68 protein-coding genes, 1 pseudogene and 1 riboswitch (1 of these 70 cut by a window edge) are annotated in these 56,131 nt (G+C 45.8%); of the genes and pseudogenes, 63 read left to right on the top strand and 6 right to left on the bottom strand.

Translation table 11 applies throughout. The annotated features are described in order from the left end of the window. From CF651_RS32490 to CF651_RS22865, 41 genes and pseudogenes are all read left to right on the top strand, one after another. Window positions 1-166: the 3' portion of a hypothetical protein gene (locus CF651_RS32490; protein WP_179232949.1), read on the top strand. 5 nt of this gene lie to the left of the window's left edge; the window shows 166 of its 171 coding nt (coding positions 6-171); its start codon lies beyond the left edge, outside the window; its stop codon occupies window positions 164-166. Window positions 167-439: 273 nt separating this feature from the next. Beyond that, entirely contained in the window at window positions 440-1,384 is a 945-nt protein-coding gene (locus tag CF651_RS23050; protein WP_094017237.1) for a hypothetical protein, read from the top strand. A gap of 20 nt (window positions 1,385-1,404) precedes the next feature. Further along, window positions 1,405-1,824 carry a hypothetical protein gene (locus tag CF651_RS23045; protein WP_094017236.1) on the top strand — a complete coding sequence of 140 codons (420 nt, stop codon included), beginning with the start codon at window positions 1,405-1,407 and terminating at the stop codon, window positions 1,822-1,824. Window positions 1,825-1,843: 19 nt separating this feature from the next. Continuing rightward, complete coding sequence (locus CF651_RS23040; protein ID WP_179232948.1) at window positions 1,844-2,269, top strand: helix-turn-helix domain-containing protein; 426 nt, start codon at window positions 1,844-1,846, stop codon at window positions 2,267-2,269. A gap of 304 nt (window positions 2,270-2,573) precedes the next feature. Then, window positions 2,574-2,828 (top strand): hypothetical protein, encoded by a 255-nt coding sequence (locus CF651_RS23035; protein ID WP_245856105.1) that lies wholly within the window; start codon window positions 2,574-2,576, stop codon window positions 2,826-2,828. Beyond that, a complete protein-coding gene (locus tag CF651_RS32485) occupies window positions 2,809-2,976 on the top strand; it encodes a hypothetical protein (RefSeq protein ID WP_179232947.1) in 168 nt (55 codons plus the stop codon). Before CF651_RS23035 ends, CF651_RS32485 begins: the two co-directional genes overlap by 20 nt. Before the next feature lie 68 nt (window positions 2,977-3,044). After that, window positions 3,045-3,215 (top strand): annotated as a pseudogene (locus CF651_RS32935) (RsfA family transcriptional regulator); the annotation flags it as partial. Between the two features lie 11 nt (window positions 3,216-3,226). After that, window positions 3,227-3,397 carry a hypothetical protein gene (locus CF651_RS32480; RefSeq protein ID WP_179232946.1) on the top strand — a complete coding sequence of 57 codons (171 nt, stop codon included), beginning with the start codon at window positions 3,227-3,229 and terminating at the stop codon, window positions 3,395-3,397. Next, window positions 3,394-3,699 carry a hypothetical protein gene (locus CF651_RS23025; protein WP_094017233.1) on the top strand — a complete coding sequence of 102 codons (306 nt, stop codon included), beginning with the start codon at window positions 3,394-3,396 and terminating at the stop codon, window positions 3,697-3,699. The genes CF651_RS32480 and CF651_RS23025 overlap by 4 nt, the downstream gene beginning before the upstream one ends. Before the next feature lie 17 nt (window positions 3,700-3,716). Continuing rightward, window positions 3,717-4,256, top strand: a complete 540-nt coding sequence (locus CF651_RS23020; RefSeq protein WP_094017232.1) for a dUTP diphosphatase — start codon at window positions 3,717-3,719, stop codon at window positions 4,254-4,256. A 320-nt stretch (window positions 4,257-4,576) separates the two neighbouring features. Continuing rightward, on the top strand, window positions 4,577-4,897 hold the full coding sequence (locus tag CF651_RS23015) for a BC1872 family protein (protein ID WP_245856106.1): 321 nt from the start codon (window positions 4,577-4,579) through the stop codon (window positions 4,895-4,897). A 2-nt stretch (window positions 4,898-4,899) separates the two neighbouring features. Continuing rightward, window positions 4,900-5,052, top strand: a complete 153-nt coding sequence (locus CF651_RS32475) for a hypothetical protein (RefSeq protein WP_179232945.1) — start codon at window positions 4,900-4,902, stop codon at window positions 5,050-5,052. Further along, window positions 5,049-5,459 (top strand): DUF1064 domain-containing protein, encoded by a 411-nt coding sequence (locus CF651_RS23010; protein WP_094017230.1) that lies wholly within the window; start codon window positions 5,049-5,051, stop codon window positions 5,457-5,459. The genes CF651_RS32475 and CF651_RS23010 overlap by 4 nt, the downstream gene beginning before the upstream one ends. Continuing rightward, a complete protein-coding gene (locus CF651_RS23005) occupies window positions 5,456-5,692 on the top strand; it encodes a hypothetical protein (protein ID WP_094017229.1) in 237 nt (78 codons plus the stop codon). Before CF651_RS23010 ends, CF651_RS23005 begins: the two co-directional genes overlap by 4 nt. A 76-nt stretch (window positions 5,693-5,768) precedes the next feature. Then, entirely contained in the window at window positions 5,769-5,960 is a 192-nt protein-coding gene (locus CF651_RS23000) for a hypothetical protein (RefSeq protein WP_094017228.1), read from the top strand. 125 nt (window positions 5,961-6,085) lie between these two features. Beyond that, the gene (locus CF651_RS22995; RefSeq protein WP_094017227.1) at window positions 6,086-7,144 is read left to right on the top strand and encodes a hypothetical protein; all 1,059 of its coding nucleotides are present in this window, start codon (window positions 6,086-6,088) and stop codon (window positions 7,142-7,144) included. A gap of 57 nt (window positions 7,145-7,201) precedes the next feature. Further along, window positions 7,202-7,738 (top strand): 3'-5' exoribonuclease domain-containing protein, encoded by a 537-nt coding sequence (locus tag CF651_RS22990; RefSeq protein ID WP_094017226.1) that lies wholly within the window; start codon window positions 7,202-7,204, stop codon window positions 7,736-7,738. An 85-nt stretch (window positions 7,739-7,823) separates the two neighbouring features. After that, a complete protein-coding gene (locus CF651_RS22985) occupies window positions 7,824-8,069 on the top strand; it encodes a hypothetical protein (protein ID WP_094017225.1) in 246 nt (81 codons plus the stop codon). Between the two features lie 150 nt (window positions 8,070-8,219). Further along, window positions 8,220-8,426: a hypothetical protein gene (locus CF651_RS22980; RefSeq protein WP_094017224.1), complete on the top strand. Its 207-nt coding sequence runs from the start codon at window positions 8,220-8,222 to the stop codon at window positions 8,424-8,426. After that, complete coding sequence (locus tag CF651_RS22975) at window positions 8,416-8,850, top strand: RNA polymerase sigma factor sigma-70 region 4 domain-containing protein (RefSeq protein WP_094017223.1); 435 nt, start codon at window positions 8,416-8,418, stop codon at window positions 8,848-8,850. Before CF651_RS22980 ends, CF651_RS22975 begins: the two co-directional genes overlap by 11 nt. 192 nt (window positions 8,851-9,042) lie before the next feature. Beyond that, window positions 9,043-9,255 carry a hypothetical protein gene (locus CF651_RS22970; RefSeq protein WP_094017222.1) on the top strand — a complete coding sequence of 71 codons (213 nt, stop codon included), beginning with the start codon at window positions 9,043-9,045 and terminating at the stop codon, window positions 9,253-9,255. A gap of 467 nt (window positions 9,256-9,722) precedes the next feature. Beyond that, window positions 9,723-10,274: a helix-turn-helix domain-containing protein gene (locus tag CF651_RS22960; RefSeq protein WP_094017220.1), complete on the top strand. Its 552-nt coding sequence runs from the start codon at window positions 9,723-9,725 to the stop codon at window positions 10,272-10,274. After that, on the top strand, window positions 10,180-11,766 hold the full coding sequence (gene terL, locus CF651_RS22955; protein ID WP_245856103.1) for a phage terminase large subunit: 1,587 nt from the start codon (window positions 10,180-10,182) through the stop codon (window positions 11,764-11,766). The genes CF651_RS22960 and terL overlap by 95 nt, the downstream gene beginning before the upstream one ends. Window positions 11,767-11,772: 6 nt before the next feature. Then, a complete protein-coding gene (locus CF651_RS22950) occupies window positions 11,773-12,027 on the top strand; it encodes a hypothetical protein (RefSeq protein WP_144029094.1) in 255 nt (84 codons plus the stop codon). 30 nt (window positions 12,028-12,057) lie between these two features. Further along, the gene (locus CF651_RS22945; protein WP_179232944.1) at window positions 12,058-14,169 is read left to right on the top strand and encodes a portal protein; all 2,112 of its coding nucleotides are present in this window, start codon (window positions 12,058-12,060) and stop codon (window positions 14,167-14,169) included. Between the two features lie 85 nt (window positions 14,170-14,254). Beyond that, entirely contained in the window at window positions 14,255-15,184 is a 930-nt protein-coding gene (locus CF651_RS22940) for a hypothetical protein (RefSeq protein ID WP_094017218.1), read from the top strand. Window positions 15,185-15,194: 10 nt separating this feature from the next. Next, window positions 15,195-15,608 carry a hypothetical protein gene (locus tag CF651_RS22935; RefSeq protein WP_094017217.1) on the top strand — a complete coding sequence of 138 codons (414 nt, stop codon included), beginning with the start codon at window positions 15,195-15,197 and terminating at the stop codon, window positions 15,606-15,608. A gap of 14 nt (window positions 15,609-15,622) precedes the next feature. After that, entirely contained in the window at window positions 15,623-16,579 is a 957-nt protein-coding gene (locus CF651_RS22930; RefSeq protein ID WP_094017216.1) for a phage head protein, read from the top strand. 88 nt (window positions 16,580-16,667) lie between these two features. Continuing rightward, on the top strand, window positions 16,668-16,931 hold the full coding sequence (locus CF651_RS22925) for a hypothetical protein (RefSeq protein ID WP_144029093.1): 264 nt from the start codon (window positions 16,668-16,670) through the stop codon (window positions 16,929-16,931). 9 nt (window positions 16,932-16,940) lie between these two features. Next, entirely contained in the window at window positions 16,941-17,129 is a 189-nt protein-coding gene (locus CF651_RS22920) for a hypothetical protein (protein WP_094017214.1), read from the top strand. Between the two features lie 42 nt (window positions 17,130-17,171). Beyond that, window positions 17,172-17,426 carry a hypothetical protein gene (locus CF651_RS22915; RefSeq protein WP_094017213.1) on the top strand — a complete coding sequence of 85 codons (255 nt, stop codon included), beginning with the start codon at window positions 17,172-17,174 and terminating at the stop codon, window positions 17,424-17,426. Then, window positions 17,413-17,679 carry a spike base protein, RCAP_Rcc01079 family gene (locus CF651_RS22910; RefSeq protein ID WP_094017212.1) on the top strand — a complete coding sequence of 89 codons (267 nt, stop codon included), beginning with the start codon at window positions 17,413-17,415 and terminating at the stop codon, window positions 17,677-17,679. The genes CF651_RS22915 and CF651_RS22910 overlap by 14 nt, the downstream gene beginning before the upstream one ends. 19 nt (window positions 17,680-17,698) lie before the next feature. Continuing rightward, on the top strand, window positions 17,699-18,280 hold the full coding sequence (locus CF651_RS22905; RefSeq protein ID WP_094017211.1) for a phage adaptor protein: 582 nt from the start codon (window positions 17,699-17,701) through the stop codon (window positions 18,278-18,280). A gap of 4 nt (window positions 18,281-18,284) precedes the next feature. After that, complete coding sequence (locus CF651_RS22900) at window positions 18,285-19,859, top strand: pectate lyase family protein (protein ID WP_094017210.1); 1,575 nt, start codon at window positions 18,285-18,287, stop codon at window positions 19,857-19,859. A 12-nt stretch (window positions 19,860-19,871) separates the two neighbouring features. After that, a complete protein-coding gene (locus CF651_RS22895) occupies window positions 19,872-21,281 on the top strand; it encodes a hypothetical protein (RefSeq protein ID WP_094017209.1) in 1,410 nt (469 codons plus the stop codon). A gap of 8 nt (window positions 21,282-21,289) precedes the next feature. Beyond that, the gene (locus CF651_RS32675; protein ID WP_094017208.1) at window positions 21,290-22,633 is read left to right on the top strand and encodes a hypothetical protein; all 1,344 of its coding nucleotides are present in this window, start codon (window positions 21,290-21,292) and stop codon (window positions 22,631-22,633) included. 38 nt (window positions 22,634-22,671) lie between these two features. After that, on the top strand, window positions 22,672-23,145 hold the full coding sequence (locus CF651_RS22885; protein ID WP_144029092.1) for a stalk domain-containing protein: 474 nt from the start codon (window positions 22,672-22,674) through the stop codon (window positions 23,143-23,145). 42 nt (window positions 23,146-23,187) lie between these two features. Continuing rightward, the gene (locus CF651_RS22880) at window positions 23,188-24,756 is read left to right on the top strand and encodes a hypothetical protein (RefSeq protein WP_094017206.1); all 1,569 of its coding nucleotides are present in this window, start codon (window positions 23,188-23,190) and stop codon (window positions 24,754-24,756) included. A gap of 4 nt (window positions 24,757-24,760) precedes the next feature. Beyond that, on the top strand, window positions 24,761-29,209 hold the full coding sequence (locus CF651_RS22875) for a hypothetical protein (RefSeq protein ID WP_094017205.1): 4,449 nt from the start codon (window positions 24,761-24,763) through the stop codon (window positions 29,207-29,209). A 149-nt stretch (window positions 29,210-29,358) separates the two neighbouring features. Further along, on the top strand, window positions 29,359-29,892 hold the full coding sequence (locus CF651_RS22870) for a hypothetical protein (protein ID WP_094017204.1): 534 nt from the start codon (window positions 29,359-29,361) through the stop codon (window positions 29,890-29,892). After that, window positions 29,849-30,565, top strand: a complete 717-nt coding sequence (locus CF651_RS22865) for a peptidoglycan recognition protein family protein (protein WP_094017203.1) — start codon at window positions 29,849-29,851, stop codon at window positions 30,563-30,565. Before CF651_RS22870 ends, CF651_RS22865 begins: the two co-directional genes overlap by 44 nt. A 294-nt stretch (window positions 30,566-30,859) precedes the next feature. On the opposite strand, the gene CF651_RS22860 is transcribed toward CF651_RS22865, so the two are convergent. Together CF651_RS22860 and CF651_RS22855 are read right to left on the bottom strand one after the other, a co-directional pair. After that, window positions 30,860-32,308, bottom strand: coding sequence for a hypothetical protein (locus tag CF651_RS22860; RefSeq protein WP_094017202.1), 1,449 nt, complete (start codon window positions 32,306-32,308; stop codon window positions 30,860-30,862). Beyond that, on the bottom strand, window positions 32,305-32,529 hold the full coding sequence (locus CF651_RS22855) for a hypothetical protein (protein ID WP_094017201.1): 225 nt from the start codon (window positions 32,527-32,529) through the stop codon (window positions 32,305-32,307). The genes CF651_RS22860 and CF651_RS22855 overlap by 4 nt, the downstream gene beginning before the upstream one ends. Window positions 32,530-33,164: 635 nt before the next feature. Between CF651_RS22855 and CF651_RS22850 the strand changes: the two genes are divergently transcribed. From CF651_RS22850 to CF651_RS22830, 6 genes are all read left to right on the top strand, one after another. After that, window positions 33,165-33,551, top strand: a complete 387-nt coding sequence (locus CF651_RS22850; RefSeq protein WP_094017200.1) for a hypothetical protein — start codon at window positions 33,165-33,167, stop codon at window positions 33,549-33,551. Between the two features lie 5 nt (window positions 33,552-33,556). Next, on the top strand, window positions 33,557-34,051 hold the full coding sequence (locus tag CF651_RS22845) for a hypothetical protein (RefSeq protein WP_094017199.1): 495 nt from the start codon (window positions 33,557-33,559) through the stop codon (window positions 34,049-34,051). A 60-nt stretch (window positions 34,052-34,111) separates the two neighbouring features. Beyond that, window positions 34,112-34,288, top strand: a complete 177-nt coding sequence (locus tag CF651_RS32470; RefSeq protein ID WP_179232943.1) for a hypothetical protein — start codon at window positions 34,112-34,114, stop codon at window positions 34,286-34,288. Window positions 34,289-34,422: 134 nt separating this feature from the next. After that, window positions 34,423-35,229: an alpha/beta hydrolase gene (locus CF651_RS22840; RefSeq protein ID WP_094017198.1), complete on the top strand. Its 807-nt coding sequence runs from the start codon at window positions 34,423-34,425 to the stop codon at window positions 35,227-35,229. After that, window positions 35,226-36,428, top strand: a complete 1,203-nt coding sequence (locus CF651_RS22835) for a M24 family metallopeptidase (RefSeq protein WP_094017197.1) — start codon at window positions 35,226-35,228, stop codon at window positions 36,426-36,428. Before CF651_RS22840 ends, CF651_RS22835 begins: the two co-directional genes overlap by 4 nt. Window positions 36,429-36,651: 223 nt before the next feature. Beyond that, a complete protein-coding gene (locus CF651_RS22830; RefSeq protein ID WP_094017196.1) occupies window positions 36,652-37,707 on the top strand; it encodes a MerR family transcriptional regulator in 1,056 nt (351 codons plus the stop codon). Window positions 37,708-37,790: 83 nt separating this feature from the next. Here CF651_RS22830 and CF651_RS22825 read toward each other — a convergent pair whose 3' ends face one another. Beyond that, window positions 37,791-38,795 carry a HupE/UreJ family protein gene (locus CF651_RS22825; RefSeq protein ID WP_179232942.1) on the bottom strand — a complete coding sequence of 335 codons (1,005 nt, stop codon included), beginning with the start codon at window positions 38,793-38,795 and terminating at the stop codon, window positions 37,791-37,793. 215 nt (window positions 38,796-39,010) lie between these two features. Here CF651_RS22825 and CF651_RS22820 point away from each other — a divergent pair, with 215 nt between their 5' ends. The 4 genes from CF651_RS22820 (at window position 39,011) to gatB (ending at window position 43,027) form a co-directional block, all read left to right on the top strand. Beyond that, a complete protein-coding gene (locus CF651_RS22820; RefSeq protein WP_094017194.1) occupies window positions 39,011-39,391 on the top strand; it encodes an ATPase in 381 nt (126 codons plus the stop codon). Window positions 39,392-39,747: 356 nt separating this feature from the next. Then, window positions 39,748-40,035, top strand: coding sequence for an Asp-tRNA(Asn)/Glu-tRNA(Gln) amidotransferase subunit GatC (gene gatC, locus CF651_RS22815; RefSeq protein ID WP_094017193.1), 288 nt, complete (start codon window positions 39,748-39,750; stop codon window positions 40,033-40,035). A gap of 56 nt (window positions 40,036-40,091) precedes the next feature. Continuing rightward, the gene (gene gatA, locus CF651_RS22810; RefSeq protein WP_094017192.1) at window positions 40,092-41,552 is read left to right on the top strand and encodes an Asp-tRNA(Asn)/Glu-tRNA(Gln) amidotransferase subunit GatA; all 1,461 of its coding nucleotides are present in this window, start codon (window positions 40,092-40,094) and stop codon (window positions 41,550-41,552) included. Window positions 41,553-41,581: 29 nt separating this feature from the next. Beyond that, complete coding sequence (gene gatB / locus CF651_RS22805) at window positions 41,582-43,027, top strand: Asp-tRNA(Asn)/Glu-tRNA(Gln) amidotransferase subunit GatB (protein ID WP_094017191.1); 1,446 nt, start codon at window positions 41,582-41,584, stop codon at window positions 43,025-43,027. Window positions 43,028-43,088: 61 nt separating this feature from the next. Here gatB and CF651_RS22800 read toward each other — a convergent pair whose 3' ends face one another. Continuing rightward, window positions 43,089-43,427: a winged helix-turn-helix transcriptional regulator gene (locus CF651_RS22800; RefSeq protein WP_094017190.1), complete on the bottom strand. Its 339-nt coding sequence runs from the start codon at window positions 43,425-43,427 to the stop codon at window positions 43,089-43,091. Window positions 43,428-43,613: 186 nt separating this feature from the next. Between CF651_RS22800 and CF651_RS22795 the strand changes: the two genes are divergently transcribed. Together CF651_RS22795 and CF651_RS22790 are read left to right on the top strand one after the other, a co-directional pair. Then, window positions 43,614-44,177, top strand: a complete 564-nt coding sequence (locus tag CF651_RS22795) for an FAD-dependent oxidoreductase (RefSeq protein ID WP_094017189.1) — start codon at window positions 43,614-43,616, stop codon at window positions 44,175-44,177. Between the two features lie 125 nt (window positions 44,178-44,302). Next, complete coding sequence (locus CF651_RS22790) at window positions 44,303-44,776, top strand: GNAT family N-acetyltransferase (RefSeq protein WP_094017188.1); 474 nt, start codon at window positions 44,303-44,305, stop codon at window positions 44,774-44,776. On the opposite strand, the gene CF651_RS22785 is transcribed toward CF651_RS22790, so the two are convergent. Next, on the bottom strand, window positions 44,766-46,466 hold the full coding sequence (locus CF651_RS22785; protein ID WP_094017187.1) for a hypothetical protein: 1,701 nt from the start codon (window positions 46,464-46,466) through the stop codon (window positions 44,766-44,768). The two genes, CF651_RS22790 and CF651_RS22785, sit on opposite strands and share 11 nt — an antisense overlap. A 183-nt stretch (window positions 46,467-46,649) precedes the next feature. Here CF651_RS22785 and CF651_RS22780 point away from each other — a divergent pair, with 183 nt between their 5' ends. From CF651_RS22780 to CF651_RS22750, 7 genes are all read left to right on the top strand, one after another. Then, complete coding sequence (locus CF651_RS22780; protein ID WP_094017186.1) at window positions 46,650-47,342, top strand: MgtC/SapB family protein; 693 nt, start codon at window positions 46,650-46,652, stop codon at window positions 47,340-47,342. 93 nt (window positions 47,343-47,435) lie between these two features. Further along, window positions 47,436-48,038, top strand: a complete 603-nt coding sequence (locus tag CF651_RS22775; RefSeq protein WP_094017185.1) for an RNA polymerase sigma factor — start codon at window positions 47,436-47,438, stop codon at window positions 48,036-48,038. Next, window positions 47,989-48,441, top strand: a complete 453-nt coding sequence (locus tag CF651_RS22770; RefSeq protein WP_094017184.1) for an anti-sigma factor family protein — start codon at window positions 47,989-47,991, stop codon at window positions 48,439-48,441. The genes CF651_RS22775 and CF651_RS22770 overlap by 50 nt, the downstream gene beginning before the upstream one ends. Before the next feature lie 56 nt (window positions 48,442-48,497). Then, entirely contained in the window at window positions 48,498-49,127 is a 630-nt protein-coding gene (locus CF651_RS22765) for a hypothetical protein (RefSeq protein ID WP_094017183.1), read from the top strand. Window positions 49,128-49,154: 27 nt separating this feature from the next. Beyond that, window positions 49,155-50,378 carry a DUF4097 family beta strand repeat-containing protein gene (locus tag CF651_RS22760; RefSeq protein WP_094017182.1) on the top strand — a complete coding sequence of 408 codons (1,224 nt, stop codon included), beginning with the start codon at window positions 49,155-49,157 and terminating at the stop codon, window positions 50,376-50,378. A gap of 109 nt (window positions 50,379-50,487) precedes the next feature. After that, window positions 50,488-50,922: a Fur family transcriptional regulator gene (locus CF651_RS22755; protein ID WP_094017181.1), complete on the top strand. Its 435-nt coding sequence runs from the start codon at window positions 50,488-50,490 to the stop codon at window positions 50,920-50,922. 216 nt (window positions 50,923-51,138) lie between these two features. Beyond that, the gene (locus CF651_RS22750) at window positions 51,139-52,878 is read left to right on the top strand and encodes a glycosyl hydrolase family 18 protein (RefSeq protein ID WP_245856102.1); all 1,740 of its coding nucleotides are present in this window, start codon (window positions 51,139-51,141) and stop codon (window positions 52,876-52,878) included. A 192-nt stretch (window positions 52,879-53,070) separates the two neighbouring features. Here the strand turns inward: CF651_RS22750 and CF651_RS22745 are convergent, their stop codons facing one another. Next, the gene (locus CF651_RS22745) at window positions 53,071-53,415 is read right to left on the bottom strand and encodes a DUF2614 family zinc ribbon-containing protein (protein ID WP_094017180.1); all 345 of its coding nucleotides are present in this window, start codon (window positions 53,413-53,415) and stop codon (window positions 53,071-53,073) included. A 132-nt stretch (window positions 53,416-53,547) separates the two neighbouring features. On the opposite strand from CF651_RS22745, the gene CF651_RS22740 reads away from it, so the two are divergent. The 3 genes from CF651_RS22740 to CF651_RS22730 all read left to right on the top strand — a co-directional run bounded on the left by CF651_RS22740 (window position 53,548) and on the right by CF651_RS22730 (window position 55,757). Then, window positions 53,548-54,417 carry a nucleotidyltransferase-like protein gene (locus tag CF651_RS22740; protein ID WP_094017179.1) on the top strand — a complete coding sequence of 290 codons (870 nt, stop codon included), beginning with the start codon at window positions 53,548-53,550 and terminating at the stop codon, window positions 54,415-54,417. 57 nt (window positions 54,418-54,474) lie between these two features. Then, window positions 54,475-54,608: riboswitch (TPP riboswitch) on the top strand. A gap of 119 nt (window positions 54,609-54,727) precedes the next feature. Continuing rightward, the gene (thiS, locus tag CF651_RS22735; RefSeq protein ID WP_094017252.1) at window positions 54,728-54,928 is read left to right on the top strand and encodes a sulfur carrier protein ThiS; all 201 of its coding nucleotides are present in this window, start codon (window positions 54,728-54,730) and stop codon (window positions 54,926-54,928) included. 55 nt (window positions 54,929-54,983) lie between these two features. Then, window positions 54,984-55,757, top strand: a complete 774-nt coding sequence (locus CF651_RS22730) for a thiazole synthase (protein WP_094017178.1) — start codon at window positions 54,984-54,986, stop codon at window positions 55,755-55,757. Window positions 55,758-56,131: the final 374 nt, after the last annotated feature.

Raw genomic sequence — 56,131 nt, 5'->3', positions numbered from 1 at the left:
AGTTACAATATCACGACTACCTGAATCGGTTCTGGATGAGTTAGAGGATTATCTCGAGCAGCAGGATATTGACGAAGACCAAATGCGCGTTTTTCAAGCCTTACTCACGGGGTACGATGCAGCATGGGACAAATTAGATCGAATCAATGGGGGACAAGACACATGAAAGTAAAAACCTGCGATAACCCGAATTGCCAAGAAAGGATTGAGGTACAAGACGATTACGAACCGGAATATTGTTGCAGTGGTTATATGTGCGGATGTTACGGTTATACAATAAATCCGGTATTTTGCGATACGTGTGAGGAAAATCTTTTCGGGAGGTCCATATGCAGCACAAACTAACCTGGTACCAGCAATTATATGATTATATCCGTTATGGACCCATGGCAGTACGACATTACTTTTGGGAACGGAACAATAGATAGGAGGGGTTGGGGTGGAAGGGTGGGTTAGTATTCATCGGCAAATCATGGACCACTGGATTTATAAGGATGCTGAGTATTTGAAAGTATGGTTGGAAATGCTGCTTCGTGCCAGATTCTCTAAAGATCCAGGTAATGAACTTATCGACGGCGAGCTCATAACAGTAAAGCAAGGTGAGTTTATCTTTGGCCGAGTCAAGTGGAGCGAAAGGTTAGGAATTGGTGAGCAGAGGATAAGAACACTGGTGAAGAAGTTGATGAACGAGGAAATGATTTCGTTTGTATCCAGCCATCGTAAGTGTACATTGTACCGGATTTGTAATTATGAAAATTATCAAAATTTCATTTTCAAAGACGAATCGCACAATAAGTTACTTACTAAAAGTTATGTTAGCTATTTTTCCCATGACGATAACCAGCAAATAATGCAGGCGTACCAAGAGATAGCGGGAAATTATAACCATGACACTAACCACCTGCTAACCAGCATCCAACCATCAGCTAACCATCAGCTAACCACAAAAGAACAAAGTAATAAAGATAATAAAGAAATAAATAATATACACTCTACTGGCGAAATGAACCTGAATGAGGATGATTTCAAAAAAGTATCAAAGGCATTCGCAGAAATCCATGATGTCATGGAGATGCCGTATTCAAATGGACCGATATTAACAAGATTGCTTATAGAGGGGATACCATCGGATCACATTATCGGTGTGATAAAAGAAAAATGGAAACACGGAGTAACAACGTTGAAATATTACGAAGGAGCAATTAGGGATAGCTGGTACGTAAGTCAATCTCCAAAAAACGATAGGCCGAGTTTTGGTTCAAGGTACAAGCCGAGAAATGATAAACCCAAATTAACGGTAGTTAATGGCGAAACGACAACGTTACGTTCTCCAGAAGAACGTGAAGCCATGAGGCGTAGAGCACAGATGCTGGATGGAAAATAAATTGAAATGGAGTACGAGCAATGAGTGATGACAAAGATAACATTATCAGCATCGACGTTCTTAGGATTAATCGAAGGGTTCCTAAGAAATGCACCTGCAAGGTTAGGAAATTTACAGTCGATACGGAAAATCGGGAAATTACTTGTGGATGTGGTGTAATTGTCGATCCATTTGAGGCAATGCTCCATTTGGCTACCAATTACGAATATATAAATCGACAGCATCAATCACTAAACGAGCAAAGAAAAGAATGGTTAAAGCAGAAACCATACTCAGTGATTTTCAAAAGGTTAGAGAAGAGCTACAGCCGGGGAACGATGCTCCCGTATTGCCCTAAATGCAACCAACTATTTGATTATAAGGATATCAATTCACATGGAAATGCTGAGTTTTACCGTAGGTTAGAACAGAAATTACGTCAGCAAGAAATGAATATTTAACCATTGGAGGGCGATGAATATGACTGTATTAACTGAAACCGAATCCGAAGTATATAAGCAACTTAAACGAGGTAAGGGACCAAACGAGATTGGACAAGCCCTAAAAAGATCAAAGAGCTATATATTTCAAGTGCTGACGTATCTGGTCAAACGCGGTTTAGCACAAAAGACTGATAAGAAACCGTACACCTATACAGCGATTCATGTTGAATATACAATCTGCATCCGCCACCCAGGAGGACCTGGGAGGGCGTACAAGGGTAGGCGTGGGATCAAGCGATTGAAAATTATTATGCGTTTGATTGGCAAAGAAAATTTGAGATTCATTCTTAACCACCGCGGAAAGATGGACCGCAGAAAGATAGCTGAAAAAGTGGGGATCCGGAAATACGATCTAAATAACATATATCTCTTGCTCGGGCTAAGCGGCGAGGAAGCAGCATGAATCAACTCTACGAAATAGCCACGGACCCCAACACCGACATGGACGAAAGATACCAAATCGCACGGATGATGCAGTGGATGAGATTAAAGACAGGCGGTGGACATAATGAACCGTTACGAAATAACTTTTCCAAACTTCTGGCGTGAACCACTTACAAAGTATATCGAAGCTGAATCCGCTGGAAGGGAAAGGTATCTATGCTATCTGCAATTTCGAGACGCGTACGATTATACCTTCTTCGGATTCCTGACACTTATCAAGGTTCGTAAGGTTAAAGAAAAACAATGACTAGGTGGTGTTCGTAGTGATTTCTATTAACGCAATGATTAAAGATGCTGGATATAAAACATTGAAGATTGATAAAGAAATGCTGTCACATTTAGCGGAGTCAATACAAAAACAAGGGTTTGAATACGTGACCTTACTTAGCGGAGTTATTGAGGTTGTTGGGTTTGTGGTGGCAGGAAGGTTAACAGGAGATCGGGTCATTATACTTGGCAATGCGGCAAAAGAACAACCGAATAGCCAGGAGGCCAACCATGACACTTCAAACCTTTGACGGAATCGTAAAGAGCATACAGGAAACGCGGAAAATATTCTCAATCATGACGGACCAGGAGTTTGCTGCATGGTATTCACGGAGGTATCACATCACGGAACGGCGGGTACTAGCGATACTTGACCATTTGAAGGAGGAAGCGGAATGACACTTTGTGAACACAGTAATTATCATTGCCCTATTTGTGAAGTAACGCTTTTGAAGCAAGTTATAGCTGAACAGGATAAGGAAATTGAGCGGTTACGGAAGGTTGAAGAGGACTACAACGCACTCCAATCTATCATGGATCGAGCAAGAAGGATGGCGTTTCTGTCAGCGGAAGACGAAGAACCGGGACCGCGTTTCAAGATGGATGCTAACGGAAATTTAACACGGATTGAAGATTAGGAGGAACCGCAATGACCCTTCAAACCTTTGACGGAATCGTAAAGAGCATACAGGAAACGCGGAAAGTATTCTCAATCATGACAGATAAAGAGTTTGCTGCATGGTATTCAAGAAGATATCAGATCACGGAACGGCGGGTAATAGCGATTCTCGAAGCGTTGAAGGAGGAGGAAGCGAAATGAATAGGTGGTGTACAGAGGTGGATGAACCTAAATGTGGAGAGGAATTAAGCAAAGAACAGTACGACTCAATCATGCAGGAAATTGTGAAGAACCACCGTTTTGCTAAAGGTGGGAGGCACATTAAATACATTGATCCTCATTGGGACATGAGGGATGGTATGTGCTTCGCTATTCAATTCCGGGGACTGTTTGGGAATGGGAGAATCCTATTTGACGGGAGACAAAGTGAGAGGTCGATGTCAGATAGAATTATGAGTTGGCTTGATGGGGAAGACGATACCGAAGCGAAAACATCAAAATAATGATGGAGGCGAAAAGATTGAACTTATCCAAACTTTTTGAAATGCAAAGAGAGCTAGACGAAAAGATCATCAAGGAAAAGGGACTGCAGGATATGGACCGGTTGCCGTATCTTATCCTGGCACTGCAGGTGGAACTTGGAGAGTGTGCGAATGAATGGCGCGGGTTTAAGTATTGGTCGAATGAACGGGAGCCGAGGACGAGTGTGGCGGACACGAAGTACAAACCGATAACAGGTGATCCGCTAGAAGGATTTCTATCACATAAAGTACGTAACCCACTTCTAGAAGAATACGTTGACTGCCTGATCTTCATCTTGTCGATTGGGTTGACGCAAGGATATAACGAAAGTATTCCCGCACTCGGCAGAAATGTTTATAAATACAAGACTGATGAAATCACATCCCACTTCAGCACAGTGTTTAGAGCAATATCTGATTTTGAGTTCAGGCCCAACGAGGGTGATTATATGCGCATATGGATGTCTATTTTGGGTCTTGGCGAAATGCTAGGCTTCACCTGTGAACAGATCGAGCAAGCCTACATGGATTTGATCTAAACTCCAACCTTTCATAAGAATGCGGTAAACCACGAACGCCAAGGAGGGGTAAAAATGATTAGATCCGCAAGTATGCCATAGCACATGACCCGCACAATCGTCACCAAACGCGATATAACGGATTCTCAGGCTGTTAATTCACCAGTGACGACCTATTACTTGTAAGAGGATGAACTGGCCTTATATCGGCAATTAAAAGCGCCTACGAAAAGCGATGGACAACCATATCACAAACCAGTAGCTGGATTCTTAGGCGAGAGAGATAAACAAAAGCGGAGAGCGAGGAAGCAGCCATGTTAACGCGGGAGCAGATTTTGGCGATGGATTCGGGGCCGGAGTTAGATAAGTTGGTGGCTGAGAAAGTTATGGGGTGGACAAGTATAGCCAAGCTCAGATGGAAAGATCCGAAAGGGGTCACTAATTTTGTTCCAGATTATTCCACCGACATATCAGCCGCTTGGGAAGTAGTGGAGAAGATGAGTAGAGGAAAAACAGACTGCTCATTCGTGCTGCAGTTTCATTTCGAACGATATTACGCAAAGTTCGGTGAGGTACCAATAGACAACAAGAGATGGAATTCATACTTAACTGCACCTGAAGCCATATGCAAAGCAGCCCTACTATCCACTCTGGAGGTGTAACCATGGAACTGTACACGATCCACGTAAACGGCATTACCTTTTGCGAGCCGGTAGATAAAGAGTGTATCGAGTATCAGCTTGAGAGGATCCGAAAGTGCCCGGAGTTAGAGTACAAGGTTACAGAGGTTAATGGGGAAGAGGTGAAGACTGCTTGAAGAAAAAACATAAATACGGAGCTAAGCAAGTTATCGTTACAGAGGATTTAACAATATTTGAGGTGGAGCAACTCGAAAAATTCAACATTACGGATGTAAAAGGTATCAAATTCGATAGCAAGTCAGAGGGGCAGTACTACCAGAAGTTGAAGCGGATGGAGCAAAGAGGCGAGATTAAATCGATACAGCCGCAGCCGACATTTGTTCTACAGGACAAGCCCAAGATCAAATACAGCGCTGATTTCCTTGTTGAGTACATTGATGGCAGGACCGCGATCTACGATGTGAAGGGAGTAGAGACAACGGCGTTTAGGTTGAAAGTGAGATTGTTCAAGGCGAAGTTTCCTGATTTAAAGCTGATCCTGGTCAAGAAGCAAGGAAGTCGATTCGTGGAGGTGCCGGCATGAAACTACTTGCGGTAGTTTACTGGCTAGAGGGAGGAAAGGAAAAATCGAAGAGATGTTACGACCAAAGTAGTCTGAATAATCTGACTAAATGGTTAGAAAAAGTAGATTATGTTCATTGGTCGGTACTCTGCTCAGGAGATGCGTATGTACCATTTACACCACGATTGAAATTGATGAAAGTCAGTGGCGGCTTGGAAACACCATTCAGGCCTCCAAAAATGGCTGCTGATTGAGTTTTTATAGGTAGATAGACCAATTGTATTCCGAATGATAAAAACGCGTTAGAAACGATTTTAGGGAGGTGAGAGAATGGATGCAGAGTCACTACGTGTAAAATACCTTTTCAGCGATCAAGCAACAAAGGATAGGATGCTCATAGAGGCCATGATCAAGGTGCAGACGTTAGAGCAGCGGATCGAGATTATGGAGGCGAGAAAGGGGGTGCCGCAGGAGTTGAAGGCGATGGAGGAAAGGGCGAAAAGGCCTAAAATATTATCATAAAAAACAAAGTAAATATGGTGTAAAATTGCACAAATCTAAGTAAATATATGGTATAATGGTGTTAATGAAATTATATGAACGAATATGAATAAATTTAATAGAATATGATGATGGAGCGTGTGAAAATGGCAATCAACATGCAGGATCAAATTGATTTGTTAAAAAGCCAATTGGCTGAGTATCAAGCGGAGATTCCGGTGAATGAAAATAAGGTGAATGCTCTTCTTAACCGTATTAGTGAGTTGGAATACGAGATGGCCCAACAGCAGCATGCACAGCAGATTCGTGAGCAGGAGATTCAAGAAAAGGTTGAAGCCGACGAAATCAAGTTTAACGTTCCGGGCGTCGACTTTACTCAATTACCGTCAGAGCTTATTCAATTGATCGACGCTATTGTTCACGCAGATCGCAAACGTATTTACCTGGAGGAAGCAGCTAAGACGGACGAGCTCACGGCAAAGCATAAGGATGAGTTGGCGACAGCTAACAATGAGGTTGCGAACTATAAGAGTCAAGTCGATAACCTGCAAGGCATAATCAGTACTGGTAAATCAGCAATTGAGAATATTGCCAGGGAAAACAGAGAACTTCATGATCAGGTGGGATCGGTTAAGATCGAGAACGAAGATCTGCAAAAGAAACTGGCTAATGCAGCTGCTCAACTGGAGGAAAACGCGAAAGAAATCGAACGCCTGAACAGCCAAATAGAGGACTATCAAAAGGCGAAAGTGTTCGGTGAGGTAAAAGCCCAGCAAATCATTGATGTGACACCAGAAGAAACGAGCACAATGCAAAACCTCGTTAATTCGATTACCAAAAAATATGTAAACGTTACTCCAATCGGCGGTAACTGGCATGAAGCAACAGCTGAAGATGGTACAAAAACGGTAGTACACGCAAGTGAATTGCCATCACTCGAAACACAAGGTAGTCCCTTTCGTAACGATAGCGAGACTAACGTTACAAACAATCAACTTCCTGTTGCCCAAACGGTTGAGAATGTAGGTGGATCGTTTCCCATCATCTTACCGCCAAGCATACCAACCGTCGAAGCCGGGGGATCACAGGGACAGCAGCCTAATCAGCCGATGGCGCAGGAAGCAACAGTCACAACAAGCCAGCTCGAAGAAAGACTTGCCCAGTTCGCGAGCGAATACGGATTGGTAAAATCGAACGTAGCATAAATCGAACCACAGCCTCGTTACTCCATAGCGGGGCTGTTCTTTTAGGGAGGGTATGGGATGAAAGTATTCTTTGATACTGAATTTACAGGGTTACACCAAAACACAACACTTATTAGCATTGGACTTGTGAGCGAGGATGGGAAGTCGTTTTATGCAGAGTTTACAGATTATGATAAAAGTCAGATAGATGAGTGGCTGCAAACGAATGTAATTAATAATTTGATTGTTCATCCAGATAGGGAACATTATTACAAAGTGACGGACAAAGAATCCATATACAAGGACAACAGAGATATAATTAAAAATAGGCTAGAAGAGTGGTTATCGCAATTTGATGAGGTAGAAATGTGGTCAGATTGTTTGTCATATGACTGGGTCTTATTTTGCCAGATATTCGGACATGCGTTCCGCATACCAAAAAACGTTTATTATATACCTTTCGATATTTGTACACTGATGAAGTTAAAGGGTATAGACCCGGATATAACACGTGAAGAATTAGCGGAGCATGCACTCGGACGAACAGGTCCTAAACATAACGCCCTATGGGACGCGAAGGTAATTAAGTCGTGTTACGAGAAACTGATGCAATAGGCCGAAGGCCATCGACATCGACCGAAATACTTAGCGTAGCGGAGGCCGCATAAGGTCTGACTCTTTATTATAGGGGATGAACAAAGTGAAATCACAAAACATTGAAGTAGGGAAAACATATTTTAGCGGAAGTGGCGGAAGATTTGAAACAAGATGCAGAGTTCTCGAGATGGGTCTGACTGTTCATCATTTGGATGGAAAAAATACGGTTTTGGAAACTGGTGTTAGGTTCGTACAAGTGAAGGGGCCATATACTGGCAAGGAAGGTACCATTACGCTTAAAAGTTTTGCGCAGTGGGCGAAGGGTGAAGTTGCAACGGGTAAGGAGTAGATCATAAGAGGAGTGAGACAGGTGAATCAGGTAGCATATACTTGTTTTACTATATCTGGTTTGGCGTGCGTGGTATCAATCATTTGCTTAATTAGGATTATCGCATTGCATCTGAAATTCAGGAAAACGATGAACCGGAGGTGAAACCAAATGAATGACCACATAGAATGGTTGGGACATAAAAATCCAAGAATCAATCCAGATAACTTTGCTTATGTAGTTGGTATGCCATATAAATTGTTTTTTAAAATAGATGATGACGAAGAAGAACAAGAAGAAACTTGGTTATGTCCTGTCTGCGGAATGTCATGGTGTGAATGTACAGATGATAATGAGGTGAGACGAAATGAACCATAACCAATTAACCGAAATACTGAAATACTACAGAAGCTACGAATACGCAGCAATGAACTGTGGACCAGTTGAAAACGATCGGCTGCCGCTTGTTATATCCGAGCGTATGAGGAACCCTGGGATGTGGGACAAGACACGTTATAACCGCATCGTGAACATCATTAAGGGAGCAGTTGACTACTGCTTAGACGACGACCAGCGTACGGTAATCATGCGGAAGTACCTGGAGAGAAACAGGCTTACATTAAGCGAAATATCTAACCTGCTGCACAAGGACCGTACGACAATCGGAAGATGGCACAAAGAGGCATTGAGCAAGTTGGCGATTGCATTGGAGCCATTTAGTGAAGAGATATTAGAAATCACGCCATTGGAGCACATGTTTGATTCTAATTGGAAGTTTGAAGAGTCAAAAGAACCCGCGTAAATACAGCATTTATGCATCATTTTTGCTCACAAATACAGCATGAAAACTGGTATATTTATACCATGGGAAACGTTAGGGAGTACTCCGGCTAACCCAAATGAGAAGCGCTTCGTTGCATGACCGGCCTGTTGGTTGGTGAAAGTAGCGACACCGCTTCTTTTTGCTTTATCTAAAATGAGGAGGATGATGAAGATGGAATATAGTGCGAGTCTAAACAGATATGAGGCACCACGGACATTTATTGAACTATCAGAGAACGATAAGATTTACCACTTTCAAAACTACTTGAATACATTGGCGCAGCTTCAGTCTGTTGGAGTAGAGATGAAGATGGAAATAAACGCCGTAACAAGGGCGCTGAATGATATTATGGGGATCGTTGTAATTCAACCAGTGAGAAGATAGATGATGTGAAGTTGGACATATGGCAAATCAAAATAGATAACCTCTGCATCATGGCTGTATGTATCACGGTTTGGTTGAAAGTTTATGATTGGGTGTATAGGGAGAGAGAATGATCATCAGCATAATCAGCTGCATCATCTTAGTTGCAGCATATAGACATTATTTGGCGAGGTGGTGGGATGGTGGTCTATGATCCGGAAATAAGCTATCAAGGAACCGTAATTACATTCAAGTCACATCCCTTTGTTCAAAGTCCAATAGAACGGGATTTGATCGACTTAGAGACAACGATATTAAAGATTGAGCAACATGAAACAACGGTGTACGTGAAAGGCTATAATCGCAATGTCATCATTGTTCATCTAGGTTGGGGAGAGAAAACAAAAGTTTTACACGAATATTCGCACGAGATACCGACGTGGATGAAAGATGATTTTAATCGATTCTTAAGAGAATGAGGTGAGGGTATGGCATTAAGCGACGAGAAGCGTGAACAGATCAAAGCGCTTCTTGCCACAGGAGCAGCAAAAAACGATGTGGCTAAGAAGTGTAAAGTTTCTTGGGCGACAGTAGACAGTATTTCGAAGGAAGAACCGGACAAAATTGAGAGTTTTCGAGAACAGAAAAGAATGCAGTTTGTAGACCGGCTTTGGAATAGTATGGATAAAGCGTTGGGATTGGCAGATAAGCGAATTGAGTTGGCTCTCGAGGCATCTGAGAAGCTCGATGCAATTTACGATAAGATTGGTGAATCGGAGTTGGATTTCAAACAAAAACAAGAGTTGCAAAATGCAATTAACAACTTATCAACAATTCCGCTAGGTCAGATATCAACGTTCATCGGAACGATTTATGATAAGCGTGCTTTGATGATGGGCGAGAACACGGAGAATGTGGGTGTAAATGGCGAGGTGAAGCAAACACATGAGTACCGTATCGAACAACAAATTACGACCGATCCGGAAACAGCAGAGATCCTCCGTCAACTCTACAAACGTCAAACTGCAAGTTCCTCTTGAGAGACAATGGGAGATACTTGCAAAGCATGATTTTAGCTTTTTCATGGATTATGACAGCGGCGGACGTGATGCTGACGGTAAGCACTTGGATGTCCTGGATGCTACGTTACAGAAAGTGTCTGAGGGAAAACTAAGGCGCGTTATTATAACGATGCCACCGAGACATGGGAAGAGCGAGAGAGTATCTAAGAAGTTCCCGGCTTGGCACTTAGGGAGAAATCCCGGAGACGAAATGATAATAAGCTCATACTCAATCGACCTGAGCCGGGGCTTTTCTCTTATTGCCAAGCAAACATTGGAATCGAATCAGAATGTGTTTGACGTGAAGATCGATCCCAAAAGGCAAGCATCAGAAGCTTGGGGGCTAGCGGGTTACCGCGGCGGATTGAATGCAGCTGGTGTAGGCGGTCCTATCACAGGTAAAGGCGCGAGAATAGCGATTATCGATGACCCTGTTAAAAATGCCGAGGAAGCCAATTCAGAAGTAATGCGTCAGAAAATATGGGATTGGTACACATCGACATTGTATACTCGCTTGACTCCAGATGGTCGGATTATTGTAGTTATGACCAGGTGGCATGAAGATGACCTTGTTGGACGACTTCTGAAGAAGGAAAAAGAAGAGATCGAGCAAGGTACGCACAAGGGCGAGAAATGGACTGTCATCAACTTCCCTGCTCTTGCTGAGGATAACGATATATTAGGCAGATCTAACGGCGAGGCACTATGGCCTGAGTTTGGTTTTGATGTGGAACGAATGGGACAGATCAAATCAGATGTAGGCTCATACGTATTTAATGCGTTGTACCAGCAGCGCCCTAGCGCGGCCGGCGGAACGATCTTCAAGCGTGAATACTTCCGCTATTTTCGTGAAGAGACCATTTACAATCAGCAATACTTCATTGTTGGAGATAAAAGATATCAGAAACTTGAGTGTTGGGTATTTCAAACAGTGGACACAGCTAACAGTGAAAAGACGATCAACGATTATTTTGTTGTTTCTACGTTCTATGTAACGCCTGACAAGGACATATTGCTCTATGACGTTTATCGAACACACATAACGGGACCAGATCAAAAGCCATTGATGAAGCAGCAGTTGCATCGGTACCGTCCGCGATTCCAAGCAATCGAGGATAAAACGTTCGGGACTAACCTTATACAAGAATGCAAACGCGAGGGTATGACCGTCCGAGCGGTGAAAGTGGACAAGGATAAGGTGACCCGTTCGCTACCAATCGCAGCGCGGTATGAGGTGGGAAAAGTTTGGCATCGAGAGGGAGCGCCATGGTTAACGGACTTCGAGGACGAGCTGCTGAGCTTCCCGAGAGTTAAAAATGATGACCAAGTAGATACGGTATCAATGGCCGGTGAAATCGTGCATAACATCGTATCAAGTTCCGATCCGTGGAGCGCAGTACCTACAGGTGAACGGCATTCGGACTTTGATGCTGATGACGAAGAAGAGACAACGCATAGTTCATTTTGGTGAGGTGAAATGATGGACGAAACCGCCGCAATGTTAATAATCACTGCTATCCTGGCGCTGTACGTGGTCGATAAGCTATTTTCCCACCTAGAGAAACGAAAGCTGCAGGACACAATAAACGAACTCAGCAGTAAGCTGATGGCTAAGGATTATCGAGAGTACACGCAACTATCGCGCCCGGAATCGAGGGAAGAAAAGCCAATGCGAAATCCGCAGAGCTGGCATGATGATCCAATGATTGAGATTGATGACGACACACATTGATGTGTCTTTTTTAGTTGAGGAGGCGACACGATGACGTTGCTTAACAAGGTAGTAGGCATATTCACCGGCGATAATGGTAAAGGCGAGCAAGCGATAAATACGCCTGAGCAGCATAATCTTGTGAACGTTGTACAAATGGATTTCCAGTACTTCAAGTCATCCAGGCAGAAAATAGAGGGAACTTGGAGGCAAGAACAAAGGTTCTACATGGGAAATCATTGGTATGGACTACGTCCAGAAGAGGTCAGTAAGCTTCGGCCGAATAGCGTGGATAACATTGTATGGAGCCAAGTAGAGTCCATTGTATCTAAATTGACCGGCTGGGTACCGCAGCCTGATTTCCAAGCGCAGGAGCCGCATGATGAACAAAAGGCACAGGAACTGAATGAGTTTATGCCATATGAAATCAGGAAAATCAAGTTCCATCAAAAGCATATACGAGCAGTTAGACGTATGGTTATACATGGCCCACTGATCTATAAGACAATCTATGACCCGACAGTCGAGGGTGGATTTGGACAGAACAAGTATAACGGTAATAACGATATCATACCGGTTGATCTTGGAAGCTTTTTCCCGGATCCGCGCATACGAGACTTTATTTACCTCCAAAATGGCGCGGCGCACATCATCAAGACACAGCAGCCTCTTGAGTATTTTAAAGATCGATGGCCGGGACAAGGTGACAAGGTTAAGGAAGACAATGCAAGCGAGGATTCAAACATCTTCTGGCGCGATGATGTCAGCCTCCAAGGGTTTAATACGGATCGATCGGTTATGAATGGCGCGGAGATGAAAACGGCCGGACTGATTGAATACTGGTATCGCGGCAAGCCGAAGATGATGACCAAGGAAGACAAGCAACTGTTCAAAGAAATGGCAGTTGAAAAGCTTCAAGAAGGGAAAGACCCATCTGAATGTCTAGCAAAGGCCAAAGGGACGATGAAGGGCATACATTGCGTTTATATCACCACAAACGGCGTGTTCCTAGAGCACAAGAGCTACATTTACGACCATGGGCAGTATCCTTTTGTAGCACGTACTTTATTCCCTGAAGAAGATAGTATTTGGGGTAAAGGGTACATGCGGGATATGATGTCGCCTCAGATCATGCTTAACAAGTTCGCTGAGATTGCTGTCGAGACGATGGCGAAGCAAGGTAATGGCGGCATTGTGTATGATGAAAATGCAATTACGAAGCCTGAAAAGTGGAAGATGCAGAGGTCTACTCCTGGCGCCATGCTGCCGATTGCGGATATAAACGGATTCAAAGAACTCCAAGGTGTAAACGTTTCTCAAACCGTCTTCAACATGATGGGATATTACAAGGAGATGTTGCAGAAGATCCCGGGGCAATTTGATAGCTCTAACGGTGCAGCTAATCCGAACATCACAAGCGGCGCACAAGCACAAGCGCTTATTAACGCCTCAAGCGGCCGTTTGTCACTTCCTGCCGATATAATCCAGGACGCGCTGGAAGAAGTGTTTATGCAGTATATCGAACTCATGGCGCAGTTTTATACTGTTGAACGTATCGGCCGCATAATTGGTAAGGACGTCGGCATGAGCCGTGATAAGTTGGTAAATATGGCGCCAACCGATTATGAGGACAATCAGGTTCTTGAAGAGTATGTACCGCAGTTTGACATCTCCGTCAATATAAGCGTAGAGCGGCCGAAAGATCGAGAATACGCGATTCAAACGGTATTTAATCTCTTCAAAATGGTTGACCCGATGACACAGATGCCTCTCGTTGATGCTCAAGCGGTGCAATATACGATTGAGAACGGACGTATGGAGCCAATGAGCGTTATAGAGGCACGAATGCAGAAAGAGGAACAAATTAAAGCTCAAATGCAGCAACTCATCCAGCAGAATCAACAACTCCAGCAACAAATGGACGCAATGATGCAACAGATGAATCAGATGCAAGGTCATATGCAGACGATTCAAAACGATAACGCTCAAGGGCAAGCGGAAATGCTCAAACAGTATAACGAGGCACAGCGGATGCAATTCGATCAGCAGAAGGAAGCCCAAAACACAGCGCATCAACAAATGATGGACCGGAGGAAGATGGCGAATGAGGAGACTAAGACGTTCCTTCAAGGTGCGTCCGTGATGAATAAGCAAGGACAGTAGGGCTTACGCAGAGCAGCGTAGGCCCTTTTATATAGATTACCTCTGCCCCAGCCATAGGGCTATTTGATATTAAGGAGTGTTACCCATGGAAGAAACGACTCAATCCGGCAGCCAAACCGTGGAAAGTCACCAAACGCAAGACAATGCCTTACAAGACGCTTTTGAAGCGTTTGGCATACCTACACCTAATAAGCAAGAAGAAAATCCTACCGAGCAAGGCGATAACCCTCCTGCCATAGAGGAAGAAACGTCGTCGGAAACTAAGAAAATCAGCGTCAAGTTTAACAAGGAAGACGTTGAGATCGATGAAGCGCAGGTTCCTGAATTGCTGCAAAAGGGACTCGCTCTTGAAAAAGTACGCGAGCGTAATTCGGAGTATCAGAGAGCCCTTGATAGAGCTGCCAAACTCCAAGGATTCGATTCTCACGAAGATTTCATTGCGAACTTGGACAAGATCGAGGCACAGCAGAAAAAGGCAAGAGAAGACGAATACGAGGCTCAGCGCAACGATTTGTTGAATGAGCTTGAGATTGCCGGGATTGATCGGACTCGAGCAGAGAAATTCATCGATAATCATCCGTTGATGCAGCAAGCTCGTCGAGCCATCGAGGAAAAGCAACAAATTGAGCAAGTAAGACAACAAGAAACAGTACAGCAACAGGCAATGAATGATTGGGCGCAGCTTTATGATGCATTTCCGGAAACCAGGGAAACATCTCAACTGTTTACCGAGGGAAAAAATCCAGATTGGTACACCGAGGAAATGCAAGCCATGATCCAAATGGGATATAAGCCGTTACATGCTTTTAAATTGTCCCACATGGATAAGCTGAATTCCCAAACGAGGAAACAAGTGGAGCAAAAACTTATCAAAGAGCAGCGGTTAGGCAGCCGTGCACAAGTCGTTACAGACGCATCAGGAGCAACTGAAGAGGATGTTCCTGTTGAGCTGGCTACGGCTTTTTCGTTGTTTGGGCTTAACCCTAATTCTGCAAAAAAATACGTAAAAAAGTGAGGGAAAAACTATGGCTTTCAAATGGCTATATAACGAATACGGTGCACCAGTTACGCGCATAACGACTATTCTTGCAACAGATTCCGAAGCTTTTACCTTTGGTGAAGCGTTAAAACTTGCTTCTGGTAAATGGACGAAGGCAACAAATGGTGTTGCGGTTGCTGGGTTTGCGAATCAAACACTTGCAGCCGGTACTAATCAATACCTTGATGTGATTCAGGCGCGTGAAGGAGATGTATTCGAGTCTGCTTACACCGGAACTCCGGATGCAACGTTCCTTGCTGGAGCGAATACGGTTGACGTATCCGCTGACGGATTGACAGTATTGGCTTCTGATGTAACGAGTGGATCGTTTTCAATCCTTGAAGTAAATACAAATAAAACAACATGCCGGTTGAAAGTTAAAAACCGTCAATTGAGCTAAAAGGGGGATAAACCATGAACGGAAAATTGCAATGGAACCAAAACGTACTCGAAAACGTATTCCGCGAGCTGTACGCGCTGGAAATGAAGGATAAGAAGGATTTCATCCCGATGATGTATGGTGTTGAAAATTCTATGAAGGACACAGAGAGCATCGAAGGGATCGGCGGCGAAGGCTTAATGGAAGAATGGGGACGTTCTTCGAATCAAGTGTTCTACGCTGACGTCAATGAGCTTTGGCAAAAATACTTCAAGCACACGAAGTACTCTTTAGGTCGCCAAATTGACCGTGATTTCGTGGATGACTTGAAGCTAACGGCCATTAAAGACCGCATTACGAGCATGGCCGACGCTACTTACAAAACGCAGCAGTACCAGGCTGTTGAAGACTTTAACAATTTTAACCTGACGACAACGGCTGTTGACTTCCGTGGACGTACGTATAATGCTACATTGCCGGATGGTAAGGCATTATGCGCTTCAGACCACCCTTATAGCCCTACGGATACTGTGGACACGCAATCTAACCTTGGCACAGCATCTCTTTCCATCGACGCATGGGATGATACTACGGTAGCTATGCAAGGGTGGGTTGATGATCAAGGTAACTTGATGGGTCGCACACCCGACACATTGATTGTGCATCCGTATAACCGTCGTCGGGCATTACAAATTGCCGGTATTCCAGGCAAAGGCGAAGGATTTGAACCTGGATCTGCAGACAACAACATCAACGTGTATGAGGGCGAAATCAATGTCATCGTGAACCCGTTCCTTAAGAATAAATTTGTGTGGTTTGCCGCTGATTCATCGATGATGAAGCAATATCATAAATGGTTCTGGAGACGCAAACCGGAAAATGGTTCGATTACGGATTTCGACACCGAAACATTAAAGTTCAAAACAATTGGCCGGTGGTCTAAAGGTTCTGTTCATTGGTCTTGGGTCTACGGACAAAACGCTTCGAACTAAGGAGGTTTAAAAAATGCCAGGACATTCAAGGGGTCTTCATTCCGAGCGAGTCGGGATAAAGAAAAAGGGCAAATCAGCAGCAGATTTTATGACTGACCTATTTGTCAAAGATATCACGTTCGACCCTCCGTCTCTCGCAACTGTAACTGGTGCTTTATCCAGCGCAATTACGGTTACAGGTGCAGCTTTGGGCGATCGGGTTGAAGTATTTCCGCCTTATGATACTCAGGGTGTTATTGCATTTCCATTCGTAAGTGCGGCCGATACGATTAAAATCAGCTTGTTTAATCCGACTGCCGGTACGATTGATCTTGCAAGCGGAACGTGGACAGTCCATGTTATTCGGAAGTAGGTGAAGAATATGGATGAAGAAATAACTTGGGAAATCAGTAGTGGTCAGCCGGCAATCGCTGATAAGGTTGAAAAAATGGCATTCGTTGAGGAAGTTCCAATCACAGATGATATGGGGCAAGGGCAAAGGTTGTTTGCTTCCAACTACAACGAAATGCGTAGCATGCTTTTGAAATACAAACTTATGAAGACGAGATAGGGAGGGGCAAACGCCTCTCCTTTTTTTCTATTGGAGGCATTTATGTCACGATTTGGTGGATATTCAGAGCCGTTAGAGGTGCTGGTTGACATACTTAATGAAACACGGCGGACGAATGAACTGTTGGAGAAGTTATTGCCGCAACAAAATGAACAGGTCATCGATATTGATTCATTAAAACGTCCTGATCTTATGAAGTTGATGGCTCAACGTGATGATGCGCCACAGGGATGGAATAAGTGGGGGACAGAAGAAATGAGAAAATTCATTAAGGGGGATCATCATGCAGACGAGTAAACGATCGCCTGGATATATTGGTGTCGTGGGGAGTAACAAAGCCGTAGTAGTAACACCAAATGATTCGGCCGACTTAACTGGTGGGGCAACGCTAGCCATTTATATTGGTGGATCCGGTAATGTAAAGGCAGATATGGCAGATGGGAGTACAGTTACCTTTAACGCGCTTTCTGTTGGTATCGTTCACCCGCTATCTGTAAGACGGGTATACGCAACTGGTACCACTGCAACTAACATCGTTGGTTTGTATTAAGAGGTATCGGAGGTGACACATGAATCTTGGTCAGATACTAAACGAAGTAAAATTATTGGTACCTCCTAGTGCAGATATAACAGATGAACAGTTAGTGTTGAAGATTAACCAGTTGCAGCGAAGAATTTACCGTGAGCTTCAATTACCAGATAAGTTATATTATATCAAAACAACACCTGCATCTCCGTTCTACGATTTACCTATAGATTGCCCGGAGGATCGCATATCGACTGTATTAGTTAATAACGAGGCGTATGATAAGTCCGATAATCAAGATGATGTAGCGCCATCTACTTTTTGGACTATCATGACAGGAAGTTTATACCTTAGACCAAACCCAACTACTGAATTAGATTTACTGATTTATTACAAGCCTCGTTACCATGACTTGGTCGCAAGCAATACTTCTGATATTTCGGACTTACCTGAAGATTACCACGAACTATTAGTATATGGATGTGCTCAGTGGGTTGCGTCGACTCTTCGTGATGTTGACATGGTCAACAATATGCAGATGGAATATGATTCTTTGCTAAGAGATGCAAAAAACTATCTCATGAGCTTAACAGATCGAAATTTAGTGGTAAACGAAAGATGGTGATGACATGAATGTGATGGAAATTATGGGACCGGATTTGGCGAAACTAATCGCAGCTGCAAACGCAAATCTTAAAAGGGTCCCTTACGTTTACAATGTCCAAGGATATGGTGCATTAGGTAACGGCATAAACGATGATACAAGCGCTATACAGGCAGCTGTAAATGATTGCATTGCAAACGGTGGCGGCGTTGTCGTGATACCCCGGACAAGTACTTATTACAAAGTCACCGGATTTATTAACGCTACACTTACGGACGGAATGAGCCTGGTTGTAATGGGTGATGGATACCCTGAATTAAGATTTACACCCAGTACTTTCTCAGGAAATTATGTAGCTATGTTCAATTTTCTCTCTGTATCGGATACACCTGTTAATGTGAACGTAAGAGTAGAAGGAGTCAAGTTTAACGGTATTGGTGTGCCTGAGCAATGGACGGTTACTGACTTCAATAGTCTGAAAACCATCATCGGCCTTGATATCAAAGCAACCTACGCTTACGTCAATGATTGCCAGTTTGATAACCTGTACGGATACGGACTAAGGATTAAGAATTATCGTAAAGCAATCGTTAATAGTTGTCATTTTGAAAAGGTTGGGGGCCACTGGTACACAACGGACGGATACGACTCATTTGGTGATTCCGTTTATTTCGCATTTGCTCAGGATAAGTATGCAATTGCTACAGCGTCCAATTGTCGCATGATCGGTTACCCGTCTGACCGTCCTAGACTTTCTAGGATTGCGGTAACATTCGAGTTCGGTGCAGGTAATGGGTATATCGAGAATTGCTATATGGAAGGCTACGACCGCGGTGTACACGTAGAAGCTGCTTACGATATGAAACTAGATATAGAAGATGTGACAATTGAAAGATATGATGTAGGTATTTTTGTTCATGGTGGAGCTAAATCGGTTACGGTAAAAAGCGGTAAATTTTTTGATAATCAAGGTAGCTATGCCGGCACATCCGGTCCTGTTGGCACCTATTCCATCACAAATGCACCGGATTTCTTTCAGTTCAATAACTGTATATTCGATTTAGCTGCGGATTGCGAATCATTCATTGACTCGCTGACTTACTTCTACAACTGCGAATTCAAATCAAATACAGGACGTTGGACGATGAAAAGCGTTCTCGTCCAGAACTTCACGGATTGCGTCTTCATTGGAAAAGCAGTCTATTTTTACTTAAGTCAGGTTGAAAAATTTATTGGCTGCAAGTTTTTAGGTAAAACAGGAACAGGGCAAACGGAAGTATTGCGGTTTGAGGGTGGCTTTGCTAAGAAATTTGCAGATTGTCGATTTGTTAATGCATTTACTGGGCTTGCTAACTGTATTGATTTCAATTTTGAATTTGATTCATGTCGCTTTGAGAAGGATGGGACTTTGACATTAACGGATGATGCAGGCAATGCTGTAACCGGATTTATCTTCAACTTCAATACGACCATCATTATTCGGGATTGTATCCAAGTAGTCAATGCGGCGTTCCCCTTTGATTATTATGGCGGAACAGGCACGCGTTATCTTGGAACTAACAACAAAGTAGTCAATAATGTATGGTCATCGTACCCGTGATGGAGGTGGATTATGGCCTATTGGAAGGAAATCAGGGGTATTCTACCTCCTCAAACGATAAGGCAATTTAAAGGTGTATACAACAGTGAAGATAGTGGGTTTTCAACCCCTGAAGGATTTGCACAGGACATAAGGAATATAAGCTCTCAGAGTTACCCTGCGCTATCTTTGAAACCTGGTCATAGTTTGTTAGGATCAAACCTTGGCGGACGTGTTACGGGGCTCTTAAAGTGGCAAGAAACGGAGCTGCATGCTATAGCTAATGGAGTATGGTCGAAGTGGACAGGCATAGCTTGGTCCTCAGTTGCAACAGGACTAAGCACTTCGGCAGATTGCTCATTTGCTAATTTTAAAGGGAACCTGAGCGCAATTAACCTCATCATGGCAAACGGAGTCGATGCACCGAGGCGTTATGACGGAACGACAGTGCAAGTTTTAGCTGGAGCTCCAACAACTGGAAACTTTGTAGAACAGCATGACAACAGGCTCTATATGGCCACAGGAAATACAATCAGTTACTCGGCTTTATCGAAGGCTGATGATTGGAGTACTCCGAAGGACGCAGGGCAAATCGTCCTGGAAACAAACAACGGTCAAAGCATCATCGGATTGCGTGGAGGCAATCAGCATCTTACGGTGTTTAAGAAATCATCCATCCATGAGCTTTTCGGAACGGGACCAAACAATTACAGGTTAATAGAGGTCGCCAATGATATTGGAGCATTCTCAAACAAGGCAATCATCAATGCCGCTGGGGTGCTCTATTTTATTTCCAATCGAATTTATCAGTACAACGGCGGTTCACGGCCTGATTTTGAGTTTTCCAAGCCCGTACAGAACTATATATCAGGAATCAATCCCAATGCTACGGATAAATGCGTTGCAGGAACCAATGGGAGAAACGTTTATTTTGGGATCCCTTACGGCACGGCAACGGAGTGTAATTTGATTCTTGAATACGACACACAGCAGGGGGCGTGGTATGTATGGGACAACATCCCTGTAACTCAATTTATCAAGCAAGGGTATTCAGCTTGGTTCTCAGGCGATACCAACGGAAATGTATTCATGATGGGCACGGGCAGTACAGACAATGGAACTGCAACACATTGGGCATGGATATCTCCTCCATATGGCGCTGAAACATTAGCTAGACGAACAAATTGGTACAACATGTATCTGATTGTTGATTTGCCTCCAGGAAGCTCGTTAAATGTCTCTTTAAACCGTTCTGCCAACGATGATACTCAATGGTATCTAGTGAAATCTATAACGCCGCAGAATGGCATACAGAACGCCAGAATTATTATTCCATTAGCAACAGTGGCGTTGAGCAATTTCGTCCGTGTCAAATTGGATGGTTTCGGACCATTCAAACTTTACGAGTTTAATCGTCAAATGCGAGAAATGCCGATAAAGTAGGTGAGCAAATGCCGGTACCGCAAATTGGTATCATTAGTAATGATGCAACGTTAAAAGATGTAATCGATGCTCTAGCAAGGTTTCAAAAGCAGCTTTTATATATGACTGATAACGGGATTGATACTGCAAACATGTTAGAGGCCGGTGGGTGGATCGTCACACCCGGGCAGCTTGCTTCAGAGGACGGAAAAGTGGGAATGTCTACGGTCGATAGTGCAGCAGATGACATTCGCTTTTGGGCTGGTGATTTAATCACAGGAACACCGACATTTTACGTCACTAAAAGTGGGCTGATGGTAGCTCAGAATGCCAATATCAAAGGTATAATAGAGGCATTGGCAGGGCATATAGGAGGATTCACGATCACCACGGATAAGCTTTACTCGGATTCGGGGGCTGGGATTATTCAAGGTGGTACATTAAGGAGTGGACCAGATAATACAGATAGACTTGAATTTACTGGTGGTAAATTTGCTGGTTATACATCAAGTGGTGCGAAGACTGGATTATATTTTGACATCGGTACAGTCGCAGGAACTGGTATAGCTGATTTAAAGTTGTATCACAATGATTCGGAGCTACTCGTTTTTTACGATAATATTGATAGTTACACTATTCGTCCTGGTACAGGATCTTCAAGCATGAGAATCGGTACGATTGGGAAAACTTTATATCTTCAAGGGTCCATTGACCTTGGTACTAGTACAGCTACAGGTAAAGTGCAATATGCCGGTCACGCCGACTCGTCTGATTCTTCAAGTTCTGCTGATTCAGTTGATTGGAGTAATGTAACTAACCACCCGAATCCAACAACAACTCCGTTGATGGACGGAACAGGCGCAATCGGTTCATCCGGAAAGTATGCTTATTCTGATCACAGACACCCTACAGATACATCAAGGGCCCCCGTCGATTCCCCGGCATTTATCGGAACACCAACAGCACCAACAGCACCAACGGGGACGAACTCAACTCAGATCGCAACGACAGCTTTTGTTGCACAAGGATTTGCAAGCAAGACAATTCCTGCATGGACGTCTATAACACTTGCTAGCGGATGGTCGAATTTAGGCGGAGGATATGCAACGACAGCATATTACAAAGATGACTTAAGCATAGTTCACCTAAAGGGAGATGTCGCCAATGGAACGATTAGTGGGTCAGTTGCAGCATTCACCCTTCCAGCAGGTTATCGACCATCGGAAACACAAATGCGAGGACTACTAACTTTCAGTGGAGGAACTCCTGTTCTTGGAAGGCTCCTGATAATGTCAAACGGAAACTGCTTTATCGACAATGGCGCAAATTCTGCCGTAAGTTTGGATGGAATAAGCTTTAGAGCAGAGCTATGATGTGATATAATGGGTTAAAATGGAAAAGGAATGGTATTATGAGAAAATATATTATTGGTGCATTATTTGGATTTGCCTTATCGTTTTCGGTAGGCGCACATGCGGAGGTAATCAATATGATTGGAAAAGTCGTAGATGGCGTGGTAGATGTTACTGTAAATGGGAATAAACTAAATTCTCAAGCGATCACCATAGATGGTACTTCTTACCTTCCGGTGCGTGACATCGGTAATGTGCTTGGTTTAAAAGTTGATTATGACACTGCAACCGGAGTTATTGTTAATACTCCATCAACAGATAAACAAGATAAAATTAAGGAACTAGGCGAAAAATCAAGAGAAATTTTCGAAGAAAGAAAAAAAATAAATGATACGATCATCTTGCCTTATGAAATTGATAACGGTAAGCCAAAAGATGACGATTATTATGGAGCTAAGAAAAAAATTGATGAAATGACCACAGAATTAAATGATATCTATAATAAATTACAGGAAATATCAAAACAGAAATGAGTCGCTGCGGCGGCTCTTTTTATTTTGAAAAGGAGGCATACCATGGCAACTATTCCTAAGTCTCTTGGTCAACCTGCGCGACCATATATGATCGCAGGATATACCGATCAAACTCCAGCAAAGAGTTCAACAACACCGGCTCCATATCCAGGAATGTTGGCTCCTAAAGCTAACGGATCGACTTCTGGTGCGAGCATACCTACAGCATCAAGTACGGCGGCTACAATGCCATCATCTAACTACCAAGACTGGGGCGCAACAGATCAGTTTAAATACTTCCAAGCTAATCCGACAGTTGGCCAACAGGAAATTGCTCGAGCTACTAATCAAGCGAACATATATAAAGCTGCTGGAGACATGGCTAAATACAATGATGCTCAGAGTTGGTTAGGCAAGGTGAATACGGTCATGTCAGGCGTACAGATTCCAACAGCTGCATCTAAGGCTAGTCAAGCGTATACTGACGCACTAGATTCGTATAAGCAGCAGATTGCAACTCCTTACGCTTACGATCCTGCCAAAGATCAAACAGCACAAGCATACAAGGCATATTACGATAACCTTGGTAAAGAGGCATCACGTAATGCTATGGAGGATATGAACAGTAGCGGCCTGTTAAATAGCTCCATGACCGCCGGAGAAGTTGCAGCAGCTCAACAGAATGCAAATCTACAGTATGGCATGAAAGTGGCTGACCTCGGTAACCAAGCGTACCAGCGATACCAGGATAATCTTGCAAACCAAGGCAGGTTAATAGGGTTGCTTGGCAACCAGCAGCAGTTTGAAACGCAGAATCAGCAGTGGGATAAAACATATGGTTTGCAAAAACAAGGTCAAGAATTTAATCAAGGTCTTGCAACGAAACAAGAATCGAGAGCACAACAAGCGCAGGATGCTAACTACACAGGATATTACGACAATAGCGGGGACGTACGACGGAAGATGGCAGAGAATAGCGCTGCCTGGTATAACGCATCTCCGGAAGAACAACAGCGACTTCATGATGAAAATTTGCGCCTAGGCCAATCGATCGGCGCGATTTACAACGATCAGACGGGGGATTATGCGTTTAGTCCTGCGACAAGAACCTTACAGGGTCAAGCACAAGATTTAAGTAGCGCCCAAGTAATGGGTCAACTAACCGGGAAAATGCCTGATGGTACACCGACGAACGCTGCCCAGCAGCAACAGCTTCAAAACCTTTGGACTGTAGCTGAACAAACCGGAAAAATTCCTGATACATTGGCAGACTTATACGGACTTCCGAGAGGTACACAAACACAAGTAGCTAGACAGCAAGCGATTCAGAATAGGTTTGAACAACAACGCATTGGATTATCTGCCGCAGGGCAAGCGCAGTCAGCTTCCAATGCAGCTGCTAATCTTGGATTGAACAGAGATAAGTTTGAATTTGAGAAGCAACAGGCTCTAGGAAAATCCGGTTCAAAACAATTGAGTCAGTCGTCATACAGTGAGTTCTTGCAGGATTTGCCTCGAATCTCTAGTGCTGACGAAGGGTATTCACTTATTCAGTCGTACCGCCAAGATGGAGTTGACGAGACGACACTATCAAACATGCTTAAGGCGATAAATAGCAAATTCAAGGAGTGATCGTATGAGCCGGTTAGACAATCTAAGAAAAATGAATAGTGACACTCCTGATACAACATCTAGACCTATGACCAAATTAGACCAATTGCGTAATACAGCGCAGTCCATTGACTCGGCTAACCGCATGAATCAAGAGGATGTTAGATATCAAAATACAATGGATTACCAAAACCTGATTCAGTCAGTAGACACGGCGAACAGAATGAACAGGGACGATTTAGGAAAACAGAGGATTGCAGAGGGAGAAGGTCAAGCACCTAAGAATGATTTCCTTGAATCTAACAGTTTTACACGTGGTTTAAGGGATTATGTTCTAGAACCGATCAAGCAAGGAGTAGAAAACTCCCCTATGTTACTTGGACTGCCAGGTAAATTTCAAAACAATCCATTATCTCAAGCGACAGCCGAATACTCTCAACCGGACGCTCCTTACATTGGAGATCCATTTGGTCCCACAGCTAGGGAAGCTTTCTTGCAGCGTTCTGGTCAAGAAAGATCTACAGGCGTATCCAAGTTCATCGGTCAGGCCGCAGCACCTTTCTTCGTTCCGGGCGCTCAACTTGGTTCCGGAACACAGGCATCAAACGCTGCAGAAGGTCTGCTTACACGCTTTGCTCCTAAGCTTAATGGCATTGGTCAAGCAGCAGCTAGAGAAGGATTAGCAGGCGCAGTAATCGGCGCAGCATCGGAGTACGCACAGGGTCAGAATGATCTTGGTAATGCGGGATTGAATGCATTATATGGAGCTGGATTAGGAGCGGCAGGCGGTGCTGCATTCAAAGGATTGGATACCGGCTTAGAGCGGTTCAGAAATAGAGGAACCGTTGTTCCTGATAACATTTCACCACAGGTAGAGGAAATGCTTGCGCTACCATCCCCTCGCGTTGAGACGCGCGTAACAAACTCCATGGAACGCGGTAACTTGCCTCGCGGCGAAAGTCCAGTTGTTCCAGCTGCTGATATTCCAGCAAACGCTCTGCCGATGGGTAACTATATTGAACCTCAGCGTTTAAAGGTTGAAGATCCGACTACTGTGTTAAACAGTGTAATGCAGAGGATCAAACCTGAGGTAGAAGAAACAATTAACGCACTTCGTCAGTCGAATCAACCTATCGATGTTCCACAGATAGCCTTTGATACTGCCAAAAAGTATGGTTACGATCTTCCTTCATTGCTCGAAGGTAAAGCTCCTAACATTACTGAAAGAGTCTCACAGGACGCAAGCAAACGAACATACGGAATTTATCCAGATCAGTTGCCAAACGTTCGTCAGCCAGAAGGGTTCAATGTTTCCAAGCCCGGTCAAACTGCACCACTAGAAACTAGACTAGGATATAGACGTGGAGCTACACAGTCACCAAGGATATCCGCGAAATCACGGAACGAACCACTTGGGTCCGGTCGATTTTCAGCATCTGAACCTGCAATGGCGCCCGGGACAAGAAACCAGAATGAACTTGGATTTGCCCAAACGGTCAGGGAATCACCAAACACTACGCAACAAGCTGTGCAGCTACTTACAGAAGCTCCATTGATGGGCAATAGAACAACGAATGCTGCAGATTTGGCGAAAGCTCAAAAACACATCGAGAAACAAGGAATCATTGGAGCGACAAACGAACTGCTGGCGAAGAAAAAAATAAGCTCTGTCGATAATTTCGTTGCCCAAGAGTTATTACAGCACTATCAAAAAACAGGTGACATGGATTCTTTCCTTTCTGTACTTAACAAAACTGCGCGTGAGAACCGGTTTATGGGGCAAGCACTCCAAGCATTGACACGTTGGAACAAGCTAGATGCCGAAGGTGCAGCGCTACTTGCGAATAAGGTTGTTAACCGCGGGAGGTCCGCTGCCGATTCGGTTGATTTAACAGTTGAACAGCTTAAGCCGATTACGGCAGCTACTGAAAAGATTGGAGCTGCCGATAAAACGCGAAATCTTGCGGATGAAGTCATGAAAATCGTCACAAATAAGGCCAATGGGGAAGCGTTGACTAAAGAGGAACAAACGGTTATCCAAGAGTTTCAAAATCAAGTGAAAGAGGTTAACGCTGCGGCTAAGAGTTTTTTACCTAAAGAAAATAAAACGGCAGATGTAACGATAAAAGAAGTTGGCGAAATCAAGCCAAAGGAACGCACACGGGATCAAGTTGTAAATTACTTGGATGCAAAGGCAGAAAAAGCACGTAAACGTCTAGCTTCCCAACGTAATATTGGATTTGCAGCACAATCCAAGGGTAACCCGGCTATTGATTACGCGATCATCGGAGCGTCTAAAGTGGCGAAAGGCGTGGTCAAACTAGCTGACTTTACTGAACAAATGGTGAAAGAGTATGGTCAAGGCGTTAAACCTATGATTAATGAAATTTACAACCGATCGGTGAACATCTTTCGCAAAGAAAATGGACTTCCGACGATTCAAGAGTTGGACCGTGTTGTTCAAACTGCTATTAAACGTAACAGTCTAACTCCAGATGAAGCTTATATGTTTAAAGCATGGGCTAATGAAATCGGGTTTATGAGTGACAACTTTAAGGTGGAAGCTACACAGGACTTGCAACTTGCGCTGAAACGGCTTGATACTTCTACATTAGGGCAGAAAATATCGTCCATTCAAGCTGCTAACCAGTTGTTGAGTATTCCAACTGTGTTAAGAAACGTCATCGGCAATGAAGCTATGAATATCACCGAAAAAATCAATAAAATTGCAGCTGTTCCTATTGACATGGCACTATCGAAACTCACAGGTCAAAGGACGATCGTGTTCAAAACAAATAACCAGGAAAAATACTGGTCAAACTTTGTTAATGGAGCTAAAGGCGGTTGGAAAGGGGTAAGTCCTAACGGTCAATTATCGTCGTCAGATATTTATCCAGAGGTGTTTGGTGAACGAAATCCTTTGAAATATCTTGTAAAGCTGACCGGTGCAGAGCTTCAATCATTCGACCATGCAAGTTACATGAGGGCATACGGTGAAACGGTGGGAACCTATGCTACGTTGTTAGGTCGTGAAAAAGGATTATCCGCCGCACAAATCAAGCAACAAATGCCACAACTCATCAAACAATTAGATGATAATATTTTAGATTTGGCTGACCAAGCCGGTCTATATGCAACATTCCAAGATGAAACCTTACTGGCAAAAGGCGCACAAGGAATGAAGAGTTTTCTTAACAACTATTCGACAGGGAAATTAAGTAGATATTTGGTCGATAAAGGAGCGTTACCAAAATCATTAAGTACAGAAGGTTTTGGATTGGGTGATGTTGTTATCAAATATGCTAAGACGCCAGCGAATATCGTAATGCGCGGTATTGATTACAGTCCATTGGGTTTCATGAGAGCGCTAGGGGAACTCATTCCACTTGTTACAAAGAAAGAGTTTAACCAACGAGAAGCAACGCTGGCATTATCACGCGCCATTACAGGCACGTTGGGACTGACAGGAATGGGTTATATCCTTGCTAATGCCGGAATCCTCACAGGTGGATCTAGCAGCGATTCAGACATTAGAGGATTAGAAGGAATGAGCGGCAAGGGAGCATACAAAGTTAACTGGTCTGGATTGGGGCGTTACATCATGAGTGGTTTAGATAAAAACGCCGCCAAATACCGTGACGGTGACAAGTTGATGAACTACGCTTGGCTGCAGCCTGCTGCATTGTCTTTAGCAATGGGCGTAGATGCTAATGTAGCCATGAATGACAAGAAGCTAGGGGTTGATAAGTCGTCATTTGAAGTGGCCTTAAATGCCCTTTCTGGTGGACTTAAATCGATGCTTGAGCAGCCTTTGGTTACTGGTATTAAGCAAATAGCTGGTATCCGTTCTTGGGATGATGTGGGCAAGATCTTCAAAGGCATACCATCTTCTTTTGTGCCTGCTTTATCAGGTCAAGCAAGAGGCTTCACAGATAATGCAACCAGAAGCACATATGATCCAAATCTGCTAAAGGAAATGCTGAACATGGTCGTAAACCGTATCCCTGGACTTTCCAAGGGATTGCCGCAGACATATAGCACTCTTGGTACTCCTAACGAACGTATCCAAGGTGGAGATGCGTTTACACCTGGACAATTCGCTAATTATTTCCTTAATCCGGCTAAGTTTACAGCTTACACAGTCACGCCAGAGGCTAAATTAGTGATCGACCTGATCAATCAGACGGGCGAAACGAAGGTTGCGCCGCGTACAGTCGGCAAAACATTGATCGTTGATGATCCTGCCACCAAGAAAAACAAATCAATTGAATTGAGCAATGAGCAATACACAAAATTGCAACAGGTTGTTGGGCAAAAAACTGCAGAAGGTTTGAAAAAGTTACAGCCATATCTAACTGACCAGAACAAAAAGGACGACGACAAGGTCAAGAAAGTTGTTGAATTGTTGGATAAGGTCGGCAACGATGCAAGAAATGACTTACGCAAACAGATGGGATATAAGATCAAAAAATAGGAGCCCTCCGGGGCTCTTTTTCATGGAGGTAACTATGATTCAACTTATCGTTGATTTCTGCACCTGCTGCAGACTTCCAGCCGATCAATGCGTAAATGATCCTCCTGTAGACACCTATGAAGTAACCTACCCGGAGGAAGTGGTAGACGATGCTCATCCTAGAAATCATCGATTGGATCTTAGACAATCCGGGTGATGCCACGATATGGACCATACTGGCACTGATTGCCCGTAAAATATTTTTAAGTGAAATCGAACGTGTCATTCAAATGGGAAGAGATGAGGAACTGATATGGACGCGAGAACAAGTGGAGCAGCTGACGGGGCAGAAATGGAATGGACCACAGCCTATTTTGAAACGAGCCCGAATCCAGTACATCGGGAAATATTATTTTTACTTACTGGGGGCTTCCCGGTGGGGATACCAATTAAGGAGGGAAAGAAAAATGAATCAACAAATTAACTGGGTCACATTAATACCGTGCTTAATTGGTGCTGTGAAGCTTATTCTACAACCTTTTGGGGTTGATTTGACAGCTATTACAGATCAAAATGTAAACGAGATTGCGAATGGCGCAGCTGCACTTGCAACAGTCATCGGGGTGTTGTTAAGTCATAAGAAAAAGGGGGCTGCTACTAATGGAAGTATTGCGCCATATACAGGCGACGGCCCTGCCATTTAGTGTTAAGCCGTTCATCGATATTACCGATACATTGCCAAGCAGAACACCTGATCCAGAGCCACGACGGACGAAAGATCAGATCACGCACATCAGCATTCATCATAGTGCGGTAGAAGGCGCTACAATAGAGAGCTACGCCAACTACCATGTGAATACACTTGGATGGGCGCATATCGGCTATCACTTTGTCATCAAAGGCGACCAGGCTTATCAAACAAATGACCTTTCGACGTTCAGTTATCACACATCGAGTAATAACTCTTATACAGTGTCCGTTTCAATCAGTGGGGATCTATCAAAAAGGCCGCTATCTGAGGTCGAGCGTAATAACCTCTATGCGGTCATATTGACGTATATGAGCTTGTTTAACATTCCTGTAGAGAATGTATTAGGGCACAACGAATACCCATCTAATAACACTTCTTGCCCGTGTATCGACATGGTTCAGGTACGCAATGATATTCGTACGTTACAGAATAAAATTTCTTACACAAATTCACCGCAATATGCACAAGAACGTGCGTTTAAGATAGCAAATCAGATACTTTTTTTCTATAACCTCGCACAAGGTAAAAATCCAGATGGCACAGCTGCATCTCCAGGTAATATTGAGTGGGGTAAAAACGTGCTGCTGGAATTAGATCCATTTATGACAGAAAAAGGCCTCCTTTAATAGGTGGCCTTCCTCTCCGTTTCCACCATCCCATCATGATAAAGATAAACGCGGTAGATCATTCCGCTATGTAAATGTAGATTGTACACGTGATAAAACTCTTCCCATTTATTTTCAATGTGAATCGTGCCGAAAAACTCCAATGTTCCCCGTTCAGTTAAATACTCTGTTGCTGCTTCGACAGAAGGAAATTTACGCCTATACTTTTTAGTCATTGTTAATATGGATTGAATGGTAATGAAATTAGTAGGATAAACACTAAAAAAAGAAGTCCAAAAACAATTGATATATCCTTCATTTGGCTTCCTCCAATTTGTTAGTTGTCCTTAGCTTTATTACTGCATTCTTCACAACAGTGATTATTGTATCAATAACAAGCGATGAGCTAATTAATACGATAAAGAACATGCTAGGGAAGAAGTATCTAAACTCATGACTCTGTGTTGTTATGAGGAACCCAAGATAATAGAAAACAGCAAATCCATATATCATGTAATATGGAAACAACTTAGTTTTATTTCGATAAATGAGACTAGCTACACCAAGTAGTATTAGGTCGATAAGGAATAATGCATACGGCTTTTTAATGATAGGATAATCACTAACAAATGATTTATAATCCTGATACATTTCGCGTCGCATCAAGGTATCACTTACACCGTATTCTTTCATCATTCCCATTTCTGTATGGTCATTCTCAAGTAATATCGCACTACCCAAATCGTGACCAATGCCCAATGAGCGTTTAATAAAATTAATTTTGTTAACTAAGAAAAACTTCTGTTTGTCTAGGGCTAAGTTTAAGTAATCTCGTTTGATTCGACTTGCATTTTCTGGTGTTGCAGCTAAATCAAGAGATAGTTTATCCCCTGTATATGCTCCCCATATCGATGTATCTTGGTTCTGTTCAACTGCAAGCTTTGTATTTCCCAAGTAATCAAGATATGCAGAGTACTTTTCATAAGCCGGATCATTAGCATCTTTCATAAGCTTAATGGCCGAAATGATCTCCCACCCAGTGCCAACAGCAGAAACATCATACTTATAAATGTTCATAATGTGCGGAGTAACTGAAATTCCGATTAATGAAAGGACAAGAGCAACCGTTTGAACAATGACAATAGATTTTGAACGTATCTTACGATATAAAAAGAAACAAAGTAGTGCAAACATAGGAATCATCGACAAAGCATTCTGACGGAATCCAAAAATAAAAACGAAAGCAATGAAGGTTAATAGTGAGTATAAATATAGATTGTCATGTCGTCCATTTCTCATCTGTCTAAATGTTGATACTAATATCATATTGCATCCAATAACAACAAATATATCCGTTGCATGATATACGCTAAATATTGCGAAAATAGGGAATGTCACATATAGCAATGAAATCAACACTGTTGACTCTACATTATTTCGTATCTCCTTCACTAAATGAAGTCCAGTAAAGAAGAAAAGGAAACTTTGAATCAAAGTGAATGCCCCAATATTATCCGTTATTCTATAGCATAGTGCCATGAATAGCGCAGGAACCACCGTAAGCCAATTTTTTGCATTTCCCTCAAGCTGTGTATCACTCATCAACAGCTTAACAAAGTTCCAACGTGCAAATGAGTCTGAATACAGGAACCCCGGATAAGAAATAAAAGTAAAATAAATTGATGCGATTAATGCAATTGCTAATATGAATCCGTTTTCGTACTTATTAAATTTTGATAGGCTATATATGCGTTCATTAGTCATTCTACTTTTCTCCTATTTTTCATCTTCTTCCGTATCTGATCCAAGTCCGCCTCCGCTCGGTCGATAATACCCTGCTTACATTCGTCACAGAACATTGTAACTTTTGACAATGTGATATGCCCACCACCTTTTAGCTGTAAGTGGTAATATTTCTGCACATCATCTCCATCGCTTCCACATTCATCACAGTTTAGTTTCCAATGCGGTAAGAGTGGTTTCATTTTTCACTCTCCTTCATCTTTAAATAATCAGCAATAGCCTTTCTTATTTCCTCTGCGATGCTTGTATGATTATCAAAAGCTAGCTTACGTAATTCCTCGTGATGTTCATCAGGGATAAAAATAGGTATTCGTTTCATTCACTCACCAACCGATATCATGATATCACTATTATACCATTGAATTGAAAATTATGGAACAACAAAAAGCCGCATAACGGATGATTTCCGATTAAGCGACTATGTGATCATGTTCCATCAGATAACCGGTGTTCGCCCCTTGATTGGTAGAGCGACCGAAGAAACTTATCACCACTATATTATAACATTGCTGGTGGAATATGTACATGTCTGAAATTTGAGGGAAGATGTGGGAGATTATTAGGCTAGTTATCAACAGATTGTGTATAACATAATAATGATCGAGGAACACTTAAAAGTTAGTACATTTATAATATTCGTTAGCACCAATGTTCCGACAAGCTTTCATTGGATGGTGCCGACATCGCCGCCTTCCGGAACGGGCTCGGTGCCGCCGGCTTTATTTATACCAGGGGACGCTTTGCTAGTGAACGCCTATGATGAAGACGGCAGAGCGGTTTCGTTGCTTTCCGATATGCGTCAAGGATGAAAGCCGCTTTGGTGGAAATGCTGACCGTTTACTTTTTGCTGCTGCTGTTGTTCCAGCCTGTGCTGCATGATATTTACTCCACGCGAGCCAATGCGGTCGAGATGGTGCTCGACAGTGCGATACAGAAAGCGTCCAATGCGGATAATGGCCGTTTTACACCTGAAATTATCGATGAGATGCAGAATACGCTGGAGAGCACCTTTTTGCTGGACGGCAGCGATATCCGGTTCGAAGGAACGACGGAGCTGACACCGAGAGGGCAATATATCGAAGGCAGGCTATCGGTGAAAAGCACACCTAGATGGCTGTACAGCAGCATGTTCGGCAGTCCGGACCCGGAGCCTGCACAAATTTCGCGCTACGCCAAGCAGATGAGCGAAGCGCTGGTCAGGTAAACCCTATGAATCGAGCGCTGCTGCTTTTATACGTCATACTGCTGTTTCTGTATACGACGGGGTTTGAAGCGGATCGCTTCGTTACATCGACGACGCATAACCGGCTCAAATTTGCATTGAACCACGGAGGTCATGACGCATCGCTGCAGGTGGACAAAGGACAGCTCTCCGAGGGGCGGATTGTTTTTGTAAGAACGGAGGCGAGATCCGCTTTTGAAGCGTCTCTTCGCTATAACCTGCAGCTTCACGAAGACGGGACGCCTGAGAGCGGGAGCTTGCTGCGCGCTGCTCCGGTCGTTGTATTCGAGGATTATGTGGATGACAGCACACCGGGGGTCTTATTTCCATACCGGTATACCCAGGAAAGCCGCAGAATCGATAAGCTGCTGAAAGGTCCTGCCGTGGTGTACCAGGTCAAAGTGAAGCTTCCGCGCAATAACGTATTATCCTTCGACGGCTACATTTATAAGACCGTTGTTTATGAATATCCGCTGCTTTAACGGCTGTTGGCAAGTAACTAATCCTACTGTACTTGTGAAATGAAAGGGGACTTGGTTTCCATGTTTAGATCACGCGTTCAAAAAAATAAAATGAAGCTTTTGCTGGCCGCTCTGCTTATCATGTTACTGCGCAAGACCGCCTATGTTTCCGCATGGATCAGCCTGCTGCCCATGATGATTAAAGGATCTGCCAAAGAGCAGGAAGACACCCGTTGGATGGATGCAAGAAATTTATAGTATAGGTGCACTCTTCTGGGCAAAATCGTTGAGTTCATCATCCGTACTCTCCTTGCTTCGAGTTGAAAGCAGCATGAAGATGGAGTACGCTTACAGATGAACAGGAAAGATTCGCCATAAGGAGGGCATAATGGATGGCTTTTATCGATTGTCATTTCTTTTCGGAAACGTTGGGCGTCTCGGCTTCCATGTACGTTATATTGCCGCAGGCGACATCCGGGCAGATTGGTATGGAATCCAGGATGGTTGGTCTCAAGCATCCGACGCTTTATTTGCTGCACGGGTTGTCAGATGATCATACGATCTGGATGCGCAGAACCTCGATTGAACGTTACGCTGCACAGTATGGTTTGGCAGTTGTTATGCCTGCTGTGAATCGAAGCTTTTATACTGATATGGTGCAAGGATACAAGTACTGGACCTTTATTAGTGAGGAGCTCCCGGCTGTGGCGCGATCCTTTTTTCCGTTATCAGCCGAACGCGAGGATAATTTCGCAGCCGGTTTATCTATGGGCGGATACGGTGCGCTTAAGCTGGCTTTAACTTACCCGGACCGATTTGCGGCAGGAGCCAGCTTATCTGGAGTCACCGATGTAGCGGAAATGGTAACAAAAAGAGATCCCGATGAATTCACCCGCGTATTCGGTGACCTTACCCAATTGGCAGGCAGCCGCAACGACTTATTCCGGTTGGCCGGTGATGTCGCAGCGGAAGCTTCGGATATGCCGAAGCTTTACCAGTGCTGCGGTACCGAGGATTTTTTATATGAAGGGAATGTTCGTTTCCGTGATCATTGCCGGCGTCTGCAATTAGAGCTGACTTATGAGGAAGAACCCGGGACGCATGAGTGGGGCTACTGGGATCGTAAAATTCAATCCGTTCTGGCATGGCTGCCGATCCGCCAGCATGAATCGTTGTCGTCAGGACGTGATGACACATGAGGAATGAACGGCTCCAACGGATAGAACGGCTTCAGGAAAGATTGCGAAAGCAGCAGACAGACGGCTGTATGATTACGCAAAACGTAGATTTATATTATTTTACCGGCTCCATGCAAACCGGATATTTATTTGTTCCTTGTGAGGGAGAGGCACGATTTTTCGTTCGCCGCAGTGTCGTCAGGGCGGAGGAGGAATCGGCAGTTGCTGTCGAAGCGTTAGGCTCATTTCGGGAGTTTGGGAAGCGTTTGGGAGAGCTGTATGCCGCGTTGTTTCAAGCTGCGGGTGCAGACAGCAAGCTGCGCTTCGCCGCCGAGTTCGATGTGCTGCCCGTTCAGCAGCTGCAGAGGCTTCAAGCCGTGCTCCCTGCAGTTGAATGGATCGACGGCAGTTTACTGATACGGGAGCTTCGGATGATCAAGTCGGCTGCAGAACTGAGCTGTATCCGGGAAGCTGCGCGTGTGGTCGACCTAGCCTTTGAAGAGGCGCTGACGACGCTTCGTCCGGGCATGACGGAGCTTGAGCTGATGAGCGGCATTGAGCTGTCAATCCGACGCGAAGGGCATATCGGCTTAATGCGAATGCGCGGGTACAACCAGGAAGTCATTACCGGCATGATTGGTGCGGGGGAAGCTGCGGCTGTGCCGAGTTATTTTGACGGTCCGGCCGGAGGCCAAGGTCTGGGCGCTGTCGTTCCGCAAAGTGTGAGCCGCCGACCCATCCAGTCGGGAGAGCCGATCCTTATGGATATCGGGTGCTGTATCGACGGGTATGTCATAGATCAGACGCGGACGGTGTCCCTGGGGCCGCCATCGGAGGACCTGCTGCAGGCGTATGAGGAGTCCGAACGCATTCTTCGTCATGTGGAGTCGATGCTGCAGCCGGGGGCAGTTTGCGAGCAATTGTACCGCCAGTCGCTGATTCTAGCTCATGAAGCCGGTTTAAGCGATCACTTTATGGGCTATGGTGCGGATCAGGTAAAGTTTTTGGGTCATGGGATCGGCCTCGAAATCGATGAGCTCCCGGTACTTGCCAAAGGCTTCAGCTATCCGCTGCAGCCGGGGATGGTCATTGCGATCGAACCGAAATTCACGTTTCCGGGTCGGGGAGTCGTTGGAATCGAGAACAGCTACGCCATTACCGACAACGGCTTTGAGAAGCTTACCGTGACGCGCGAGGGCTGGGTACAACTACATCTGTAAAGGATTGCAAGCCGCTTCGAGGCCATAAACCTCCAGCGGTTTTTTTACCACACACCAGAATTTATAAGCTTCGAGTTATTAGAGGCGAAAATTATATTTGTGATAAAACCAACCATAGAACGCGGCCGCTCATCTTGAAGGGCCTCGATAGAGATTTTCTCACCAAGCAACGACCGCCCGAAACAAGCGGCATGAATTTCCCGGGTATGGAGGAAGGAAAATAATGAAAATCAATGAATTGGCGCAAAGGCTGGGGGTGACGTCCCGAACGATTCGTTTTTATGGGGAGAAGGGGCTGCTTCCTTCCGGCAAGAGAGAAGCGAATGGCTACCGTTATTTCGATGAGGAGGATGTCTGGCGGCTGCAGACGATTGTGGCTCTGCGTGAATTCGGGCTTCCCTTGGAAACCATTCAGCAGCTGCTGCATGGCTTGGACCGGGGGGAGCCGGATACGGTTCGTCATCAATTGGAGCTTCAGCGCTCGGTCTTATTTTCCAAATGGATTCAGTGGAAGTCAGCCCTCGCAGCACTGGACCGGATGATTGAGCAGTGGAACGACCGGAGTCCGCTGCCGTCTGACGATTTATTTCGGCTTGCGGATTCGATCAAGCAGATCAAGTCGGATCGTTTCTCCTGGACAGACCGCTGGAATTATGACCTGAAGGCCGATCAATTTGATATAGGAAATGAGAGCCCGTTAGGCAGGCTGGCCACTCCTTCCGAGTATGATACGGCATTGCGTTATTCCGTGGAATGGGTTGCCCCTCAGCCAGGAGAGACGGGGGTGGACATCGGCGCAGGGACAGGTAACCTGACCTCGCGTCTTATGCACAAGGGAGCCGTTCTTTTCGCAGTGGAGCAGTCGAAATCGATGCTCGCGCGCTGCCGGGCGAAGCTTCCCGACGTGACATGCAAGCTGGGTAACTTTTTGGCGCTGCCCTTTTTTGAAGGTCAATTCGATTTTGCTGCTACGAGCTTCGCGTTTCATCACCTGAACGAAGAACAGCAGCTGCTGGCGCTGGAGGAAATGAACCGCGTGCTGAAGCCCCAGGGGCGGCTTGTCATTACCGGGCTCATGTATGAGAATGCGGATGCCCGGCATCAGCTGCTGCTTAAGCTTCAGGAATCGGGGCAAGAGGAGCTGATACGCGAGCTTCATGAGCGTTATCCGACGGATCGCTCCCGGCTTTTGGCATGGCTGCGGGAGCATGGTTACATTACAGTGCAGCAGCAGTTAAGTCCTTGGATTCATATGGTCTATGGAATGCGAAGGCCGTAATCCGGACCGTTCCTGCCAAATTTCAACGGACTTGGATTCACAAGAGGGCAATTCCCCGTGTGAGATTGGCCCTTAGCCCCGTTTTATCCTCCAGCTCCGATAACCCCTGTCCTTTCCAACAGCCACCAAAGGGCTTGCACCAGTATGATGGCGGAGCCGGCTATAACCAAATGCCGGTACCGTTTTTTTGTTCGCAGCCACAGCAGCAGAGGCATTACCAGCAGTACGATGACCAGTTGGCCAGTCTCTACCCCAAGGTTGAACGTCAGAAGCGAGCTGATGAAATATTGCTTTGGTAAGCCTATTTCATCCAAGGCCCCTGCAAAGCCCAGTCCGTGGATAAGTCCGAATACGAAGGTTAGCAGCCAGCGCAGCGCATGCTTTTGGGACCACATATTTTCGACGGCAACGTAAGCAATGGTTAGCGCGATGGCTGATTCGATCCACACCGGATTGACATCGACGTAACCCATAGCGGCAAGAAACAGTGTAATACTGTGCGCCACCGTAAAGGCGGTCACGATTTGAAGCATATTCCGCCAGCGGCTTGCAATGAGCAGCAGAGAAAATAAAAACAGCAAATGATCGTACCCGGTCACGATATGCTCAATGCCAAGGACGAAATATGTTCCCAAGGTGGAGCCCCATGTGGCCGGATGCATCGATTCGTAATGATAAGAACGGTGAGACGCATCGAAAATTGTCTGGTCGATATCGTCCCCCTCTTCAATAATGGCAAAATTCAAATGGAGCGGGTCGGCATCCTCGAACAGCAGGTTGTATTCAATCGTAAATCCGTTTATGGGCTTGCTGCTGGAATAATAGAGCTGAAAGCTTACGCCAGATACCGTCTCCTTCTCTTCCTTCTCCAAGCTGCGCATGCTGAACTCCATGGGATTCATGTCCTGAAGCAGTCGAAGATGATCTCGAAGGTCAGCTTCGATGGCTCCTTTTTGAGAGATTAGCTCTTCTGTAGACAGCTTATCGTCCTGATTGGCATCATATTTGAGGAGGCTTACTTCCGGGATGAACAGCTCGTATTCCACGCCTTCCGGATGTACGGTCAGCTGGGAATAGCCATTGTTCAATGGATGAGCCTCCGCGGCTTGTCTATCATTGATTAACCCTGAAAAAGATGCTACTATTAATAGAATTAATAACAGACGTACAACAATTTTCATCGCTCGAATCCTTCTTTTATCTCGAAACATGGAACACCTCGATTGCATAGTTGAGCCCATTTTCATCGTTACCTTTTCGGGCATGAATAGATAGACACGTTAGTCTTGGGGAGGAATGGCATATGCTGCGCTTGGGACAAAAAGTAATTATCGTAGCAGACAGCTTCGAACAAAACTTGCCTGTCGGCGAGTACGGATACATCATTGCTTACGATCGCAATGCGGACAACGTGTTTGATTACGTCGTTCGTATTCCTAAAATAAATAAGCATTTTTTCGTTTGCGGAGCCGACATCGAGCTGGAGGAAGTGTTAATTCAGCAGGAAGTGGACCGGTTGGAGCGGGAGGCTTTGATTGATTTCGCACTGGCAACCCGCAACGAAGAGCTGTTCCGCCGCATTATGAACGGAGAAGAACAGGAAGAGGAGCCTGTGGAGGCCGCCAAGGAAGTTCAGTCCCAGGCCGATTTTATCAAGCAAGTCAACTTAAAGGCTTGGATTTGACCTCTTCGGATGCACGGTGTATCTTTCAACAGCTTGCTATTTTGCATAAGAGCCGGATGATTCACCCTACAGCTTGCTTTCTAGTCCCCTTGGGACTTAAGGCAGGCTTTTTCCTGTTAACGCCGTACTGCTTTTTTCTTGTAAATGACGGCACCGCTTTTCCCTTGAAAATAGTATGCTTCCTATTATATCAGGAAATGAATAAGTGGAGCACTAGACCGTCTCGATATTTAAACGGCCAGGCAATTGAGTTCAAATTCTATCTAGTTTATAATAAGGAGATGAATTTTCAGCAAAGCTGTCGAATTTTGTTGAGGTACGGCTTTAGCAGGACATATTGAAGCGGGAGGCAAGCGATGAGTATTACGATCCAAAATGTAGAGCACGTGGCCAAACTGGCGAGACTTGAGCTGAGCGAACAGGAAAAACAAAAGTTCACAGAGCAGCTGAACGCCATTTTAAAATATGCGGAGAAATTGAACGAGCTGGATACCGACAATGTAGAGCCGACCAGCCATCCGATGCCTCTGGTGAATGTGATGCGTGAGGATGTGTCCCGACCTTCCTTGCCGATTGAAAAAGTATTGCTTAATGCGCCGGATGAAGAAGACGGACAAATTAAAGTGCCTGCTGTATTGGAGTAGTACAAAGCGAGGAACGATTGGAAACAGTTTGCAACAGCTGAAGGGAGGACGCAGTTTTGTCTTTATTTGATCTCAAATTACAAGAAGTACATACTCGGCTTAGCGCCAAGGAAATATCCGTCTCCGATTTGGTGGACGCGTCTTACGAACGGATCGGACAAGTCGACGGCAAAGTAAAAGCGTTCCTGAAGCTTGACGAAGAGAATGCCCGCGCGGCGGCCAAAGCCTTGGACGGGCAGCTTGCAGCAGGGAGCGATTCCAGAGGGCTGCTGTTCGGACTGCCTATCGGTATTAAGGATAATATCGTGACTGAAGGCGTGACGACGACCTGTGCGAGTCAATTTTTGCGCAATTTCAATCCTGTATACGATGCCACGGTCGTTCGCAAGCTGAAGGAAGCTCAAGCGATCTCTATCGGCAAATTGAACATGGATGAGTTCGCGATGGGCGGCTCGAACGAAAATTCCAGCTTCCAGCCGACCTATAACCCGTGGAATGTGGAATACGTGCCCGGCGGCTCCAGCGGCGGCTCGGCAGCATCGGTTGCAGCCGGAGAAGTTTACTTCTCCCTTGGCTCGGATACGGGCGGCTCGATTCGCCAGCCTGCGGCTTATTGCGGTATTGTCGGTCTGAAGCCTACCTACGGGCTTGTATCCCGTTTTGGATTGGTAGCCTTTGCGTCCTCCTTGGACCAAATCGGACCTTTAACCAAAAATGTCGAAGACAGCGCGTATCTGCTTCAAGCGATCGCAGGACACGACTCCGCTGACTCCACCTCGGCTAACGTGGAAATTCCGGATTATCTCAGCGCACTGACCGGCGACGTTCAAGGCTTGCGGGTCGCCGTTCCGAAGGAATATTTAGGCGAGGGGATTGATCCGAAGGTTCGCGATGCCGTGCTTTCCGCCTTGAAGGTGCTGGAAGGCCTCGGCGCAGTTGTGGAGGAGGTATCCTTGCCTCACTCCGAATACGCCGTTGCAACCTATTACCTGCTGGCTTCTTCCGAAGCCTCGTCCAACCTGGCGCGGTTTGACGGCGTCCGCTATGGTGTTCGCGCGGAGAACCCTAAGAACCTGCTGGACCTCTATCATACATCCCGCAGCGAAGGCTTCGGTCCGGAAGTGAAACGTCGTATCATGCTGGGCACGTATGCACTCAGCTCCGGTTACTATGATGCGTATTATCTGAAGGCGCAAAAAGTGCGCACCTTGATCAAGCAGGATTTTGATAAAGTATTCGAAAACTATGACGTGGTTATCGGACCCACGGCCCCAACGACCGCCTTTAAAGTAGGCTCGCAGGTCGACGATCCGATGACAATGTATTTGAACGATATATTGACGATTCCCGTGAATCTGGCCGGCGTTCCTGCTATCAGTGTTCCATGCGGTTTGGTGGACGGTCTTCCGGTTGGTCTTCAAATTATCGGCAAGCCGCTGGATGAATCCACGGTATTGCGCGTGGCCCATGCCTACGAGCAACATACGGAGCATCACAAGCTACGCCCACAGCTGTAATACTATTAGCAGGAAAGGAGCAAACCAGCATGTCAGCAACAGAAACGAAGTATGAAACGGTCATCGGTCTGGAAGTACACGTAGAACTGCACACACAGTCCAAAATATTTTGCGGATGCTCCACGGAATTCGGAGCCCCGCCTAACACACATACGTGCCCGGTATGCCTCGGCTATCCGGGGGTTTTGCCGGTTCTGAACAAGCAAGCCGTTGAATATGCAATGAAAGCGGCTATGGCTTTGAACTGCCAGATCGCAACGGACAGCAAGTTCGACCGCAAAAACTATTTTTACCCGGATTCGCCCAAGGCGTACCAGATTTCACAATATGACAAGCCGATTGGCGAGCACGGCTGGATTGAGATTGAAGTGAACGGACAGACGAAGCGTATCGGCGTCACGCGTGTCCATCTGGAAGAAGACGCAGGAAAGCTGACGCACGTGGATGGCGGCTATGCGTCACTGGCGGATTTTAACCGCGTAGGAACGCCGCTGATTGAGATTGTATCGGAGCCGGACTTGCGTTCTCCCGAGGAAGCGCGTGCTTACCTGGAGAAGCTGAAAGCGATTATGCAGTACTGTGACGTATCGGACGTGAAGATGGAGGAAGGCTCCCTTCGCTGCGACGCGAACATCAGTATTCGTCCGTATGGGCAGGAGAAATTCGGAACCCGCGCCGAATTGAAGAACATGAACTCCTTCCGCGGCGTGCAGAAGGGTCTTGAGTATGAAGAATGGCGTCAAGCGGATGTGCTGAACAGTGGGGGTACCGTTGTTCAGGAAACCCGCCGCTGGGACGAGGCGCAAGGCAAGACGCTTATGATGCGGAGCAAGGAAGAGGCGCACGATTATCGCTACTTCCCGGATCCGGATTTGGTTCGCTTGTACATCGACGAGGAGTGGAAGGCTCGTGTCAAAGCCAGCATTCCGGAGCTTCCGGATGCGCGCAAAGCCCGCTATGTGAGCGAGTACGGCTTGCCAAGCTACGATGCGGAGGTCATTACGTCCTCGATCAAAATCGCAGATTTCTTCGAGGAGAGCCTGAACTATACGAAGGATGCCAAAGCGGTATCCAACTGGATCATGGGCGACCTGCTTGGCTTCCTGAATGCAAACAACCAGGAGCTGAGTGATGTGAAAATCACAGGCAAGGGCCTGGGTGAAATGATCGGTCTGATGGAAAAAGGAACGATCAGCAGCAAGATCGCCAAAACCGTCTTTAAATCGATGCTGGAGACTGGTAAGGATCCGCAGACGATTGTAGAGGAGCAAGGACTTGTCCAGATCAGCGACGAAGGTGCGATTAAAGCGGTCGTAGATCAAGTCATTGCGAACAACCCGCAATCGGTCGCTGATTTTAAAGCGGGGAAAGACAAAGCCGTGGGCTTCCTGGTCGGCCAGGTCATGAAAGAAACGAAGGGCAAGGCCAACCCGGGCTTGGTAAACAAGCTCATTCTCGACGGATTGAATCAATAATAATTCTGGGCAGACCGGCAAGGTCTGTCCGACCCAAAAGCGGACTGTTGAGACGATGCTCTCAACAGTCTTTTTTTTCCTGCTTTCGCAGCGAATGCCGGGTCCCCCACTGATGCATCGCTTCCAGAACGGGCTCAAGGCTTCGGCCGTAGTCTGTCATGCTGTATTCCACCTTGGGTGGAATCTCCGGGAATACGACACGGCGGATAATGTCCTCATCCTCAAGCTCGCGTAACTGTACCGTCAGCATTTTCTGCGTGATCCCGGGTACACTTCGCTTCAGCGTGTTAAATCTTAACGTGCCCTTGTGCAGCAGATGCAATAAAATAATGGGCTTCCATTTTCCCGACAAAATGCTTAAAGCATCGTCTACATGACATAATTCCGGGATTTTTTCCATCAACCGTCATCTCCCTTTGGTATCATTTAGGAAACTAAGGCACTTTAAAGTGCTTACTTATCCGATTAGTTTCTATACTTTATACTATATATTGTATAGGAATTGGAAAGAAAAATGAAATCTGGGCATAATAAGCTTGGAAAAAACGTGTAACGAAGACCACAAAATGAAAATGAGGTGCTGAACATGTACGATATCGCTATTATTGGTGCAGGGCCTGCCGGAGCGAGCGCTGCGCTCTTTGCGGCCAAAGCCGGCAAAAAAACGCTAGTGATTGATAATGACAAAAGCATAACGAAGAGAGCTTGGTTCGAAAATTATTACGGTATCCTGGAAATGACCGGACCGGATCTTGTAGAGATCGGTAAGAAACAGGCGGTCAAATTTGGCGCTGAGCTGTTGACGAGTACGGTTCAGAACGTAACGAAAACGGAGACAGGCTTCCATATTGAAACCGAAAACGGAGCTTTTGATGCCAACCAGGTTATTTTGGCGACAGGGCTCGGAGTCGATCTGGCTGAAAAGGCAGGAATCCGGACCAAGAACGGTACGGAACCGCGGATTAAAACTGTCATTGATGTAGATGCCGATGGAAAGACGAATATTGACGGGATTTGGGCAGCGGGAACCGTAGCAGGAGTTAGTGTACATGCTATCATTACCGCTGGAGACGGAGCTAAGGTAGCTATCAATGTGATTAGCCAATTGAACGGAGAACGTTACGTGGACCACGACGTTTTAAAATCCTAATATTACGGTAATATACCCGGAGAGGTTAAGGATTCCGGTTTTTTCCTGAAGAGGAGTGGATTGAGAGTCCCCACCTGTTGTATACTCTAGCTTAAACGAGCTGAAGCCATCCAGGAGGGGACCTTATGATCCGTAAGATTGATTTAACTGATCATCATCAAGTATTGGATCTGCTGTTTCTGCAACAGCTATCCTACCGGGTGGAAGCCGAATTGATCGGGTTCAAGGAAATCCCCCCTTTGTGGGATTCACCCAAAACCTTAAGGGAATCCGGAGAGTGCTTCTTCGGCTACTATGATGAGGATAACAAGCTGACAGGAGCGGTTTCGGTTAAGCAGGGACCCAAAGAAATGACGTTGTGCCGGATGATGGTTCACCCGGATGCTTTCCGTCAAGGCATTGCGACGCAGCTGCTGCAATATGCCGAGAGCTTGGCAGTTCCCGGCTTAATGATCAGGGTATCGACCGGTACAAATAATGAACCGGCCGTACGCTTATATACGAAGTTCGGGTATGAGCCCGGTCAGGTCATGGAAGTGGCGCCGGGCATTACTTTGACCGTATATCATAAAACGGCACCCAGCCCGCTCACCCGCTGATCGTATATTCTTCCCAGGCAATAGGCTTTCCGTTTACGGAGGCCTTTTTTGCTGTATTCAATTCCAGCACATCCCCCCTTCGGGTGACATACTGTGCAGCTAGCTTTAGCGTTCCCGCCGCTTCCTCCTCTGCAAAGCCAGCCCGCTGTTCCTTTCGCATGGCCGCAAATGCCGCCGTACTCACGCCGCCCAGCTGCTCAGCCTCATTCGCCGGCATCGCCTCAATGACAATCCCGTTTTTTCCGGCTTGGAAAGGGCACAAGACAGACAAACGATCCCCTTTTTCCTCCACCGTAAAATCATTCATCGAATGAAATACCAGGTACACACCGCCTACTTGGCCGTAGCCGCTTCGTTTCGTAAAGTGCCAGTCTCCTTTAGGCAGGCAGCCGACAAGGGCAGGGTAAGCCGTCTCCTGGTCTGCCGAAGACAGCTCCCAGAGCTGGATGACCGCGTCTTTATGCAGCAGGACCTCCCCGGTATTGCTTGCATGGCGGTCGTCGCCAGGCTGGTACCTTGCTCCTGGATGGAAGAAGAACGCCTGATTCACACCGTCCTTTGCGGAAGGATTGGTCAAGGGCAACGTCACGTCCCACCGCTGCTGTTCATTGTCGAACTCCTCGCGGCGTTCCCAAATTCCTCCGACGGCATAATCCGGTGCAATGTAAGCATGCGTATGGGCTTCTTCTTTTACGACTTCATCGGCCCCGGCGAACCGGATCAGGCGCTTTACTTCTACGGCATTTGTTCGATCCGTACCGATCCTTCTTACTTCCTTCGAAATCTCGTACGTATACAGGCCGGCTCCTTCCAAACGGGCAATCTGCTCCGGCATCGGGAAATCGCCGAATTGAATATAATCGAGCAGCGTGTTGTTGTCTTTTGGTCCGTCATGCGGCCATTGGCGGGATTGTGCTCCTACCCACGTACCTCTCAAATAATATTGAGCCCGCAGCTGCCATAGCGTTTCCAGCATGTCTCCGGTGACAACGCGTGCCTCAGGCTGCTCTACCATTTCCCATACGCAGGTGAAGGCCTGAATCCAGTGCCAATGCCATGGCAGGGCACCATATTCCTTAAAGCCGAATTTTCGGATATGGTGAAGCTGCTGCTTCGCACAACGAATCCCTTGCTCCAACAGCTCCTGATCATCGAACTGGTGTCCAAGCAGCAGCTTCAATGCCGTATGCTTGGCTTCATGATGATGAATTTGTTCGAGCGGAAGCCGGTGCACACGGCTGTGATAAATATGAACGAAGCACAGGTTCAGCTCGCTTTTTAGCTCCACGGGCAGTGTATTTTGATATTGATGATAGAACAATAGAAGCAGGCAGCCCATCAGCTCGACGGGAAGCCCGTTAGGCTGCGCGTTGTCGGGATCTGTACCCAGGTTCAATGGCCAGTGTCCGTACATCGGATGCCCGGAATCCTGAACCTGCAGCCGGATGACCCTACGGATCATTTCCACGGCCATCTGGAGCCCGTCCCTGCGTTGTTCTTGTGTCAGCTCGCTGCTTGCTTGCGTGTCAGTGCAGTAAGCATATAAATGAATGGCGTAATAGTAGTTGTCACGGACATCGCTGTGGAACCAGAAGCCGCTTGGGAGTACAGGCAGCTCCAGCGCTTTGCGTGCGGCCAGTTGGATAATATGGTTTCGTCTATTGTTTACCGTAAGCAGGGGGTGAGTCATTTGTTGAAATCCTCCATTCTGAATAGCTCATGATTCATGGCTTGAAACGTTTCATCTCTTACTTAAGTCTACTGTCATGACGAGGGAAGTCAACCGATTTTTTTTGAAAAGTTTATCAAGGACTGGCTAAACCGTGTTAAAATAGGGTTCATTATCGTAAATGGACAAAAGGGGGAATACCGGATGGCTTCAAATCCTTGGTATATTGATCAACTACATATTACGCTTCGCCTTATATTAGCGGTATTGCTCGGAGGATTAATCGGTTTTGAACGGGAGCGCAGCAGCCATGCGGCTGGATTGCGAACGCATATTCTTGTTTGTTTGGGATCGACGCTTATCATGCTGTTATCCATGTATGGCTTTACCGAATTTTCCAAGCTGGCTAATGTTCAGCGGGATCCCGCCCGCCTTGCGGCACAAGTGATAAGCGGAATCGGCTTTTTGGGAGCGGGGACTATTTTATATACGGGTAAATCCATTACGGGACTTACTACGGCTGCTTCCCTTTGGGTTGTTGCGGCAATAGGGCTGGCCACCGGAGCGGGATTTTATTATGCATCGATTTTAACGTGCGTGTTATCGCTTTTGAGCTTGTGGGTGCTGAATGTCGTCGAGCAAAAATATTTTAACGGAAAAAAGCTTCGCATTCTACGCATTCAGGCGGACGAGAGCCCGGGACTCTTAACCCGCATTTCCTCTACCTTAACAGGCAAAGGCAGCGATATTCGAAAGCTTACGGTAGAAGAAACGGAAAGAGAGAGCCACGAAATGATCATTTCTATTTCCCTGCGTATGTCGCGCGGCACTCAAATCTCGTCGGTTGTAGAAGAACTGCAGCAAATGAGCGGCGTTCATTCCGTCTCATGCGAATAAATAGGATTGTGCCCATTTATTTTTGCAAATTGAAGGGGTTATACGATGCAGAGCGTCTAAGAAAGCAGAACGTATGACGAAGGCGGTGAAACGATGGAACATTTGACGGATGAGCAATTGGTCGACCAGATCCGTCAAGGGGAAGACGAAGCGTACCGCCACTTGATCGAGAGGCACAAAAATTATATTTATACGCTCGTCTACCGCATGGTTGAACATCGGGAAACCGCCGAAGATTTAACGCAAGAAATCTTTATTAAGTTATATCGTTCATTAATTTATTTTCGCGGCGATTCCAAATTTACGACCTGGTTGTACCGGCTGGCCACCAATGTTGTGACGGATTACCGAAGAGCGCAGAAGCGGAGACCCCATCAGACGATTGTTGATAAACTCAAGGGGTGGTTTGGCAGCAGAGACGAGGAACCGGAAGCCGTCGCTCTGCAAAAGGAACAGCAGCATACGGTACAACGCATGTTGTCGGAGCTTCCGGATAAGTACCGGCTCATTCTGTATCTATATCATTACAAACAGCTCTCTTACCAGGAAATTTCCGAGATAACCCAGCTCCCGATCAAAACGATTGAAACCCGATTGTACCGGGGAAAAGCACTCCTCAAACAAAAATGGCAGGAGGTAAGGAACCATGAGCAAGCAGCATCCGGACGATCAGCAGCTGCAAAAATATCTGAATAAAACTTGTTCTGAGCATGAATACCGTAGAATACATCATCACCTCCAAAGCTGTCCGGGCTGCAAATCCCAATTATACGGGTATGTGGAGCTGGAATCGCTGCTGGATCGTCTTCCTGTGCTTGCTGCCCCTTCGGGGCTGGAGGAGAGCATTATGGAGGCCATTCGTGAGAGCGGGACCGGAGAACGGCCGCAACCGTCTGCAAAGGCTTCCTATGCTGCACGCTTTCGTTTGGAGCTGGTCCACGGCTTCATAGCCGCTGCCGCGACGTTCCTTTTCATCAGCTCGGGCATGTGGACGAGAATGATGTCGATTAATCCGGTCCAATGGAGCGAGGACGTTCAAAGCAAGGTCAGCGTCATTGAGGTGGTTGTTCAGCGCATCTCGGCTCAGCTTCTCTCATGATATAAAACGGTTGTTGTTCAATCCCTAGCCTATTTTAATAATGGAGGTTTGTTTAGATGGAGGAATACCGGAAGGAGACTCGGGTGAACGATGAGGAGAAGGAAGAGGCGTTTCTGCGCGAAAGGCTGGAGCGCTGGGGACATCCCCAGCAGGACCGCGTACCTCCGTTTGATCCGTTTAAAGCCAGAAAAAGCAAATTTGTCGCCTGCTTGCTCTCATTCCTCATTCCAGGAACCGGCCAGCTGTACTTAGGCTTAATGCAGCGGGGGATGGGCCTCATGCTGCTTCTCATTTTGGATATTTTCGCGATTGTGTTTTTTGCGACCAACTCGAGCAGCAATATACCGCTCATCGTGCTTTTCTCGTTATTTGTGCCTGTCATCTATTTCTACAATATATTTGATGCCCTGCAGCAAACCGATCGGGTGAATGGCCGTTGGCATGACGGGCTTTCCGATCCGTTGGACAGCTTGGGGAGGGGGCAATCCTTTCCAGGTGTCCCCAAACGCTTTAAGGGAAGCACTTTCGGTTATGTGCTCATTATCGGCGGTATATTTCTGTTTCTTGTCAGTAACAAGCCTGCATGGCTGAATCAAGTATTCGAATGGATCGGCTCATCTATAGGAGCGATCATTCTGATCGTTATCGGTGTGGCGTTATTTTTGAAGGAATCTTTTAAAAAGTGAATCCCGGTGAGGAAGGAGGAAGCCTACATGCGTAAGGCGGGGCGTTTCACAGCTGCACTGCTTTTGATTGCAGTTGGTGTAGCGGTCATAGTGGACCAATATGCCAAGCTCCATTGGACAGAGCGTTTAATGGATTGGTGGCCGCTTTTGTTCATTGCACTCGGGCTCGAATATATTTGGCTTCAGTCCAGACATGGGGACAGCGATAAGCCTCTGAAGCTCGATTTGGGCGGATTGATTTTTGCTTTAATCATTTCAGCTGTTGTGATGGTCAGTCTGAACTCTTCACTGTTAATGAAGGGAGGCTGGACACATTTTACGCAGGGGCAGCCTTATGATAAAGGGACGACGCCTATAACCGTTCCCGATAGGATAGAGCGGATTGACTTGACGAATCAGGCCGGCAATGTGACGATACGTACCGGGAACTCGGATCGGATCGAGGTTCAGACGACCGTTTATGTCGCCGAAGGGGACCCGGATAAAGCCAAAGCCATCGTGGAACAATCCAGGGTAGAGGCTTCGACGCAGGGCTCGACCTTGAACATCAAAACCATAAGCCAGGAAGAGGGGAAATTTTGGGGGTTCGGCAAAATCAGGATTGATTTGATCGTAGCGATTCCTGAACAAGTGCTGCGTTCAACCAAGCTGAACCTGGATTTATCCAACGGCAGTATTACGGCGGAGCAGCTCGTTATGAGCCAGGAGCTGAAGGGCACGACAACCAATGGCGCTATCCATATTACAAATGTGGAAGCAGCGGAATTGAATCTTCAGTCGACCAACGCCAAGATCGTTGCCTCAAAGACAAAAGGCAATATGAAGCTGCAAACGACGAACGGCTCTATCGAAGCAAATGAACATCAGGGGGACGTTCGGTTAAAGTCTACAAACGGCCAACTTTCGGCCGCAGCTATAACCGGAGCCATTGGCGCAGAGACAACGAACGGCGGTATCCATCTGGATCATACTCATGCGAAGGTGGATGCCAGAACAACCAATGGATCCATTGAAGTGACCGCGGCGGAGGTGCAAGGGGACTGGGATCTTCAGACCACTCACGGTAAAATTGACGCAGCCTTGCCGGCCAATGGGGATTTCCGGGTTCAGGGCAAAGGACAGAACGTGACAAGCAACACAGCCCTGCCGCTGCGCATTCATGGGAAAGAGATTGACGGCAAGGTAGGTTCAGGCCAATATACGATTAACCTGGACACGAACGGTTCCCTCGTGGTTCGTACATCGAAATAGGCATTACCTGCTTATTGCCAAAGAAGGGCAAGCATCCGCATTGACAAATTCAAACGATGCCACGTAAAATAAAGTGATACCCTTCTTAGACGATTAGGCGGTGAGCAGCATGGATTCCAGATTGGAGCAGGCGTTAACGAAGCTGAAGATGAAAGGCGTGCGCATGACACCACAGAGACATGCGATTCTCGCTTATTTACTAAATACGATGACTCATCCGACGGCGGATGAGATTTATAAGGCACTGGCCCCTCGGTTTCCCAGTATGAGCGTAGCGACAGTTTACAATAATCTCAAGGTATTTATCGAGGTCGGGCTTGTCCGTGAAATGACCTATGGGGACCATTCCAGCCGGTTTGATGCCGATATGTCCGAGCATTACCACGCGCTTTGCGAAGAATGCGGCAAGCTGGTTGATTTCGCCTATAAGCCCCTGGATGATTTGGAGAAGACGGCCGGTATCGAAACCGGGTTTCAGGTTAAAAGCCACCGTGTCGAGGTGTACGGGATATGTGCGGACTGTGCGTCAGTGAAACAGTACTAATAATTTGATAGAACGCGATGCCATAGTTGCGGTATAATGGACGTGCTTGAAAGCCACTTGTCGGACAGGTGCTTCGAGCATGTCTTTTTTCGTTTTGGACGCGAGCCTTCCTTTGAAGGACGGCGAAAGCCGGTTATACCGCTGAACGCGGTCGCTCATCTTCGCAAGGCTTCGATAGAGGTTTTCTCAATTAAATAGCATCATGGGAGTGAAACGATGGAAACGGATTACCCAATGAAAGTACCGAAGAATAGACGTACACGCAAATGGGCCTTCTTGATGATTTTGTTAGCTATCGTATTGGGTGCGGCGGCAGCATTTTACTGGGATCAGTACGTACCGACCTCTAAACATGAAGCGCCCTCATTTGACGGCATGACCAAACCGATATTTTATCAGGGAGCTATGCTGGATAAGCCTGCTCAAGGGAAAGAAGAGACGCTGAAACTTCCTTTTGATATTGTAAAGGAACAGATTGATCCTACCATGATTTATGAAACCTCCAGTGACTCGACGATCATAACAACGCAGGATAAGGTTCTAAGGCTCAAGACGAGCCAGTTGACCGGGATGGTTAACGAAAAGCCGTTTACATTAAAGTTTCCGCTGGAGAAAATTAACGGTTCATTGTATCTTCCGATACAGCCTTTGGAGGATTTGTACCGCATTGAACTAAGGGAATCGGAGGAAACCGGGGCGGTCATCCTGTTAAAAGAGGGCGATACGCTGCAATGGGGTAAAACCGCCGCTTTTCCTGACAAGCCTGACAAGACGGTCCCTATGCGTAAGGAGCCCTTTATTAAATCTCCCATCCTTGCCGATTTGAAACAATCGGAATTCGTGATGATCTGGTCGGAGGAGCCGGAATGGTATAAAGTACAGCTGGCTAACGGGTATATGGGATATATAAGCAAGAAGCAATTGAGCAAGGACAAGACGGAGACTATCCCCAAAAAAGAACTGCAGCCGAGCTTCGTCCCGGCCAAACCGATCAACGGAAAAATCAATCTGACTTGGGATCAGATGACCACACCGAAAAATCCGGACACGTCCAAGTTTCCTCCGATGCCGGGGTTAAATGTTGTGAGCCCCACATGGTTTCATTTGGATGATGGACAGGGGACATTGAAAAACTTGGCGGACCCCGCCTACGTGAAGTGGGCCCACGATCAGAATATCCAGGTATGGGCGCTATTCAGCAATGGGTTTGAGCCGAAACGTACAACGGAAGCTCTCTCGACCTATGACAAGCGAATGAAGATGATTAAGCAGCTTCTCAGCTATGCTCAGCTATACTCTTTACAGGGAATCAATATCGACTTTGAGAATGTCAGCACCAAGGACAAGGATAATTTAACCCAATTTGTCCGTGAAATGGTCCCTTTGATGCATGAGCAGGGGCTTATCGTGTCTATGGATGTCACTCCGAAATCGAATAGTGAAATGTGGTCGCTGTTTTATGACCGCAAGGCGCTGATTGATTCTTTGGACTATATGATGATTATGGCATACGATGAATTTTGGGCCAGCAGTCCTACGGCCGGGAGTGTATCCTCCTTGCCTTGGGTAGAGAAGAATGTGGTTAAATTAATGAAAGAGGATCAAATTCCTGCTTCTAAGCTCATTTTAGGGGTTCCTTTCTACACGAGAGTGTGGACGGAAGAGACAGTGGACGGCAAAACCAAGGTCAGCTCCAAATCCGTCTACATGGAGACACCGCAAAAGACGATAAAAGAAAAAAATCTGACACCTGTTTTCTTGCCTGAGGCAGGTCAAAACTATGTAGAATATAAAGATGGAGACAAGCTGAACAAAATTTGGCTTGAAGACGAGGTTTCCATGAAGGCGCGGTTGGATTTAGTAAAGAAATATAACCTAGCCGGAGTGGCCTCCTGGAGAAGAGGCTATGAAACACCGTCCATATGGAATCTAATTAAAACATCCCTTGATAAATAACCGAACCAGCCCTGATCTTATCCTTATTCTTAAAAAAGAGAAAACCGGTACTGCTTGTGTCCCCGATCCAACGGTGGAAGAAGCGTACCGGTTTTTTTGCGATATAACTAACCTCTCAATGGGGGCTATCCTTATCGAAATATCTCTATAGACATATATTTCAAGCATAAATGTTCCTTTTCCCAGGTACGATTAACTGGCACTAGCATTCGGGTCATGCTTGGGGTCCATGGATAAGATCGTTTTGCAGAACATGCAGCGATCCGTTTTGCCTATCATTTTGGTAGGCTTACCGCATTCCGGACATTCAATAACGGTCGCGCTGGTAGACATCATGCCTGCCCAAAAATAAATGCCCATACTCCCCAGCATGGCGATGGCCCCGATAAACATAAAGGTAACGGCCATAATTTTGCCTGCAGAGCCCCAATCAAAAACAATCCCTGCCAAACCGACAATCATAAGCAGCATGCCGCCCATGGTCAGCAGCAGACCCCACAAACGGAACTCGTTGACTTTACTTGACTTGAGCTTCAACTTCTGTCACTTCTTTCTTCAAAAGGGTTTTTAAACAATGTTGTGAAATTTGTCACCAATCCGATGCAGGAAACCACCTAGTTTTGTAGAAATAATGATGTATCAATGAATGTAAATTAGGAGGCTGCAGCGATGAATGGCATAAAAGAACAGCTGGTTGCCAGGCTCCGGGAAGATGAAGCAGTCATAAGCGTACTGGCTGTAGACAACCCGTCTTTGTTTTCTGCTCTTACGGACGGTTTTGATCTCCTGCTGCTTGTCATTTCAAATGATGATCTGAAAACCGACCAACAATATCATTATATAAAAGACAACTGCCGTATACAAGAAAGATGGATATGTACCTCCTTACTTGATCGCATTATTGTGCAAGGGGAGCGCCGCAACCTTATTCATTGGATCTTAAAAGGAGAGATTCTTCTGGATCGGAATATATATTTGGAAAGCCTGCGGCACCGTATGCTCGAATTTCCTCAGGAGATGCGGGAACACAAGCTGCTCATTGAGTTTTCCAAATTTTTGCGGAGATACTCGGAGAGTAAAGAATATGTATTGGACGACCACTTGCTGGATGCCTACAACAATATATTGGAGGCTCTCCATCATTGGGCGAGGCTTGTTATTATTGAAGCGGGGCTTCATCCGGAGACGACGGTATGGCGGCAAGTGAAGGGAGTCAATCCTGGAGTCTATAAGCTTTATGAAGAGCTGACCATGAGCAAGGAAACGCTGAAGCAGCGGGTACAGTTAGTTTTGCTTGCCTGTGAATTTTCAGTCATGTCCAAAATGGAGCGGTGCTGCAAAATGCTGATTCAAGTTTTAGCCAGCCGAGAACAAGCGTGGAGCCTGCACGAGCTGCAGCAAAATGATAAATTGGCCGATATTCGAAACGAGCTGCCATTAGTTTTAAATAAGCTTGTTAAGAAGATATTGGCTAAAGAAGTTATCTATACGATGGACGAACAGGTTTCGGTGCTGGAGATCCGCTATACGAATCTATAAATAACGACTCGAACATGCGACAAAATCATATTTTTCTGCTATAATTTCATTGAACTTAATAGCCACTAGGGGAGCCTTTCGATGCGAGGCTGAGAGTAGGAAGCTGTTCCTTGACCCTTGGAACCTGATTTGTGTACCGGAACGGTATACTTCTGGATGATACCAGCGTAGGGAAGTGGATGGACGTAGCCATGCTGTCTACAGCAGATTACCAAGTCAACCCTTATGCGGTTGGCTTTTTTTGTTGTTTCCCATGAGGTTGGCATCTGGCAGAAAGCATTCTTGTAATACGGAAAGCGGGGTGGAGTTTGTGGAATTAATCATTAATGGAGATTCGCGCTCGGTAACGGACGTTGCCACAGTAGCTGATTTGCTCGTTCAGTTCAAATTGGAACAAAAAATACTTGTCATCGAGCTGAACCGAGAGATCGTTGAGCGTACAGACTATGACACAACGCAGCTGCATGAAGGTGATCGGATTGAGATTGTCCATTTCGTCGGTGGAGGCTGACCCTTACTTTTTTGTTTGATTTTTATCCAATAATTCAAGCCTGGAGGCACAGAACATGACAGATCTATTGAAAATCGGCCCTTATGAGTTTAAATCGCGCTTACTGCTGGGTACAGGAAAGTTTCCTGCGTTGGATATTCAGACACAAGCGGTGAAAGTTTCGGAGTCAGAGGTTTTAACGTTCGCTATTCGCAGATTGCCGATTGACAATCCGGATGCACCTAACTTTTTGGAATCACTTGATCTCAAAAAGTTTACGCTTCTCCCTAATACGGCAGGTGCCTATACAGTAGAGGAGGCCGTCCGTATTGCCAAGCTGGCCAAAGCTACTGGCCTGTGCGATATGATTAAGGTGGAAGTAATTGGTGACCCCAAAACATTGCTGCCGGATCCTATCGGGACCTTGGAGGCAACGAAGATATTGGTAGACCTCGGATTTATTGTGCTTCCGTATACGTCCGATGATCCAATTCTTGCGAGAAAGCTGCAGGAGGCTGGAGCTGCGGCAGTGATGCCGGGGGCGTCGCCTATTGGTTCCGGACAAGGAATCGCCAATCCGAACCAGCTTCGCTTTATTATTGAGGAGGCAAAGGTTCCTGTTATTGTAGATGCAGGGATTGGCGGACCTGCCGATGCTGCTCTTGCGATGGAACTTGGCGCTGACGGAGTTTTGCTGAATACGGCAGTTGCCGGAGCACGGAATCCTGTATTGATGGCAGAGGCGTTTAAACTGGCAGTCATGGCAGGTAGAAAAGGGTTCATGGCTGGACGTATTCCGAAAAAGCGTTATGCTTCGGCGAGCAGCCCTGAAGAAGGAATGATTGAGTAGCGGTAAAATAGGGGACTGAAATAGACTAATCTGAGAGTGAAGCCTGTTATTGGGCTTTGCTCTCAGGTACATTGAGCTTTTAGCATGGAATTTATGCTTGACTTTCAATAGCGGGCTATGATACATTATTCCTCGCCGCCAAAACGGCACACATCATTCAAAGCATGAAAAAAGCTTTTGAAAAAAAAGAAAAAAATAATGCTTGCATTAAGATGGGTGAATGTGATATATTATAAAAGTCGCCGCTGAACGAGACGACAATAACTGACAAAGCTTGAATCGCAGTTGTGATGCGGCTTTTGAGGTTTTAGTTACAAGATTGCCCTTTGAAAACTGAACAACGAGTGAGTGTTAACTGTCTCTTATACCCATCT

This window comes from Paenibacillus rigui (assembly GCF_002234615.1).
Taxonomy (GTDB): domain Bacteria; phylum Bacillota; class Bacilli; order Paenibacillales; family NBRC-103111; genus Paenibacillus_S; species Paenibacillus_S rigui.
Note: the sequence above shows the minus strand (reverse complement) of the source record. Positions and strands in the feature narration are given on the sequence as shown.

What these genes read in the sequence shown, in the direction of transcription:
- CF651_RS23045 (WP_094017236.1), top strand. Translation starts at nt 1,405, where the DNA reads ATGAGTGATGACAAAGATAACATTATCAGCATCGACGTTCTTAGGATT.
- CF651_RS22950 (WP_144029094.1), top strand. Translation starts at nt 11,773, where the DNA reads ATGATGGACGAAACCGCCGCAATGTTAATAATCACTGCTATCCTGGCG.
- CF651_RS23005 (WP_094017229.1), top strand. Translation starts at nt 5,456, where the DNA reads ATGAAACTACTTGCGGTAGTTTACTGGCTAGAGGGAGGAAAGGAAAAA.
- CF651_RS22920 (WP_094017214.1), top strand. Translation starts at nt 16,941, where the DNA reads ATGGATGAAGAAATAACTTGGGAAATCAGTAGTGGTCAGCCGGCAATC.
- CF651_RS22970 (WP_094017222.1), top strand. Translation starts at nt 9,043, where the DNA reads ATGGAATATAGTGCGAGTCTAAACAGATATGAGGCACCACGGACATTT.
- CF651_RS22845 (WP_094017199.1), top strand. Translation starts at nt 33,557, where the DNA reads ATGAATCGAGCGCTGCTGCTTTTATACGTCATACTGCTGTTTCTGTAT.
- CF651_RS22765 (WP_094017183.1), top strand. Translation starts at nt 48,498, where the DNA reads ATGGAGGAATACCGGAAGGAGACTCGGGTGAACGATGAGGAGAAGGAA.
- CF651_RS22730 (WP_094017178.1), top strand. Translation starts at nt 54,984, where the DNA reads ATGACAGATCTATTGAAAATCGGCCCTTATGAGTTTAAATCGCGCTTA.
- CF651_RS22795 (WP_094017189.1), top strand. Translation starts at nt 43,614, where the DNA reads ATGTACGATATCGCTATTATTGGTGCAGGGCCTGCCGGAGCGAGCGCT.
- CF651_RS22800 (WP_094017190.1), bottom strand. Translation starts at nt 43,427, where the DNA reads ATGGAAAAAATCCCGGAATTATGTCATGTAGACGATGCTTTAAGCATT.
- CF651_RS22930 (WP_094017216.1), top strand. Translation starts at nt 15,623, where the DNA reads ATGAACGGAAAATTGCAATGGAACCAAAACGTACTCGAAAACGTATTC.
- CF651_RS22885 (WP_144029092.1), top strand. Translation starts at nt 22,672, where the DNA reads ATGAGAAAATATATTATTGGTGCATTATTTGGATTTGCCTTATCGTTT.
- CF651_RS22755 (WP_094017181.1), top strand. Translation starts at nt 50,488, where the DNA reads ATGGATTCCAGATTGGAGCAGGCGTTAACGAAGCTGAAGATGAAAGGC.
- CF651_RS22935 (WP_094017217.1), top strand. Translation starts at nt 15,195, where the DNA reads ATGGCTTTCAAATGGCTATATAACGAATACGGTGCACCAGTTACGCGC.
- CF651_RS22835 (WP_094017197.1), top strand. Translation starts at nt 35,226, where the DNA reads ATGAGGAATGAACGGCTCCAACGGATAGAACGGCTTCAGGAAAGATTG.
- CF651_RS22900 (WP_094017210.1), top strand. Translation starts at nt 18,285, where the DNA reads ATGAATGTGATGGAAATTATGGGACCGGATTTGGCGAAACTAATCGCA.
- CF651_RS22855 (WP_094017201.1), bottom strand. Translation starts at nt 32,529, where the DNA reads ATGAAACCACTCTTACCGCATTGGAAACTAAACTGTGATGAATGTGGA.
- CF651_RS32675 (WP_094017208.1), top strand. Translation starts at nt 21,290, where the DNA reads ATGCCGGTACCGCAAATTGGTATCATTAGTAATGATGCAACGTTAAAA.
- CF651_RS23015 (WP_245856106.1), top strand. Translation starts at nt 4,577, where the DNA reads ATGGATTCGGGGCCGGAGTTAGATAAGTTGGTGGCTGAGAAAGTTATG.
- CF651_RS22960 (WP_094017220.1), top strand. Translation starts at nt 9,723, where the DNA reads ATGGCATTAAGCGACGAGAAGCGTGAACAGATCAAAGCGCTTCTTGCC.
- CF651_RS22820 (WP_094017194.1), top strand. Translation starts at nt 39,011, where the DNA reads ATGCTGCGCTTGGGACAAAAAGTAATTATCGTAGCAGACAGCTTCGAA.
- CF651_RS22995 (WP_094017227.1), top strand. Translation starts at nt 6,086, where the DNA reads ATGGCAATCAACATGCAGGATCAAATTGATTTGTTAAAAAGCCAATTG.
- CF651_RS22780 (WP_094017186.1), top strand. Translation starts at nt 46,650, where the DNA reads ATGGCTTCAAATCCTTGGTATATTGATCAACTACATATTACGCTTCGC.
- CF651_RS22910 (WP_094017212.1), top strand. Translation starts at nt 17,413, where the DNA reads ATGCAGACGAGTAAACGATCGCCTGGATATATTGGTGTCGTGGGGAGT.
- CF651_RS22740 (WP_094017179.1), top strand. Translation starts at nt 53,548, where the DNA reads ATGAATGGCATAAAAGAACAGCTGGTTGCCAGGCTCCGGGAAGATGAA.
- CF651_RS22990 (WP_094017226.1), top strand. Translation starts at nt 7,202, where the DNA reads ATGAAAGTATTCTTTGATACTGAATTTACAGGGTTACACCAAAACACA.
- CF651_RS22905 (WP_094017211.1), top strand. Translation starts at nt 17,699, where the DNA reads ATGAATCTTGGTCAGATACTAAACGAAGTAAAATTATTGGTACCTCCT.
- CF651_RS22865 (WP_094017203.1), top strand. Translation starts at nt 29,849, where the DNA reads ATGGAAGTATTGCGCCATATACAGGCGACGGCCCTGCCATTTAGTGTT.
- terL (WP_245856103.1), top strand. Translation starts at nt 10,180, where the DNA reads ATGAGTACCGTATCGAACAACAAATTACGACCGATCCGGAAACAGCAG.
- CF651_RS22980 (WP_094017224.1), top strand. Translation starts at nt 8,220, where the DNA reads ATGAATGACCACATAGAATGGTTGGGACATAAAAATCCAAGAATCAAT.
- CF651_RS22895 (WP_094017209.1), top strand. Translation starts at nt 19,872, where the DNA reads ATGGCCTATTGGAAGGAAATCAGGGGTATTCTACCTCCTCAAACGATA.
- CF651_RS23025 (WP_094017233.1), top strand. Translation starts at nt 3,394, where the DNA reads ATGAATAGGTGGTGTACAGAGGTGGATGAACCTAAATGTGGAGAGGAA.
- CF651_RS23040 (WP_179232948.1), top strand. Translation starts at nt 1,844, where the DNA reads ATGACTGTATTAACTGAAACCGAATCCGAAGTATATAAGCAACTTAAA.
- CF651_RS22940 (WP_094017218.1), top strand. Translation starts at nt 14,255, where the DNA reads ATGGAAGAAACGACTCAATCCGGCAGCCAAACCGTGGAAAGTCACCAA.
- CF651_RS22840 (WP_094017198.1), top strand. Translation starts at nt 34,423, where the DNA reads ATGGCTTTTATCGATTGTCATTTCTTTTCGGAAACGTTGGGCGTCTCG.
- CF651_RS22925 (WP_144029093.1), top strand. Translation starts at nt 16,668, where the DNA reads ATGACTGACCTATTTGTCAAAGATATCACGTTCGACCCTCCGTCTCTC.
- CF651_RS22830 (WP_094017196.1), top strand. Translation starts at nt 36,652, where the DNA reads ATGAAAATCAATGAATTGGCGCAAAGGCTGGGGGTGACGTCCCGAACG.
- CF651_RS22785 (WP_094017187.1), bottom strand. Translation starts at nt 46,466, where the DNA reads ATGACTCACCCCCTGCTTACGGTAAACAATAGACGAAACCATATTATC.
- CF651_RS32470 (WP_179232943.1), top strand. Translation starts at nt 34,112, where the DNA reads ATGTTTAGATCACGCGTTCAAAAAAATAAAATGAAGCTTTTGCTGGCC.
- CF651_RS32475 (WP_179232945.1), top strand. Translation starts at nt 4,900, where the DNA reads ATGGAACTGTACACGATCCACGTAAACGGCATTACCTTTTGCGAGCCG.
- CF651_RS32480 (WP_179232946.1), top strand. Translation starts at nt 3,227, where the DNA reads ATGACCCTTCAAACCTTTGACGGAATCGTAAAGAGCATACAGGAAACG.
- CF651_RS22760 (WP_094017182.1), top strand. Translation starts at nt 49,155, where the DNA reads ATGCGTAAGGCGGGGCGTTTCACAGCTGCACTGCTTTTGATTGCAGTT.
- CF651_RS22915 (WP_094017213.1), top strand. Translation starts at nt 17,172, where the DNA reads ATGTCACGATTTGGTGGATATTCAGAGCCGTTAGAGGTGCTGGTTGAC.
- CF651_RS22870 (WP_094017204.1), top strand. Translation starts at nt 29,359, where the DNA reads ATGCTCATCCTAGAAATCATCGATTGGATCTTAGACAATCCGGGTGAT.
- CF651_RS32485 (WP_179232947.1), top strand. Translation starts at nt 2,809, where the DNA reads ATGACACTTCAAACCTTTGACGGAATCGTAAAGAGCATACAGGAAACG.
- CF651_RS22860 (WP_094017202.1), bottom strand. Translation starts at nt 32,308, where the DNA reads ATGACTAATGAACGCATATATAGCCTATCAAAATTTAATAAGTACGAA.
- CF651_RS22880 (WP_094017206.1), top strand. Translation starts at nt 23,188, where the DNA reads ATGGCAACTATTCCTAAGTCTCTTGGTCAACCTGCGCGACCATATATG.
- CF651_RS23000 (WP_094017228.1), top strand. Translation starts at nt 5,769, where the DNA reads ATGGATGCAGAGTCACTACGTGTAAAATACCTTTTCAGCGATCAAGCA.
- CF651_RS22975 (WP_094017223.1), top strand. Translation starts at nt 8,416, where the DNA reads ATGAACCATAACCAATTAACCGAAATACTGAAATACTACAGAAGCTAC.
- CF651_RS22945 (WP_179232944.1), top strand. Translation starts at nt 12,058, where the DNA reads ATGACGTTGCTTAACAAGGTAGTAGGCATATTCACCGGCGATAATGGT.
- CF651_RS22750 (WP_245856102.1), top strand. Translation starts at nt 51,139, where the DNA reads ATGGAAACGGATTACCCAATGAAAGTACCGAAGAATAGACGTACACGC.
- CF651_RS22875 (WP_094017205.1), top strand. Translation starts at nt 24,761, where the DNA reads ATGAGCCGGTTAGACAATCTAAGAAAAATGAATAGTGACACTCCTGAT.
- CF651_RS22770 (WP_094017184.1), top strand. Translation starts at nt 47,989, where the DNA reads ATGAGCAAGCAGCATCCGGACGATCAGCAGCTGCAAAAATATCTGAAT.
- CF651_RS22790 (WP_094017188.1), top strand. Translation starts at nt 44,303, where the DNA reads ATGATCCGTAAGATTGATTTAACTGATCATCATCAAGTATTGGATCTG.
- gatB (WP_094017191.1), top strand. Translation starts at nt 41,582, where the DNA reads ATGTCAGCAACAGAAACGAAGTATGAAACGGTCATCGGTCTGGAAGTA.
- gatC (WP_094017193.1), top strand. Translation starts at nt 39,748, where the DNA reads ATGAGTATTACGATCCAAAATGTAGAGCACGTGGCCAAACTGGCGAGA.
- CF651_RS22775 (WP_094017185.1), top strand. Translation starts at nt 47,436, where the DNA reads ATGGAACATTTGACGGATGAGCAATTGGTCGACCAGATCCGTCAAGGG.